Below are 56,842 nucleotides of genomic sequence, written 5' to 3'. Positions count from 1 at the left end.
CGGCGGCGTCATCGCGGTGGACGCCGGCCAGCGGGAGGCCGCCACCGCGCTCGGCATCCCGCGCTGGCGCCAGGGCTGGCGGATCGTGCTGCCGCAGGCGATGCGCGGCATCCTGCCGTCCGCCGCCAACGAGGTGATCTCGCTGCTCAAGGGCACCTCGGTGGTCTACGTGATGGCCATCGGCGAGCTCTTCTACCAGGCCCAGGTGGTGTACGGCCGGACCGGCCGGGTGGTGCCGCTGCTGATGGTCGCCACCGTCTGGTACGTGCTGCTGACCACGGTGCTGTCCATCGGCCAGTACTACGTCGAGCGCTACTTCGCCCGCGGCGCGCAGCGCACCCCGCCGCCCACCCCGCTCCAGCGCGTCCGGGCCTTCGTCCGGAGCCTGCCCGCCCGCACGCCGACCGCCCGCACGCCGGCCACCCGCGCCGCGACCGCGCACACCACCGGAGGACGTCGATGACCACGCTCACCAGGACCGAACCGGCCGCCGCGCCGATGGTGCAGGTCCGCGGCCTGCACAAGAGCTTCGGGCCACTGGAGGTGCTGCGCGGCGTCGACCTGGACGTCCCGGCCGGCTCGGTCACCGTGGTGCTCGGCCCGTCCGGCTCCGGCAAGTCCACGCTGCTGCGCGCGATCAACCACCTGGAGAAGCTCGACGGCGGCTACGTCGCCATCGACGGCGAGCTGATCGGCTACCGGCGCTCCGGCGACCGGCTGTACGAGCTCAAGGAGCGCGAGGTGCTGCGCCAGCGCACCCACATCGGCTTCGTGTTCCAGAACTTCAACCTGTTCCCGCACCTCACCGTGCTGGAGAACCTGGTCGAGGCGCCGATCGCCGCGCTGCGCCGCCCCCGGGCCGAGGCCAGGGCGACGGCGCTGGCGCTGCTGGAGCGGGTCGGGCTGGCCGACAAGGCCGCCGCGTACCCCCGGCAGCTCTCCGGCGGCCAGCAGCAGCGGGTGGCGATCGCCCGGGCGCTGGCCCTGGAGCCGAAGGTGCTGCTGTTCGACGAGCCCACCTCGGCGCTCGACCCGGAGCTGGTCGGCGAGGTGCTGGACGTCATCAAGGACCTCGCCCGGACCGGCACCACCATGATCGTGGTCACCCACGAGATCGGCTTCGCCCGCGAGGTCGCCGACACCGTCGTCTTCATGGACGGCGGTGTGGTGGTCGAGCAGGGCCCGCCGGCCGAGGTCCTGGACCGCCCCCGGCACGAACGCACCCGGGCCTTCCTCGCCAAGGTGCTCTGAGCCGGGCTGCCCCGAGCCGAGCTGCCCCAGCCCTTCCCGCCGCACCGAAACCCCCTTCACCGAGCAGGAGTTCCGCCATGCCCCTACCCCGTCGCGCCCTGGTGACCGCCGCCGGCGCCCTCGCCGCCGCCCTCGCCCTGACCGCCTGCGGCGGCGCGTCCTCGGGAGCCACGGCGGAACTCGCCCCGGCCAAGGGCAGCACCGCGCCGAACGGCGCCGTGGTGAACCTGACGGCCGACCAGAACCGGGTGACCACGGCCAAGGTCGACGCGATCGCGGCGCTCGTCCCGGAGGAGATCAGGAGGAGAGGGACACTGGCCGTCGTCGACTCCCTCGGCACCACCCCGCCGCTGGACTTCTACGCCAACGACGACAGGACCGTCATCGGCGTCGAGCCGGACATCGCCACCCTGGTCGGCAACGTGCTCGGCCTCAAGGTCGAGTTCAACCCGGTCTCCTGGGAGAACATCTTCGTCGGCCTGGACAGCGGCAAGTACGACGTCGGCCTCTCGAACATCACCGTCACCGAGGCGCGCAAGGAGAAGTACGACTTCGCCACCTACCGGCTGGACGTCCTCGGCTTCGAGGCCAGGAAGGGCAGCGGCCTCAAGGTGACCGGCGCCAAGGACCTGGCGGGCAGGACGGTCGGCGTCTCCTCCGGCACCAACCAGGAGAAGCTGCTGATCTCCTGGAGCGAGGAGAACACCAGGAACGGCCTCAAGCCGATCGACATCAAGTACTTCCAGGGCACCGAGTTCTACCTGGCGCTCTCCTCCGGCCGGATCGACGCCTACGTCGGCCCCAATCCCAGCCTGGCCTTCCACGTCGCGCAGACCGGCGAGACCGAGATCGTCGGCACCTACTCGGGCGGCGGCGCGGACGTCCTCGGCAAGATCGCCGCGACCACCCGCAAGGGCAACGGACTGGTCCAGGCGCTCAACGGGGCGCTGAACGAGGTGATCAGGAACGGCAGCTACGGCCAGGTGCTCAAGCGCTGGGGCCTGGACAACGAGGCGGTGCCGACCTCCGAGGTCAACCCGCCCGGGTTGCCCAAGCCGTAGGGCCCGTCCGTTCACCCGTTCGCCGCCCCCCGCCGCTATGGTGACCCCTCCGACGGCGAACACCGCCCGGACACGGCGGACTTGGGGGAGGACATGCAGCAGGGGGAGGTGCTCGACGGCCGGTACCGGCTGGACGAGTGGCTGGGCAGGGGCGGCTTCGGCGTGGTCTGGAAGGCGACCGACCAGCGGCTCGACCGCGAGGTCGCGGTCAAGCTGCTGCTGGCGGAGCACGCCGCCGACCGGGAGGCCGTCGGGCGGTTCGTCCGCGAGGCCCGCACGGCCGGCGGCCTCTCCAATCCGCACATCGTGACCGTGTACGACTACGGCCTGGTCACGACCGCCGCCGGGGGGACCCACTACCTGGTGCTGGAACTGGTTCGCGGCCGGGCCCTGTCCGACATCCTCAAGGACGGCGTCCCGGACCAGGAGGCCGCGCTGAGGTGGATGCGCCAGGTCTGCAAGGCCCTGGACGCCGCGCACCGCTCGGGCGTCGTCCACCGCGACATCAAGCCCGAGAACGTGATGGTCGACGCGGGCGGCAGGGCCAAGGTGCTGGACTTCGGCATCGCCCGGCTGCTCACCCAGTCCGCGGTGCTCACCTCCACCGGCAGCGTGGTCGGCACCGTCCCGTACCTGGCGCCCGAGTGCTGGTCCGGCGCCGCCGTGGACGGCCGGGCCGACCTCTACGCGCTCGGCGTCATGCTGTACGAACTCTGCACCGGGCGGCGCCCGTTCCGCGCCTCCTCGGCCGCCGAGTACATGTACAAGCACCTGGAGGAGACCCCGCCCCGGGTGCGCAGCACCGATCCGGCGCTGGCCGACCTGGTCGCCGGGCTGCTCGCCAAGCGGCCCGCGGACCGGCCGGCCACCGCCGTCGAGGTGCTGGAACGGCTGCGCCGGGTCCGGCCGGGGGTGCTCCGCCCGGACGACCCCAGCCCGGAGCAACTGCGCCGCCGGGCCGACCAGGCCTGGCGGCGCGGCGCGCAGGGCGCCCCCGGGGAGGCCGTCGAGATGCTCACCGGGCTCATCCCCGACCTTGCCCGGATCTGCGGCCCGGCCGACCCGCGCACCCTGCGCACCTGCCACGACCTGGCCCTGTGGCTGGCCCGGGACGGCAGCCCGGGCACCGCCGTCGCGCTGCTGCGCGAGCTGGCCGCGGAGCCGGCCGCCGAACCGGACGTCCGGGCCGACGTGCTGCGCGACCTGGACCGCTGGCACCGGGAGGCCGCCCGGAGCGGGCCGGGCCGGCCGCGGGCGCTGAGCCTGGCCGGCCTGCTCGGCGGCGACCCGCAGGGCGGCTGAGGGCCCGCGGCGGAGTGCGGGCGGGAGGCTGTCAACCGTGCGGGCCGCTGATTCGGCGTCTGTGGCGGCTGTGGGAATTGATAGGAATCCGCCCACCGGGACTGTCTGGTCCACCGACCGGTGGCGTTGATATACCTCGTTGCCGGAGTCGGGTGCGGTGTCTTCGGCCGCCCCGGCGAGCTGCGACGAAAAGGCTGGTGACGGATCGATGAAGCTCCTCCGCGTCGGACCCCCGGGCGCCGAGCGCCCGGTCGTGCTGGGCCAGGACGGCATCGGGTACGACCTCTCCGGGCGTGCCCGGGACATCGACGGGGCCTTCCTGGCCGGGCTGGACACCGCCGCCCTGGCGCGGGACGTGGCCGCCGGGGCGCTGCCCCGGGTGGACCTCGCCGGGCAGCGGGTGGGCGCGCCGGTCGCCCGCCCGGGCAAGGTGGTCGGCATCGGGCTCAACTACCGCGACCACGCCGCCGAGGCCGGGGTCGCGGCCCCGGACGAGCCGGTGATCTTCCTCAAGCCGAGCTGTACCGTGGTCGGCCCGTACGACGAGGTGCTGGTGCCGCGCGGCGGCGAGAAGACCGACTACGAGGCCGAGCTGGCCGTCGTGATCGGCCGCACCGCCCGCTACCTGGCCGGGCACGAGGAGGCCGCGGCGGTGATCGCCGGCTACACGATCGCCAACGACGTCACCGAACGGGCCTTCCAGTTCGAGCGCGGCGGCCAGTGGGACAAGGGCAAGTCGGCGGAGACCTTCACCCCGCTGGGGCCCTGGCTGGTCACCGCGGACGAGGTGGCCGACCCGCAGCAGCTGCCGCTGCGGCTGTGGGTCAACGGCGGGCTGCGGCAGGACGGCAACACCGGCAAGATGATCTTCCCGGTGCTCGAACTGGTCTGCTACGTCAGCCAGTTCATGGTCCTGGAGCCGGGCGACGTGATCGTCACCGGCACCCCGGCCGGCGTCACCCTGGGCCACCCCGGCACGCCGTTCCTGGCCCCGGGCGACATCGTCGAGATCGAGATCGAGGGCCTCGGCCGCCAGCGGCAGGTGCTCGGCAGGGCGTAACGCCCCGCCGGCGCGGCACCGGCCGCCCCGACCCCGGGCACGGGGGTCGGGTCACCGGGCCGCCAGCACCTCGCGCAGCCGCTCGGCCCGCGACGCCTGCGGCCCCTCCAGCGCGAGCAGCACGGCCAGCACCTGCGCGGTCTGCGGGTCGTGCAGCGCGGTCGCCGCCGCCATCGCCGTGAACTGGTCCACCAGCCAGTCGCGCAGCTCGCCCACCGGCAGCGTGCGCCCCTCGTCCAGCCAGGTCAGCGACGCGCCCTCGACCACCGCGATCCACGAGCGCACCAGCAGCGTCAGCCGGGGCCCGGCCTCCCGCACGCCGAGGTGCCGCAGGGTCCGCTTGAGCGCCGCCCGCCGGACGTCGTCGACGATCGCCGAGGTGCGGGCCGTCTCCACCACCGAACCGCCGCGCAGCAGCGCCGAGTAGCCGGCGTCGTGCTCGGCCACGAAGGCGAAGTAGCCGTCCAGGACGGCCGCCAGCTGCTCGGACGGGGTCCCGGCCAGCGGGACGGCGAAGCGGCTGGTCAGCTCGTCGGCGGCGCTGCGCAGCGCCGCCTCGTACAACTGCTGCTTGCCGCCCGCAAAGTAGCGGTAGACCAGCGGGCGGGAGGCGCCGGCGGCCTCGGCGACGTCGTCCAGGCCCACCTCCTCGGGCGGCCGGGCGGCGAACAGTTCCAGGGCGACCGCGATCAGCTGTTCGCGGCGCTGCTGCACCGGCAGCCGCCGGTAGCCGGTGCGGCGCGGGCGGGGGCCGGGTGCGGCCGGGGCGGGCACCTGGTCGGTTGCCGTGGTGGGGCGGGCTTCCATGGCGGTCAGCGTAATGGGCGTGGGCCCGATCGGATCCTGTTGCGCGCGGCGGTTTCCCGAACGTGTGTTTGTGCGGGCCCGCCCGATGGGTTCGGCCGGTGCATGTCACCGATCGCCCGGTAAAGGCTTGCATTCGGCCCTCGCCACGCCATGATGTCCGAATGGTTGAAGAACTGATCACCTCCGACGCCACCACCCCGCGCCGCGTCGCCGACGGTTACGTCCGGGCCCTGGCCGAACTCGACCCGCTGACCGCGGTCTACCTGGGGTTCAGCCCCGAGGACGACCGGCTGCCCGACCTCTCGCCGGCCGGTGCCGAGGCGATCGCCGACCTCGGCCGCCGCACCCTGGCGGCCCTCGCCGAGGCCGAACGCTCCGACGCCGCGCAGGACGAGGCGGAGCGCCGCTGCGCCCGGCTGCTGCGCGAGCGGCTGACCGCCTCCCTCGCCGTCCACGAGGCCGGGGAGAACTTCCGCGCGGTGCGCAACCTGGGCTCCCCGGTGCACGAAGTCCGGGACGTCTTCACCCTGATGGGGACGGACACCGAGGCCGAGTGGCAGGTGGTCGGCCGCCGGCTGGCCCGAGTCCCGCTCGCGCTGGCGCAGTACCGGGAGACGCTGGCCGCCGGCATCGAGCGCGGCCTGCTGTCCGGCCCGCGCCAGGTGGACACCGTGGTCGGGCAGCTCGGCGAGTGGCTGGAGGGGGACGTCCCCGGCGGCTGGTTCGGCGAGTTCGTCCAGGGCGCGCCGGAGGGCCTGCGCGCCGAGCTGTCCGGGCCCGCGCTGGCCGCCGGTGAGGCGCTGGCCGCCCTGCGCGACTGGCTGCGCGACGTCTACGGCCCGGCCGCCGCCGGCACCTCCGACACCACCGGCCGGGAGCGCTACCGCCGCTTCGTCCGCTTCTGGACCGGCTCCGACCTGGACCTGGACGAGGCCTACGGGTGGGCCTGGAGCGAGTTCCACGACCTGCTCGCGCAGATGGAGGCCGAGGCCGAGAAGGTCCGCCCGGGCGCCGGCCCGATGGCGGCGATGAAGTGGCTGGAGTCGGACGGCCCGGCCGTGCAGGGGGCCGAGGCCACCCGGGTGTACCTCCAGGAGCTGATGGACCGGGCGGTCCGGGACCTCCAGGGCACCCACTTCGACCTGGCCGAGCCGATCACCCGGGTCGAGTCGAGGATCGCCCCGGCCGGCAGTGCGGCCGCGCCGTACTACAGCGCGCCCTCGCTGGACTTCAGCCGCCCCGGGCGGACCTGGCTGCCGGCGCTCGGCCGGGAGCGCTTCCCGGTCTGGGACCTGGTCTCCACCTGGTACCACGAGGGCGTCCCGGGCCACCACCTGCAGCTCGCGCAGTGGAACTACGTCGCGGACCGGCTCTCCACCTACCAGGTCAGCCTGGGCGGGGTGAGCGCCAACCTGGAGGGCTGGGCGCTGTATGCCGAGCGCCTGATGGACGAGCTCGGCTACCTCACCGACCCGGGCCACCGCCTCGGCTACCTCAACGCGCAGATGATGCGCGCGCTGCGGGTGATCGTCGACATCGGCATGCACGCGGGCCTGGACTTCCCGGCCGACTCCCCGTACCTGCCGGGCGAGCCGGTCAGCCCGGAGGCGGCCCGGGAGTTCTTCGGCCGGTACTGCGGCCTGACCCCCGACTACCTGGACAGCGAACTGGTCCGCTACCTGGGCATGCCCGGCCAGGCCATCGGCTACAAGCTGGGCGAGCGCGCCTGGCTGCGCGGCCGGGCGGCGGCGCGGGCGGCGCACGAGGCGCGTGGCGAGGAGTTCGACCTCAAGGCCTGGCACATGGCGGCGCTCTCGCAGGGCTCGCTGGGGCTGGACGACCTGGTCGACGAGCTGTCCGCGCTGTAGGGCGGCAGCCGGCCCCGGGCCTCGTCCGCGAGTCCCGGGGCCGCTGGTCCTTTGGTCCGAAAAGGTCGATTTGGTGAGGTTTTTCCTTGCCATCCGACCGTGCGAGAGCTTCGCTTGAAGGCGACTGCGTGACATCCCCGACTGCGTGACCCCTCCGTACCCCTCCGGAAGGCTGACCAGTGTCTGCGCGAACCGCCACCGGTCATGAGAACGCGGACAGCCGCCGCTGGTGGGCGCTGGCGGTCATCGCCGTCGCCCAGCTCATGATCGTCCTCGACGTCACCATCGTGAACATCGCGCTGCCGTCGGCCCAGCGGGACCTGGGCATCTCCGACGCCGACCGGCAGTGGGTGATCACCGCCTACACGCTCGCCTTCGGCGGCCTGCTGCTGCTCGGCGGGCGGCTGGGCGACCTCTTCGGCCGCAAGCGCGTCTTCACCGTCGGCCTGCTGGGCTTCGCCGCCGCCTCCGCCCTCGGCGGCTCGGCGGACGGCTCGGCCATGCTCTTCGGCGCCCGCGCCCTCCAGGGCGGGTTCAGCGCCCTGCTCGCCCCCTCGGCCCTGGGACTGCTCTCCACCACCTTCACGGATCCCAGGGAGCGCAGTACGGCCTTCGGCGTCTTCGGCGCGATCGCCGCTGGCGGCTCCGCACTCGGCCTGATCCTGGGCGGGCTGCTGACCGAGTACCTGGACTGGCGCTGGTGCCTGTTCGTCAACGTCCCGATCGCCGCCGCCGCGGCCCTCGCGGCCACCGGCCTCCTGGAGCGCGACAGCGCCGCCGGGGGGCGCCGGGTCCGGCTCGACCTGCCCGGCGCGCTGCTCGGCTGCGGCGGCCTGCTGGCGATCGTCTTCGGCACCTCCGAGGCCGTCACCCGGACCTGGGGCGACGGGCTGGTGCTCGGTTCGCTGGCCGCCGGCCTGGCGCTGCTCGCGGTGTTCGTCCTGGTCGAGAGGCGCACCGCGCACCCGCTGCTGCCGCTGCACATCGTCGCCGACCGCAACCGCGGCGGCGCCGCCCTCTCGGTCGGCCTGGCCATGATCGGCATGTTCGGCCTGTTCCTCTTCCTCACCTACTACCTCCAGGTCATCAAGCACTTCTCGCCGGTGCTGTCGGGCGTCTCCTTCCTGCCCATGACGGCCGCCATCGTGCTCAGTTCGACCGGCTTCGCGGCCCGGCTGATGACCAGGGTGCCGACCCGGAACCTGGTCTGCCCCGGGCTGCTGCTCGCCGCGGCCGGCATGGCCTGGCTGACCCGGATGACGGTGGACGGCCCGTGGGCCGGCACGGTGCTGCCCGCCGAACTGCTGCTCGGCTCGGGCATGGGCCTGGTCTTCATGCCGTCGATGAACCTGGCCACCCTCGGGGTCTCCCCGCGCGAGGCGGGCGCGGCCTCGGCGACCATCAACTCGGCCCAGCAGGTGGGCGGTTCGTTCGGCACGGCGCTGCTGAACACGGTCGCGGCCAGTGCCACCGCGTCGTTCCTGGCCACCCGGATCGCCTCGTCGCCGGTGGTGCGGGCCCAGGCCACGGTGCACGGCTACGTGGTCGCGAACTGGGTGTCGACGGGCGTCCTGCTGCTGGCCGCGCTGATCGCCTTCCGGGTGATCGACCACCGGCCGGCGCGCGCTGTGGCGACCGTCGTCCCGGGCAAGGCGCAGGCGGGGGCCCACGCGGCCGTCCCGGCAGAGCCCCGACGAGAACCCTGAAATTTTCAGCAAGACCTTGCAGCCACCTCCGGCGCCTGCTTGACTCCTGGCCACCGTCCAGGGACCGAGGAGGTGCCGCCGTGCTGCCCGAGTTCGACCTGCTCGTCGTCGGCGGCTCCGGCGTCGACACCATCGTCCGGGTGGACCGGCTGGAGGTCCCGCCCGGCGACTCGCTGTTCGTCGGACCCGTCCGCGACTACGTCGGCCACACCGGCAACGGCGTCGCCCTCGGCGCCCACCGCCTCGGCCTGCGCACCGCCTTCCTCGACTTCCTCGGCGACGACCCGCAGGGCGCCCTGGTCCGCGCCTCCTACGAGCGCCACGGCCTGCACTTCGCGCACCTGGTGAGCCCGCACGGCACCCCGCGCGGGGTCAACCTGGTGGACGCCGCCGGCCGCCGGTTCTCCTTCTTCGACGGCCGCCACCCCGCCGACCTGCGGCTGCCGCCCGAGTTCTACCTGCCGTACGCGCGGCGCAGCCGGCACGTCCACCTCTCCATCACCGGCGTCAACCGGGACATGTACGCCGACCTCCACCGGCTCGGCCGCACCACCTCCACCGACCTGCACGACTGGGACGGCGGCAACCCGCACCACCGCGACTACGCGCTCGGCTCGGACCTGGTGTTCCTCTCGGTGGCCGGCTGCCGCGGGCGGCACGAGCAGGTGATGCGCGCGATCCTCGCCGAGGGCCGCGCCGGTGTCGTCACCGCCACCGCGGGCGCCGACGGCTGCTACCTGCTCACCCGGGACGACGACGAGGTACGCCACCTCCCGGCCGTCGACCCGGGCCGCCCGGTGGTGGACACCAACGGCGCCGGGGACGCCTTCGTCGCGGGCTTCCTCGCCGCCTGGTTCCGGGGCCGCCCGCCGCTGGAGTGCGCCCGGGCCGGCTCGGTCGCGGGTGCCTTCACCTGCACCGTCGCCGGGACGCACACCGCCTTCATCGGGGCCGAGGAGCTGGGGAGCGCGCTGGACCGCTCACGCGCCGACGGGTGAGCTTTTTCTCATGGATATCCCAGCCACCGGTAACGACCTTTCCAGGCTGAAACGGCATAGTCGTTGATCGCACGCAGCCCCCGGGAAACCGTCGATCACTGGCAGGAGAGACAGACATGGGTCAGCACCGCCGCCCGACGTCGCGCCGCCGCCGCAGCCTGCTGGGGCCGACCCTGTTCACCGCGCTCTCGGCGGTGGTGGTGGCCGCCGTGGTCACCGGCACGCACGGGCTGAGCCTGTCCGACGCGACGGCCGCCGGGAAGGCGGCCCGCAGCTCCCGGGCCGCCGTCGCGCCGGCCGCGACCGGGCCCGCGTCCGAGGCGCCCGCCGCACCCGCACCGGTCGACGCCGCCGCTCCGACCGACAGCCCCTCCGCCGCTCCGACCGACAGCCCGACCGGCGGCGCGACCGGCAGTGCGACCGACGGCGCGAGCGCCGACCCCGGCAGCGCCCCGGCGGCCGCCCCGACGCCCTCCGCGCCGGCCACCCCCGACACCCGCGGCGTCGTCCTCGGCACCACCACGACCGCCGCCGCCACCCCCGAAGCCGCCACCGTGGGCGCGCTGTTCAGCGGCAGCGTGGCGGCCGGCAACCACTTCTGCACCGCCAGCGTGCTGCACAGCCCCGGCGGCAACCTGCTGCTGACCGCCGCGCACTGCCTCAGCAGCGCCTCCGGCGTCACCTTCGTCCCCGGCTACCGCGACGGCTCCGCCCCGTACGGCAGCTGGCAGGTCACCGCGGTCCACACCACCACCGGCTGGTCCCAGAAGGGCGACCAGGACGAGGACTTCGCCATCCTGGAGACGGCCCCGAGCAACGGCCGGAAGGTCGAGGACGTGGTCGGCGGCAACCGGCTCGGCGCCGACGAGCCCTTCGGCGCCACCGTCCGCCTCTACGGCTACCCCGGCGACGCCGAGGAGCCCCTCCTGTGCACCAACACCACGGGCCGGCAGAGCACCTACCAACGCGTCATCGACTGCCCCGCCTACCCGTCCGGCACCAGCGGCGGCCCCTGGATCAACGTCGCCACCGGCGACGTGGTCGGCGCCATCGGTGGCTACCAGCAGGGCGGCGACACCGACGACGTGTCCTACAGCGCCTACTTCGACCACACCATCGCCGGGTTGGTCTCCCAGGTCGAGGGCACCTCGTCCTGAGCCCGGTCGGGCCCGCCCCGCGCGCCGCCAACCGGGCCCGGACATGACGAAGGCCCAGATCCGTGGATCAACTCCACTGATCTGGGCCTCAGTCGCACTCCTTGCGAAGTGCCCCCGGTAGGATTCGAACCTACGCACCCGCCTCCGGAGGGCGGTGCTCTATCCCCTGAGCTACGGGGGCCTGCTCTGTCGTCGGCGTTTCGGCCTCCGACGTGAAGAACACTACCAGGCTCGGGGCGCGGTCCGTGCACGGGTTTGCGGCGGGGGTGCCGGAGCGGGTGCGGGGTGCGCCGGAGGCCGGTGGCGAGGGGCGGCGGAAGTGCCCAAAGGCCGGACGGGGCGGCGGGGGCGCCGATACCCTCGGTGAGGTGTCGGGAGTGTCCGGGCGGGTCCTCGTGGTGGACGACAGCGAGGTGATCCGCCAGCTGATCAGGGTCAACCTGGAGCTTGAGGGCTTCGAGGTGGTGACCGCCGCCGACGGCGCCGAGTGCCTGGAGGTGGTCCGCCGGGTGAAGCCGGACGTGGTGACGCTGGACGTGATGATGCCGCGCCTGGACGGCCTGCGGACGGCGGCCCGGCTGCGCGCGAACCCGGGGACCAGCCGGCTGCCGATCGCGATCGTGAGCGCCTGCACCCCGGCCGATCTGGACCTGGGGGAGGCCGTCGGGGTGGACGGCTACCTCGGCAAGCCCTTCGACCCGGCCGATCTGGTGGCGCTGGTGCGGCGGCTGATGACCCTGGGAGGACAGCCGAGCGGGTTTCGCCCTGAGCGAACAGAGCGGACCGATCGAGGCTGACACCGCTGACGGGAGGGCTCGCGGGCGTCCCGACCGGCAAACCGGGTGGCGGGCGGGCACCCCGTCTCGCCTACGCTTGGCGTCGTGACACCCGCAGAGCTTTCCCAGGCAGTCCAGGCCGCAGTGAGCGCCGCCGTCGAGGCGGGCGAGCTGACCGTCGCCGTGCCCGAGCACGTGACGGTCGAGCGACCCAAGAACAGGGACCACGGCGACTACGCGATCAACGTGGCCCTCCAGCTCGCCAAGGCGGCCGGCCGCCCGCCGCGAGCCGTGGCGGAACTGCTGGCCGACCGCCTGCGAGGGATCACCGGCGTCGCCAAGGTCGACATCGCCGGGCCGGGCTTCCTGAACGTCACCATGGACGCCGCGACCCAGGGCGCGCTGGCGCGCACCATCGTCGAGACCGGCGAGGCCTACGGGCGCAACGAGGTGCTCAAGGGCCTGAAGATCAACCTGGAGTTCGTCTCCGCCAACCCGACCGGCCCGATCCACATCGGCGGCGTCCGCTGGGCCGCCGTCGGCGACTCGCTGGCGCGCGTGCTGCGGGCCAGCGGCGCCGACGTCACCACCGAGTACTACCTGAACGACGCCGGCGTGCAGATCTCCAAGTTCGCCGGCTCGCTGAAGGCCGCCGCGAACGGCCGGCCCGTTCCCGCCGACGGCTACGTGGGCGAGTACATCGGCGACATCGCCAAGGCGATCACCGACGGCGTCCCGGGCGTGCTCGACCTGCCCGACGCCGAGCAGCTGGAGGCCTTCCGCACCGAGGGCCTCAAGCTCATGGTGGCCGAGATCCAGCGCTCGATGCAGGAGTTCGGCACCCACTTCGACGTCTGGTTCTCCGAGAAGACGCTGCACGAGTCCGGCGCGGTCGAGAAGGCCATGGACCGGCTGCGCGAGCAGGGCCACGTCTTCGAGCAGGACGGCGCGGTCTTCCTGCGCACCACCGACTTCGGCGACGACAAGGACCGCGTCCTGGTCAAGGCCGACGGCGAGACCACCTACTTCGCCGCCGACGCCGCGTACTACCTGTCGAAGCGGGACCGCGGTGCCGAGGTCTCCGTCTACATGCTGGGCGCCGACCACCACGGCTACGTCAACCGGCTGAAGGCCATCGTGGCCTGCGCGGGCGACGACATGAACCGCAACATCGAGGTCAAGATCGGCCAGTTCGTGAAGATGCTTCGCGACGGCGAAGAGGTCCGCATGTCCAAGCGGGCCGGCAACATCATCACGATCGACGACGTGATCGAGTGGATCGGCGTGGACGCCGCCCGCTACACCCTGACGCGGTCCCCCACGGACTCCACCATCACGCTCGACATCAACGTGCTGACCAGCCAGTCCAATGAGAACCCGGTCTACTACGTCCAGTACGCGCACACCCGGATGTGCGGCGTGGCCCGCAAGGCCGCGCAGCTCGGCGTGGACAAGGGCGCGGCGGAGGACTTCAAGCCCGAGCTGCTCGCCACCGTGTGGGAGAACGACATCCTCGGTGCCCTCGGCGAGTTCCCGCGGATCCTGGCCACGGCCGGCGAGCTGCGCGAGCCGCACCGGGTCGCCCGCTACCTGGAGGACCTCGCGGGCAAGTACCACCGCCTGTACGAGAACTGCATGTTCCTGCCCAAGGGCGACGAGGAGCTCACGGACACGCACCGCGCCCGGCTCTGGCTGGTCGAGGCCACGCGAACGGTGATGGCCAACGGCCTGACGCTCCTGGGCGTCACGGCGCCCGAGCGGATGTAGGCACCACCCCCAAGTGCGCAGCGGGGGCGGCTGACGGTCAACGGAGACCGTCGCCGCCCCTCGCCATAGGTCAAGGAAGCAGAGGACATGTCTCGCTCCGCACACCCCGCAGGCCCCCGGCACGGTGACGTACTGCCCGAGGGCCACTACGCCGCCCCGCCGGCCGACCTGAACGCGCTCGACCCCAAGGTCTGGTCGCGCACCGTCGCCCGCGACGCCGAGGGCGTGGCCACCGTCGGCGGGATCGACGTCAAGTCCCTGGCGGCCGAGTTCGGCACGCCGGCCTACGTGCTCGACGAGGACGACTTCCGGGCCCGGGCGCGGGCCTGGCGCGACGCCTTCGGCACCGAGGCGGACGTCTTCTACGCCGGCAAGGCGTTCCTCTCCAAGGCGATCGTGCGCTGGCTGCACGAGGAGGGCCTGAACCTCGACGTGTGCAGCTCCGGCGAGCTGACGGTGGCGCTGGCCGCCGGGATGCCGCCGCAGCGGATCGCGCTGCACGGCAACAACAAGACGGCGGACGAGCTCGAACACGCGGTGAAGACCGGCGTCGGGCGCATCGTGGTCGACTCCTACGAGGAGATCGAGCGGCTGGCCGCCGTCACCGCGCGCCAGGGCGTCCGCCAGCAGGTGCTGATCCGGATCACCGTCGGCGTCGAGGCGCACACCCACGAGTTCATCGCCACGGCGCACGAGGACCAGAAGTTCGGGCTCTCCCTGGGCAACGGCTCGGCCGCCGAGGCGGTGCGCCGGGTGCTCGGGCACGAGGGCCTGGAACTGCGCGGCATCCACTCGCACATCGGCTCGCAGATCTTCGACACCGCCGGTTTCGAGGTGGCCGCCCGCCGGGTGGTCGGCCTGCTGGCCGAGATCCGCGACGAGCACGGCGTGGAGCTGCCCGAGATCGACCTGGGCGGCGGCCTGGGCATCGCGTACACCAGCGAGGACGACCCGCGCGAGCCGGCCGAGATCGCGGCCGCGCTGGCCGACATCGTGCGCCGCGAGTGCGCCGCCGCGAACCTGAACACCCCCCGGCTGAGCGTGGAGCCGGGCCGGGCGATCGTCGGCCCGACGGCGTTCACGCTGTACGAGGTCGGCACCGTCAAGCCGCTGGAGGGCCTGCGCACCTACGTCAGCGTGGACGGCGGGATGTCCGACAACATCCGGACCGCGCTGTACGACGCCGAGTACTCGGTGGCCCTGGTGTCGCGCCGCAGCGACGCCGAGCCGATGCTGGCGCGGGTGGTCGGCAAGCACTGCGAGTCCGGCGACATCGTGGTCCGGGACGCCTTCCTGCCGGCCGACCTGGCCCCGGGCGACCTGATCGCGGTGCCCGCCACCGGCGCGTACTGCCGCTCGATGGCGAGCAACTACAACCACGCCCTGAAGCCTCCCGTGCTGGCCGTCAAGGACGGCGCCGCGCGGGTGATCGTCCGGCGCGAGACGGAGGAGGATCTCCTGCGTCTCGATATCGGATGACGAAATCCTTGTCTCAGATCATGGAACGACCGTAGATCCGTGCGGGAAGTCCCCGAGACTGGTACGGACCGAAGTTCCCGGCGGCCCCCAGAATCCCGCCGGAATTACCGAAGCACGAAGAATGCAGAGCGGAGTCGGATGATGCGTACGCGCCCGCTGAAGGTGGCGTTGCTGGGTTGTGGTGTGGTGGGCTCCGAGGTGGCGCGCATCATGACGACGACGGCCGACGACCTCGCCGCGCGCATCGGTGCCCCGGTCGAGCTCGCGGGGATCGCGGTCCGCCGGGCCGGCCGGGTGCGCCCGGGCGTGCCCGAGCACCTGATCACCACCGACGCCGAGGCCCTGGTCAACCGGGGCGACATCGACGTGGTGGTCGAGGTCGTGGGCGGCATCGAGCCGTCCAAACACCTCATCCTGTCGGCGTTCCGGCGGGGCGCCTCGGTGGTCAGCGCCAACAAGGCGCTGCTCGCCAAGGACGGCACCGAGCTGCACGCCGCGGCCGCCGGGGCCGGGGTGGACCTGTACTACGAGGCCGCGGTGGCGGGAGCGATCCCGCTGCTGCGCCCGCTGCGCGAGTCCCTCGCGGGGGACAAGGTCAACCGGGTGCTGGGCATCGTCAACGGCACCACCAACTTCATCCTCGACAAGATGGACACCACCGGCGCCGGCTACTCGGAGGCGCTGGAGGAGGCCACCGCGCTGGGCTACGCCGAGGCCGACCCGACGGCCGACGTCGAGGGCTTCGACGCCGCCGCCAAGGCCGCGATCCTGGCCGGCATCGCGTTCCACACCAAGGTCACCGCGGCGGACGTCTACCGCGAGGGCATCACCGAGGTGACGGCCGCCGACATCGCCTCCGCCAAGGAGATGGGCTGCGTGGTCAAGCTGCTCGCGATCTGCGAGCGGGCGGCGGACGGCGAGTCCGTCACCGCGCGGGTCCACCCGGCGATGATCCCGCTGTCGCACCCGCTGGCCTCCGTCCGCGAGGCGTACAACGCGGTGTTCGTCGAGGCCGAGGCGGCCGGCCGGCTGATGTTCTACGGCCCGGGCGCGGGCGGCTCGCCGACCGCCTCCGCGGTGCTCGGCGACCTGGTCGCGGTCTGTCGCAACAAGCTGGCCGGTGCCACCGGTCCCGGTGACTCGGTGTACACGCAGCTGCCCGCCAAGCCGATGGACGAGGTGGTCACCCGCTACCACGTCAGCCTGGACGTGGACGACCGTGCGGGTGTCCTCGCGCAGGTCGCGTCCGTCTTCGCGGAGCACGGCGTCTCCATCGACACCGTGCGCCAGCAGGGCCGCGACGGCGACGCCTCGCTCGTCGTGGTCACTCACCGTGCCACCGACGCCGCGCTGTCGGCGACGGTCGACAAGCTCCGCGCGCTGGACAGCGTGCGGGACGTGGCCAGCATCATGCGGGTCGAAGGGGAGTAAGGAACAGCCATGAACGCCGTTGCCGAGAACGTCGTCCGAGGCGCGCACACCCACCAGTGGCGCGGCCTGATCGAGGAGTACCGGGACCGCCTGCCGGTCACCGCGGCCACCCCGGTGGTCACCCTGCTGGAGGGCGGCACGCCGCTGGTCCCCGCCCAGGTGCTGTCCGAGCGCACCGGCTGCGAGGTCTACCTCAAGGTCGAGGGCGCCAACCCGACCGGCTCCTTCAAGGACCGCGGGATGACGATGGCCATCTCCAAGGCCAAGGAGGAGGGGGCGCAGGCCGTCATCTGCGCCTCCACCGGCAACACCTCGGCCTCCGCCGCCGCGTACGCGGTGCGGGCCGGGATGGTCTGCGCGGTGCTCGTCCCGCAGGGCAAGATCGCCCTCGGCAAGATGGGCCAGGCGCTGGTGCACGGCGCCAAGATCCTCCAGGTGGACGGGAACTTCGACGACTGCCTCACCCTCGCGCGTGAACTGTCCGAGAAGTACCCGGTGGCGCTGGTCAACTCGGTGAACCCGGTGCGGATCGAGGGCCAGAAGACCGCGGCCTTCGAGATCGTCGACATGCTCGGCGACGCCCCGGACATCCACGTCCTGCCGGTCGGCAACGCGGGCAACATCACCGCGTACTGGAAGGGCTACCGCGAGTACTCCGCCGACGGCCTGGCCACGCGCACCCCGCGGATGTGGGGCTTCCAGGCCTCCGGCTCGGCCCCGATCGTGGACGGCGCGCCGGTGCTCAAGCCGCAGACCATCGCCACCGCGATCCGGATCGGCAACCCGGCCTCCTGGGACTTCGCGCTCGCCGCGCGGGACGAGTCGGGCGGCCTCATCGACAAGGTGACGGACCGTCAGATCCTGTCCGCCTACCGGCTGTTGGCCGCGCAGGAGGGCGTCTTCGTGGAGCCCGCCTCGGCGGCCTCGGTGGCCGGCCTGCTGGCCAAGGCGGAGGCCGGTCTGGTCGACCCGGGCCAGCGCATCGTCTGCACCGTGACCGGCAACGGCCTCAAGGACCCGGACTGGGCGGTGGCCGGCGCGCCGCAGCCGCAGATCGTCCCGATCGACCCGGAGGCGGCGGCGCAGCGCCTGGGCCTGCTGGACTGACCTGCCGTCGGGCCCCGCGGGCGCCCGACGCCTCGACGGGCCGACCCTTTCGGGGGTCGGCCCGTCGATGTTCTCCGGTGACACTTTTGTGTCAATTACGCCGCGCATTCCGATCGGACTCCGGTACGCATTCCGGCCAGAAGCGGCAACACACCAGATCGGAGGACCACGGGGTGTACCACTGGGGAACCTCTCTTCGATACTCTGGGTTCGGCCGTGTGGCACATGCCCCGGGTCCGGCCTTCTCAGGCCGCGCCAACGACCGTGACCGCCCGCCCCGCCGGGGCCTGTGGTCCATTCCCCGCCTTCGCACCGACGACGCGATCCGCGCCGCCCGATTTCCCCAGGAGAGTCCACCGCATGGCCGGTCCCGCGTTCCGTGCCGCCGCCGTCCGGGTCCGGGTTCCCGCGACCAGTGCCAACCTCGGCCCGGGCTTCGACGCCTTCGGCCTCGCGCTGGGCCTGTACGACGACGTGGTCGTCCGGGTCGCCGACTCCGGGCTCTCCATCGACATCGCCGGCGAGGGCGCCGACACGCTGCCCCGCGACGAGCGCCACCTGCTGGTCCGCTCGATGCGCGCCGCCTTCGACCGCCTCGGCGGCCAGCCGCGCGGCCTCGAAGTGGTCTGTGCCAACCGGATACCGCACGGCCGCGGCCTCGGCTCCTCCTCGGCCGCGATCTGCGCCGGTATCGTGGCCGCCCGCGCGGTCACCATCGGCGGCCCGTCCGCGCTGGACGACGACGCGCTGCTGGCCCTCGCCTCCGAGCTGGAGGGCCACCCCGACAACGTCGCGGCCTGCCTGCGCGGCAACTTCACCATCGCCTGGACGGACGAGGAGTCGGCCAAGGCGGTCAGCCTGGAGCCCTCCGACCAGGTCGTCCCGGTGGTGTTCGTCCCCGCTGACGAGGTGCTCACCGAGACCGCGCGCGGCCTGCTGCCCAAGACCGTCCCGCTGACCGACGCCGCCGTCAACGCCGGCCGCGCCGCGCTGCTGGTCGAGGCGCTGACCAGGCGGCCCGAGCTGCTGCTCGCCGCCACCGAGGACCGCCTGCACCAGGACTACCGCTCCTCCGCCATGCCCGACAGCGCCGCCCTGGTGGGCGCGCTGCGCGCGGAGGGCGTCCCCGCGGTGATCTCCGGGGCCGGTCCGACCGTCCTCGCGCTCACCGACGAGGCGGGCGCCGACAAGGTGCTCTCCTTCGCCGGGCACCACGGCCACGGCGGCGATCCGGCGTTCGCCGCGCACCGCCTGGAGCTCGACCGGATCGGGGCCACCGTGCTCCCGCTGGACGGCTGAACGGCCCGTCCGGGCCGCTCGTCCGGCCCGGCCCGGCCACCTGCCGAGCCGGGCCGTCCGGACACGATTGGCAAGCGCAAGGCTGGGGAATGTCTGAGGGGGTCGGTAGTGTTAACCTCATTGCTGCACCAGGTGCCCTCCGGGGCTCGGTGCGCCGCGTCCCGATCCCAGCACTCCACTGCCGTGGAGTCGCGGCGATGCACGGGGCGACGATTCTCCGGGAGCCCACCGCAGCGCGTACGCAGCCTGCCTGCGCGACACGCGGCCGCATCCCGAAGCCGTGACGGCACCTGACTCCCACCCGCGGCCTCCCACCTTGAGGCCAGGACGGGCGGAGCGCGGTCCACCGTCACGCGACGGGGGCCCGGGATTCGCAGGCAAGCGTGGGGGTACGCCCGGTCGGCACTCGACCGACCGGCCCGCCGCGCCACTCAGCACCACCGTGCTTCACGCACCGCACCTCGCAGCTCTCCCTCGACCGGCTTCCGCCTTTCGGGGGATCACCGCCTCGGACCGACGCAGTCGAGCGTTGGTCAGGACAGCACAACCGGTCGCCGAGCCAGACAGGCCGACGTCCGCTCCAGGGAAGGACCCTTAGTGAGCGACTCCACCGATCTGATGGGCGCGCGCCAGGACGCCGAGGCGTCGGACGCAGCCGCCGCCCCCGCGGCCCCGGCGCGGCGCCGCCGTACCGCCGCCGCCGGCCTGGACGGCATGGTCCTGGCCGAGCTGCAGAAGCTCGCCGGGGACCTGGGCATCACCGGTACCGGACGCATGCGCAAGAGCCAGCTGATCGAGACCATCAAGGAGAAGAGCGGCGGAGACCCGCTGCTCGCCGCCGGTGGTGCTCCGGCCGCCGCCAAGCGCACCGCCGCCAAGGCGGACGCCGCCGAGGCGCCGGCCGAGAAGCCGGCCCGCCGCACCAAGGCCGCCGCCGCGGCCGCCGCGGCCCCGGCCGCCGCCGCCGAGTCGCAGGCCCAGATCGAGATCCCGGTCCAGGCCGCCGCCGAGACCGCCGCGCCCGCTCGTGCCGAGCGCACCCGCCGCCGCGCCACCTCGGCCGCCGGTGCCCCGACCGCCGACGCCACGGCCGACGCCGCCGTCGCGGTGGCCGAGCCCAAGCAGGCCGAGACCCGCCAGGCCGAGACCCGCGCCTTCGAGGGCCGCGAGGAGGGCCGCACCGAGACCCGTCGCGACCGCCGGGACCGCCGGGACCGCGGCGACCGTCCGGAGCGCCCCGAGCGCGCCGAGCGTCAGGACGGCGGCGAGGCCCAGGACGGCGACTCCCGCGAGTCGCGCCGCGACCGCCGCAACCGCCGCGAGCGCACCGACCGCCAGCCCCAGCAGGGCGGCGGCCAGCAGCAGGCCGGTCAGGGCGACGGCCAGCAGGCCCGCCAGGGCGGCCAGCAGACCCAGCAGCCGCAGGTCCAGCAGGGCGGCTACGACGACGACGAGTTCGGCGACGGCCGCCGCGGCCGCCGTGGCCGCTACCGCGACCGCCGTGGCCGTGGCGCCCGCCGCGAGGGCTTCGAGGCCGGCCCCGCCGAGCCGCAGGTCGGCGAGGACGACGTCCTGATCCCGGTCGCGGGCATCCTCGACATCCTCGACAACTACGCGTTCGTGCGCACCTCCGGCTACCTGCCGGGCCAGAACGACGTCTACGTCTCGCTCGCCCAGGTCCGCAAGAACGGCCTGCGCAAGGGCGACGCCATCACCGGCGCGGTGCGCCAGCCCAAGGACGGCGAGCGCCGCGAGAAGTTCAACGCCATGGTGCGGCTGGACTCCGTCAACGGCATGGACCCGGAGAGCGGCCGCGGCCGCCCCGAGTTCAACAAGCTCACCCCGCTCTACCCGCAGGACCGGCTGCGTCTGGAGACCGAGGCGGGCATCCTGACCACCCGGATCATCGACCTGGTGTCGCCGATCGGCAAGGGCCAGCGCGGCCTGATCGTGGCGCCGCCGAAGACCGGCAAGACGATGGTGCTGCAGGCGGTCGCCAACGCGATCACCCACAACAACCCCGAGTGCCACCTGATGGTCGTCCTGGTCGACGAGCGTCCGGAAGAGGTCACCGACATGCAGCGGTCGGTGAAGGGCGAGGTCATCTCCTCGACCTTCGACCGCCCGGCCGAGGACCACACCACCGTCGCCGAGCTGGCCATCGAGCGCGCCAAGCGCCTGGTGGAGCTGGGCCACGACGTGGTCATCCTGCTGGACTCGATCACCCGCCTCGGCCGCGCCTACAACCTGGCGGCGCCGGCCTCCGGCCGCATCCTGTCCGGTGGTGTCGACTCGACCGCGCTGTACCCGCCGAAGAAGTTCTTCGGTGCCGCGCGCAACATCGAGAACGGCGGCTCGCTGACCATCCTGGCCACCGCGCTGGTCGAGACCGGCTCGCGCATGGACGAGGTGATCTTCGAGGAGTTCAAGGGCACCGGCAACATGGAGCTCAAGCTCGACCGGAAGCTCTCGGACAAGCGCATCTTCCCGGCCGTCGACGTGGACGCCTCCAGCACCCGCAAGGAGGAGATCCTGCTCGGCAGCGAGGAGTTGGCCATCGTCTGGAAGCTGCGCCGGGTGCTGCACGCGCTCGACTCGCAGCAGGCGATCGAGCTGCTCCTGGACAAGATGAAGCAGACCAAGAGCAACGCCGAGTTCCTGATGCAGATCGCCAAGACCACCCCCGGCTCCAACGACTGACCGTAGCCGGACGGTTGTCGCCCACCGAACCCCGGACCGCGCGAGCGGTCCGGGGTTCGGTGCGTCCACTCGGCTTTGTTCCAGAGTTGGGACATCATGAGGCTTTTTGATCATCTTGTCCGTTTTACTCTGGACCGTATGGCCGAGCACAAGAGGGTCCTGACCCGCCGCCGCAAGATCCTGCGGGCGGCCGCCTGCGCGTTCGCCGCGCTCGTCGTCCTCGGCGCCGGAGCGGCCGGGTACGCGTACGTCAAACTCAACGGCAACATCAAGAGCGTCGACATCAACGCCCGCCTCGGCGACGCCCGTCCGCCGGCCGCCACCGACGGCTCGTTCAACGTCCTGGTGCTGGGCTCCGACTCGCGCAGCGGCGAGAACGGCGACCTGGCCGGCGGCGACACCGGCGACACCGCCCGCTCGGACACCGCGATGGTGCTGCACGTCAACCAGGACCACTCGCACGCCGAGGTCGTCTCGATCCCGCGCGACACCCTGGTCACCCGGCCCGACTGCACCGACGCCACCGGCAAGGCGGTGGCCGGCGCCAAGCGCGCGATGTACAACAGCGCCTTCGAGGCCGGCGGCGCGGCCTGCGCGGTGAAGACCACCGAGCAGCTCACCGGGCTGCGGATGGACCACTACGTGCAGATCGACTTCGCCGGCTTCGCCCGCGTCGTGGACGCGATAGGCGGGGCCACCGTGAACACCACGGTGGCCATCCACGACAAGGACAGCGGGCTCGACCTGCCGCCGGGCGAGCACCACCTCGACGGGCAGCAGTCGCTGGCCTTCGTCCGCACCCGGCACGGCGTCGGCGACGGCAGCGACCTCGGCCGGATCGAACTCCAGAAGCAGATGGTGAAGTCGCTGCTCCAGCAGGCCGGCGGGATCGGGCTGTTCTCCAACCCGGTCAAGCTCTGGTCGATCGGCGACACCATGACCCGCAGCATCACCACCGACTCCGCGCTGGGCTCGGTGAACGCCCTGGTGGGGCTCGTCCAGGAGCTCAAGGGGATCGGGCCGGACCAGCTCGGCATGGTGACCCTGCCGGTGGTGACCGCCCCCAGCGACCCCAACCGGGTGGTCCAGCAGCAGCCGCAGGCGGACCAGCTCTGGGCGGCCCTCAAGGCCGACCAGCCGGTCCCGCAGGCGATCGTCTCGGCGCAGCCCGAGAACCCCGCCCAGGCCGCTCCCACGGCCGCTCCCACGGCCCCGGCGAAGGCTCCCGCCCGGCGCTGAGCCGCGCCCGGAATATCCCGGAACACGACCCGGTTTGGGAAGATGCGGCCGGTCCTGGCAGACTGGTCCGTCGGTCCCGGTTCACGTGCGGCGTTCCCGCCGCCGACCCGGTGCCCTCCCGAACCTAGGAGAACCCCTTGAAGCCCAACGTTCACCCCGAGTACGTGGTCACCCGTGTGACCTGCACCTGCGGCGCCGAGTTCACGACCCGCTCGACCGAGGCCAGTGGCGAGATCCGCGCCGAGGTCTGCTCGCAGTGCCACCCGTTCTACACCGGCAAGCAGAAGATCCTCGACACCGGTGGCCGCGTGGCCCGCTTCGAGGCCCGCTTCGGCAAGCAGCACAGCGCGAAGGCCTAGCGCTCCCACGGCGCCGGTTCCCGGCGCCCCCGTACTCGTTCCGGGGGCGCTGGGGGCCGGCGCCGTTCGCATCCCCCAGCACCCCCTCCAGCGGTTCGCACGACCGGCCGGTCCTCCCCGGCTTCCAACGGTTCTCACGGGAAGAAGGCCCACTCCATGTTCGAGGCAGTCGAAGAGCTCCTCGTCGAGCACGCCGACCTCGAGAAGAGGCTGGCCGACCCGTCCGTCCACGCCGACCAGGCCAACGCTCGCAAGCTGGCCAAGCGGTACGCCGAGCTGACCCCGATCACCCGGGTCTACCGGCAGTGGCGACAGGCCGGCGAGGACATCGAGGCCGCGCGCGAACTCGCCGCCGAGGAACCGGAGTTCCTCGCCGAGGTGAAGGACGGCGAGCAGCGCCGCGAGGGGCTGACCGAGGAGCTGCGGCTGCTGCTCGTGCCGCGCGACCCGAGCGACGACAAGGACGTCATCCTGGAGATCAAGGCGGGTGAGGGCGGCGAGGAGTCCGCGCTGTTCGCCGGCGACCTGCTCCGGATGTACCTGCGCTTCGCCGAGCGGATCGGCTGGAAGACCGAGATCATCGACGCCAACGAGTCCGACCTCGGCGGCTACAAGGACGTCTCGGTGGCCGTGAAGACCAAGGGCAACGCCGAGCCCGGGCAGGGCGTCTGGGCCCGGCTGAAGTACGAGGGCGGCGTGCACCGCGTGCAGCGCGTCCCCGCCACCGAGTCCCAGGGCCGCATCCACACCTCCGCGGCGGGCGTGCTGGTCACCCCCGAGGCGGAGGAGGTCGAGGTCGAGATCGTCGCCAACGACCTGCGGATCGACGTCTACCGCTCGTCCGGCCCCGGCGGCCAGTCGGTCAACACCACCGACTCCGCGGTCCGGATCACCCACCTGCCGACCGGTATCGTGGCGTCCTGCCAGAACGAGAAGAGCCAGCTGCAGAACAAGGAGCAGGCGATGCGCATCCTGCGGTCGCGCCTGTTGGCCGCCGCGCAGGAGGAGGCCGAGCGCGAGGCCTCGGACGCGCGTCGCAGCCAGGTCCGTACGGTGGACCGCTCCGAGCGGATCCGGACGTACAACTACCCGGAGAACCGCATCTCGGACCACCGCACGGGGTTCAAGTCGTACAACCTGGACCAGGTCCTGGACGGCGAACTGAACGCGGTGATCCAGTCCTGCGTCGACGCGGACGCGGCGGCCAAGCTCGCCTCGGCCCAACAGAACTGAGACCGGCGCGCCCCAGCCCGAGCGACGGCGCGAGCCGGAGCGCAGAAACAAGAGGTCGTACGGATGAACCTGCTGCTCGCCGAGGTGGCCCAGGCCACCCAGCGGTTGGCCGCGGCCGGCGTGCCGTCGCCGCGCTTCGACGCGGAGGAACTCGCCGCCTACGTCCACAACGTCAAGCGCAGCCAGCTGCACTCGGTGAAGGACGCCGACTTCGACGCCCGCTACTGGGAGGCCGTCTCCCGCCGCGAGGCGCGCGAACCGCTCCAGCACATCACCGGGCGGGCGTTCTTCCGCTACCTCGAACTGGAGGTCGGCCCCGGGGTGTTCGTGCCCCGGCCGGAGACCGAGACGGTCGTCGAGTGGGCCATAGACGCCGTCCGCGACATGGACGTGGCCGAGCCGCTGGTCGTCGACCTGTGCTCCGGCTCCGGCGCCATCGCGCTCGCCCTGGCCCAGGAGCTGCCGCGCTCGACCGTGCACGCCTTCGAACTCGACGAGGGCGCGCTGCAGTACACCCGGCGCAACATCGAGGCCAGCCCCGACCGCGCCCGGGTCACCCTGCACGCCGGTGACGCCACCCGGGCCTTCGCCGACGACCGCTCCTGGGACGGCCGCTTCGACCTGGTGATCTCCAACCCGCCGTACATCCCGCTCACCGAGTGGGAGTACGTCGCCCCGGAGGCCCGCGACCACGACCCGCAGATGTCGCTGTTCTCCGGCGAGGACGGCCTGGACACCATCCGCGGCATCGAGCGGGTGGCCGCCCGGCTGCTGCGCCCCGGCGGCGCGGTGGTGATCGAGCACGCCGACCAGCAGGGCGGGCAGGTCCCGTGGATCTTCAACGAGGAACGCGGCTGGACGGACACCGCCGACCACCGCGACCTGAACAACCGACCGCGCTTCACGACCGCCCGCAGGGCGTCGTTGTGAACGATCGAGCACAGCACGACCGCCCGCAGGGCGTCGTTGTGAGCGGTCGAGTGCCGTACGCCCACCCGAGGGGCGTCGTCGTGACCGGCCGGGCCGCGGCAGCGCCGCTCGCCCGGCCGCGCCGTGAAGACCGTGCTGTGAACGCTGTGATGAGCCATTTCGGAAGGGGACCGCACCGATGAGCCGCCGTTACGACTGTGCCGACGCCGGGGACCGCGCCACCGGCCTGCGCGAGGCCGCCTCGGCCATTCGCCGGGGCGAACTCGTCGTGCTGCCCACCGACACCCTGTACGGGGTCGGTGCGGACGCCTTCTCGCCGGAGGCCGTCGGCGACCTGCTGGCCGCCAAGGGCCGCGGCCGCAACATGCCCTCGCCCGTGCTGGTCGGCTCGCCGACCACCCTGCACGGCCTGGTCACCGACTTCTCCGAGCAGGCCTGGGAGCTGGTCGACGCGTTCTGGCCGGGCGGGCTCACCCTGGTCGCCAAGCACCAGCCCTCGCTGCGCTGGGACCTCGGCGAGACCCGCGGCACCGTCGCCGTCCGGATGCCGCTGCACCCGGTCGCCATCGAGCTGCTGAACGCCACCGGCCCGCTCGCCGTCTCCAGCGCCAACAAGACCGGCGGCCCGTCCCCGGCCACCTGCGACGCGGCGCAGGCGCAGCTCGGCGACGCCATCTCGGTCTACCTGGACGGCGGACAGGCGGACCACGCGACCGCCTCGTCCATCGTCGACGTCACGGGCAAGGTCCCGGTCCTGCTGCGGGCGGGCGCGATCAGCGTCGAGCAGCTGAGGGAGGTCGTCCCCGACCTGGAGGCCGGCAGTTGACGCCCATCGCCTCGCTCCATGCCGGGCCCGGCATAGCGCCGTACCTGAGCGTGGGCCCCAGGCCGCTGGACCACTTCCGGATCCTGTTCGTCTGCACCGGCAACATCTGCCGCTCGCCGATCGCCGAGCGGCTCACCCGGCGTGAGCTGGACACCCGGCTCAGCCCCCGGGTGGCCGGCCGGATCCTGGTGGAGAGCGCCGGCACCTGGGGCCACGTGGGCGCGCCGATGGAGGACCACGCCGTGACCGTCCTGGACGAGTACGGCGCCGACAGCGGCGGCTTCACCGGCCGCGAGCTGCTGGACGAGCACGTGGTCGAGGCCGACCTGGTGCTCACCGCGACCCTGGACCACCGCGCCCAGGTCATCTCGATGGGCCACGAGGCGGGGCTGCGCACCTTCACCCTGAAGGAGTTCACCCGCCTGGTGCGGACGATAGACCCGGGCACCCTGCCCGACCCGCGCCGCGGCGCCGACGTCACCGAGCGCGCCCGCGCCCTGGTCCGGGCGGCCGCCGCGCTGCGCGGCTGGCTGCTCGCCGCCACCCCGGAGTCCGACGAACTGGACGACCCGTACGGGGCCCCGATCGGCATGTTCCGCAACTGCGGCGAGGAGATATTCCACGCGGTCGACCCGGTGGTCACCGCGCTCACCGGCGTGCCCGCGCTGCGCTGACCGCCCGCGCCGCGAGCGGCCCGGAGGCCCCCGGCGGCCCGGGGACGGCCCGCGGCGGCCGAGCGCCGAATGGCCCCGCGCCGACGAGCCGCCCGGCCCGGCCGGTCCTACGCTGGAGGAACCCATCCTTCCCGGCCCCCACGCCGGGAGGCGCCCCCACGCCGCCCCGGAGCCCCGCCATGACCGTCACCGACGCCCCGACCGGCCCGACCGCGACCAGAGGGCGCCCGTGGGCCTCCGAGGCACTGCACCGGGCCGATCCGCAGGTGGCCGACCTGCTGGCGGCCGAGGCCGAGCGGCGGGCCGAGACGGTCCAGCTGCTGGCGGGGGAGAACCTGACCTCCCCGGCCGTCCTGGCGGCGCTGGCCGGGCCGCTGATCGACAAGTACGCCGAGGGCTACCCGGGCCGCCGGCACCACACCGGCTGCGCCCTCGCGGACGCCGCCGAGCTGCTGGCGATCGACCGGGCCCGTGGGCTGTTCGCCGCCCCGCACGCCAACGTCCAGCCCCGGTCGGCGACTTCGGCGATGCTGGCGGCGTACGCGGCGCTGCTGCGGCCCGGCGACGGGGTGCTGGCGATGTCGCTGGAGCACGGCGGCCACCTCAGCTGCGGGTCGCGGGCGAACTTCTCCGGCCGCTGGTTCGACTTCACCGGGTACGGGGTGCGCGAGGCCGACGGCCTGATCGACCTCGACCAGGTGCGCGACCTGGCCCGCGAGCACCGCCCGAAGGCGATCGTGGCGGGCTCGATCTCGCACCCCCGGCACCCGGACTGGGCCGCCTTCCGGGAGATCGCCGACGAGGTGGACGCCTACCTGATCGCCTCGGTCGCCCAGACCGCCGGCCTGGTCGCGGCCGGGGTGGCGCCCTCCCCGGTGCCGTACGCGGACGTCACCGTGGCGGCCACCCACAAGCTGCTGCGCGGCCCGCGCGGGGGCCTGCTGCTGTCCACCGCGGAGCTGGCCGAGCGGATCGACCGGGCGGTGTTCCCGTTCAGCCAGGGCGGGGCGGCGATGAACGAGGTGGCCGGCAAGGCGGTGGCGCTCGCCGAGGCGTCGACGCCCGGCTACCGGGCTTACGCGCAGCGGGCGGTGGACGGGGCGCGGGTGCTGGCGGCAGGGCTCGCGGCGGCCGGGATGCGCCCGCTGACCGGCGGCACCGACACCCACCTGGTGACGGCGGACGTGAGCCCGCTGGGCGTCACCGGCGCGGAGGCCGAGCGGCGCTGCGCCGCGGCCGGACTGCTGCTCGGCAAGTGCGCGCTGCCCTACGACCCGGCGCCGGCCGCCGAGGCCTCCGGGATCAGGCTGGGCACCGGCACGGTGACCAGCCAGGGGATGGGCGAGGCGGAGCTCGCCGAGCTCGCCGGGCTGATCGCTCAGGTGCTCGCCGGGGGCACGGGCGCGCGGGTGGCGAACCGGGTCCGGGAGCTGGCCCTGTCCTTCGCCGACCGGCGGTGACGAGAGCGTCGTCGACGGATATTCGGATCTCCTACCCGGGAGAGCGAACCGCGATGCACGCCTTGAGCGTCCGACTCAATAAGGTGTGGGGCGTGGCGACGCACCTCGAACCCCGGGAACGCAGGGGAGTACCTTCGGTACCTCCCCGTTGGACAGTGACGCAGGAGGCCGGTGGTGCGTGAGTATCTGCTGGTGCTGTTCTGCACCGCCGCCGTCACCTACCTGTTGACCGGCCCGGTCCGGAAGTTCGCCATCGCGGCGGGCGCCATGCCGCCGGTCCGCGCCCGGGACGTGCACCGCGAGCCGACGCCGCGGCTCGGCGGGATCGCGATGTTCGGCGGGCTGTGCGCGGGCATCCTGGTCGCCTCCCAGCTGGACAACCTGAGCAAGGTGTTCTCCCAGGGCACCGACATCCGCGCGCTGCTGTCCGGCGCCGGGATCATGTGGCTGCTCGGGGTGCTCGACGACAAGTGGGGCGTGGACGCGCTGGTGAAGCTCGGCGGCCAGATGATCGCCGCCGGTGTGATGGTCTGGCAGGGCGTCACGGTGATCACCCTCCCGGTGCCCGGTGTCGGCGCGGTCGCGGTGAGCCCCACCCAGGGCATGGTCATCTCGGTCACCCTGGTCGTCGTCATGGTCAACGCGGTGAACTTCATCGACGGCCTGGACGGCCTGGCGGGCGGCATGGTCTGCATCGCCGCGATGGCGTTCTTCCTGTACAGCTACCGGCTCTGGTACGGCTACACGATCACCGACGCGGCGCCCGCGGTGCTGTTCAGCGTGCTGCTGATCGGCATGTGCCTGGGCTTCCTGGCGCACAACATGCACCCCGCGCGGATCTTCATGGGCGACTCCGGCTCGATGATGCTGGGCCTGATGCTGGCCGTGGCCGCGATCTCCATCACCGGCCGCGTCGACCCGGACCTGATCAGCAGCGAGACCGGTTCGCAGACCGCGACCGTGCACGCCCTGGTGCCGATCTACATCCCGCTGCTGCTGCCGCTGACGGTCATCGCGCTGCCGCTGGCGGACCTGCTGCTCGCGGTGGTGCGCCGCACCTGGGCCGGCCAGTCGCCGTTCGCCGCGGACAAGCGCCACCTGCACCACCGGCTGCTCCAGGTCGGGCACTCGCACAGCCGTGCGGTGCTGATCATGTACTTCTGGGCCGCGCTGATCGCCTTCGGCACGGTGGCCTTCTCGGTCACCAACACCGGCCGCACGGTGGTGCTGACGCTCGCCGGGCTCTGCCTGGTCGGCCTGGTGGTGCTGCTGACGCCGCAGTTCCGGCCGCGCGCGCCGAGGGCGGTGCAGTCCTTCGTCCCGCCGCGCTACCGGCGCCGTCCGCCCGCCCCCATGGCTGAACTGTCGGCAAAGGACAAGCAACTTCTTGGTGAAGCCGACCGGGGCGCCTCCGCGCTCGACGACCACGGCCGGGCCACCGGCCGCCGCTAGCAAGGCAGTTGATGTTCCGTCAAATGGCCCCACCCGTTCGGCCGCATCGCTGCGCCGTCGGTGTGACAGGTGCCACACATTCATGGTAAAGCTCTCATCAAATAGTTTGTGATACCGTTCACGAGTACCGAGAACACGCCGAAAGACCTGACAGGTGGAGGACTTCCGTCCCTGGTCGGTCTCCCTCGACGGGCCCGCCGCTCCAGCGGGCGGCCCGGGCGGCGGCCTCTCGGTCCGGTGTCACCCACCACCTTCTGTGCCCCGTCCCCCGTCACATCGACATGCCGCCGGAGCTGCCGACATGCCGTCCACCGACGCCCGGATCCTCCGAGGCGCCGCGATTCCCACTGCGGCCGCCGGGATCATCGCCATGGCGATCTCGTTCGCCGTCGCCGGTGGGAAGGGGCTGCTCGGCGCCCTCTTCGGCGCACTCCTGGTGATGGCCTTCTTCAGCTTCGGCCAGGTCGCGCTCGACCGGCTGACCAGGTCGAACCCGCACATCATGATGGCCGCGGCGCTGCTCGTGTACACCACGCAGATCCTGCTGGTCGGCATCGTGCTGGCGGTCTTCAAGGACACCGAGCTGTTCAACCGGCAGACCTTCGCCTTCACCCTGCTCGGCTGCGCGCTGGTCTGGACGGGGTTCCAGGTGCGCGGTGCGCTGAAGGCCAAGACCTTCTACGTCGACCCCGACGCCTCCGAAAACAAGGGCGACAAGCCCTCCGACTCGGGGCGTCAACAGTGACGAGCCCTGGCTGTCCCCCCAACGAGGGGGGCGGTGTTTATGCCGCACTGACGGACTGCTATCGTCCGTCGCAACAACGGAGTACGGGAAGCGGCCAGGTCTGTCCGAACAGCGGACGGATCGCCCCCCGGATCCGCGCAGTCTTCGATGATCCCGCTGTGGTGCGGCGCACCGGCGCGCGGGATCCGCGAGAAACCCATCAAGTTCCAGTGCCGCTCCGTGGTCGCAGGCCACGCCGACACACCGAGGTTGCCGTAACCATGCGTCACGACGAAGGAGTCCGTGGTGAGTGCTGATCAGCTCACGTTCCTCGCCTCAGGCAGTTGCCACTTCGGGGACGCTGGCTGCGGCTTCCCGGCCCCGGGTCTGAACGAGTTCCAGTTCAAGCCGATCTTCTCGATCGGCAGCATCGAGTTCAACAAGCCGATGCTGCTGTCGGTCATCGTTGCGCTGCTGGTCGTCGTCTTCTTCTGGGCCGCCTTCGCCAAGCCGCGCCTGGTCCCCGGCAAGCTGCAGCTCGTCGGCGAGATCGGCTACGACTTCGTCAAGCGCTCCATCGTGCTGGAGACGATCGGCAAGAAGGGCGAGAAGTACGTCCCGATGCTCGTCTCGATGTTCTTCTTCATCTGGTTGATGAACATCATGTCGATCATCCCCTTCGCGCAGTTCCCCGTCTCGGCGGCGATCGCGTTCCCGGCCGGCCTCGCGGCGGTCGTGTGGATCACCTACATGACGCTGACCTTCAAGAAGCACGGCTTCGTCGGCGGTCTGAAGAACCTCTGCTGGCCCTCGGGCATCCCCGGCTGGGTCATGTTCATCCTGGTGCCGATCGAGTTCTTCTCGAACATCTTCGTGCGCCCCTTCACGCTCGCGGTCCGAGCCTTCGCGAACATGTTCGCCGGCCACCTGCTGATCGTGATGTTCTCCATCGCCTCCTGGTACCTGCTCAGCCCGACCCTGGGTGCGCTCTACGGCTCGGCCTCGTTCATCGTCGCCGTCGCGCTGACCGCCTTCGAGCTGCTGGTCCAGTTCCTGCAGGCCTACATCTTCGTGATGCTGGCCAGCAGCTACATCGCCGGTGCCCTCGAAGAGGCGCACTGAGCCAGGGGGCTTCGGCCCTCCCTGAACCAACCTCTCCGGATTGCCCGGTGGCCAATCACCACCGGTTCACCACCCCTGCAAAGGACAACGTCAATGAGCATCCTCGCTGAGGGCAACGTCTACGGTTCCGTCGCCTCCATCGGCTACGGCCTCGCCGCGATCGGCCCCGGCATCGGCGTCGGTCTGATCTTCGGCAACGGTGTCCAGGCCATGGCCCGTCAGCCCGAGGCTGCCGGCCTGATCCGCTCCAACATGTTCATCGGCTTCGCGCTGACCGAGGCGCTCGCCCTCATCGGCATCGTCATGCCGTTCGTCTTCGGCAACAAGTAATCCTGCCGCAGACCCATTCGAGGAAGGTCCAGATATGAGCATCGCGGTTACGCTCGCGGCCGAGGAGAAGATGAACCCTCTCCTCCCCGCGTGGCCCGAGATCATCATCGGCCTGCTCTGCTTCTTCATCGTCTTCGGTCTCCTCGGCAAGAAGCTCCTCCCCAGCATCGAGAAGGTGCTGTCGGAGCGTCGGGACGCCATCGAGGGCGGCATGGAGCGCGCCGAGGCCGCTCAGGCGGAGGCCCAGGCCCTGCTTGAGCAGTACCGCGCCGAGCTCGCCGAGGCGCGTCACGAGGCTGCCCGCATCGTCGAGCAGGCTCGCGAGCAGGGCGCTGCCCAGCTCACCGAGATGCGCGAGGAGGGCCAGCGTCAGCGCGAGGCCATCGTCGCCGCCGGTCACGCGCAGATCGAGGCCGACAAGAAGCAGGCGACTGCCGTCCTGCGCCAGGACGTGGGTTCGCTGGCCTCCCAGCTGGCTTCCCGCATCGTGGGCGAGTCCCTCGAGGACAGCGCTCGGCAGAGCGGCGTGATCGACCGCTTCCTGGACGAGCTGGAGGCCAAGGCCACCGTTGCTCAGGGTGCGGCCAAGTGATCGGCGCCAGCCGCGAGGCCCTCGCCGCCGGCCGGCAGAACCTGGAGAGCCTGACCGACTCCACCTCGGTGGACGCGGCCAAGCTCGCCGAGGAGCTCACCGCCGTCACGGCCGTGCTGGACCGTGAGGTGTCGCTGCGCCGTGTCCTGACCGACCCGTCCCGGTCCGGTCAGGACAAGGCCCAGCTGGTCTCCTCGCTGCTGACCGGTCAGGTCTCCGGCGAGACCGTCGACCTCGTCTCCGGCCTGGTCCGCTCCCGCTGGTCGGGCTCGCGCGACCTGGTGGACGGGACCGAGGAGCTGGCCGCGTACGCCGAGGTCATCGCGGCGGACAGGGCAGGCGCCCTGGACGACGTCGAGGACGAGCTGTTCCGGTTCAGCCGGGTGGTGGGCGGCTCGCACGAGCTGCGCGCCGCACTGACCGAGCCGAAGGCCGGCATCGCCGCGAAGGCCGCGCTGATCAAGAAGCTGCTCGGCGGCCGCGCCCACGCGGGCACCGTCCGGCTGGTCACGGCCATCGTCAACGCGCCGCGTGGCCGTAGCCTGGAGCAGGGCCTGGAGTCCTACTCGAAGCTCGCCGCCACGCGCCGCGACCGCGTGGTGGCCCTGGTCACCACCGCGGTGCCGCTGTCGGACACCCAGAAGGAGCGCCTGTCCGGTGCTCTGGGCCGGATGTACGGCCGCCAGGTCCACCTGAACATCGACGTCGACCCCGAGGTCGTCGGTGGTGTCCGGGTGCAGGTCGGCGACGAGATCATCGACGGCACCGTGTCGAGCCGCCTCGAAGGCGCTCGCCAGTCGCTCGAAGGCTGAGCACACCGAAGCAGCAGTACATCCGACCCTCGGTCGGGAAACCGGCTCCCCAAGGGGCCGGCACATCGGACGGCCGGTTCGGCAGACCCGGCCGAGAGTCGAATACTTGCGGCCCTCAATGGCGGGCCGAGGATCGCAAACTAGGAGAGCAGGGAAGCCTGATGGCGGAGCTTACGATCCGTCCGGAGGAGATCCGGGACGCGCTGGCCGACTTTGTCCAGTCGTACCAGCCGGACGCCGCTTCTGTGGAAGAGGTCGGCACGGTCACTGACGCGGCGGACGGCATCGCGCATGTCGAGGGCCTGCCCTCGGTCATGGCGAACGAGCTGCTGAGGTTCGAGGACGGCACGCTCGGCCTCGCGCTGAACCTCGACACCCGCGAGATCGGTGTCGTCATCCTCGGCGAGTTCGGTGGCATCGAAGAGGGCCAGACCGTGCGCCGCACCGGCGAGGTCCTCTCGGTTCCGGTCGGCGACGGCTACCTCGGCCGCGTCGTGGACCCGCTGGGCAACCCGATCGACGGTCTGGGCGACATCGCCTCCAGCGGCCGCCGCGCCCTGGAGCTGCAGGCCCCCGGCGTCATGGCCCGCAAGTCGGTCAAGCAGCCGCTGCAGACCGGCATCAAGGCCATCGACTCGATGACCCCGATCGGCCGTGGCCAGCGTCAGCTGATCATCGGTGACCGCCAGACCGGCAAGACCGCGGTGGCCGTCGACACGATCATCAACCAGCGCGACAACTGGCGCTCGGGCGACCCGGAGAAGCAGGTCCGCTGCATCTACGTCGCCGTGGGCCAGAAGGGCTCCACCATCGCGTCCGTCCGCGGCGCCCTGGAGGAGGCCGGCGCGCTGGAGTACACCACCATCGTGGCTGCTCCCGCCTCCGACCCGGCCGGCTTCAAGTACCTCGCCCCGTACACCGGTTCGGCCATCGGCCAGGAGTGGATGTACGACGGCAAGCACGTCCTGATCATCTTCGACGACCTGTCGAAGCAGGCCGAGGCCTACCGCTCCGTGTCGCTGCTGCTGCGCCGTCCGCCGGGCCGCGAGGCCTACCCGGGCGACGTCTTCTACCTGCACTCCCGCCTGCTGGAGCGTTGCGCCAAGCTGAACGACGCCCTGGGCGGCGGCTCGATGACCGGTCTGCCGATCATCGAGACCAAGGCCAACGACGTCTCGGCGTACATCCCGACCAACGTCATCTCCATCACCGACGGCCAGTGCTTCCTGGAGTCCGACCTGTTCAACGCCGGCATCCGCCCGGCCGTGAACGTCGGTATCTCGGTCTCCCGCGTCGGTGGCTCCGCCCAGATCAAGGCCATGCGCTCGGTCGCCGGCCGTCTGCGTCTGGACCTCGCCCAGTACCGCGAGCTGGAGGCCTTCGCCGGCTTCGGTTCCGACCTGGACGCGGCCTCCAAGGCCCAGCTGGCGCGTGGTGCGCGCATGGTCGAGCTGCTGAAGCAGGGCCAGTACCAGCCGTTCCCGGTCGAGGAGCAGGTCGTCTCCATCTGGGCCGGCACCAACGGCAAGCTGGACGACGTCCCGGTCGCCGAGATCCGCCGCTTCGAGCGCGAGTTCCTGGACCACGTGCGCCTCCAGCACAAGGACCTGCTCGCGGGCATCGTCGAGACCGGTCTGCTCGCCGAGGGCACCGTCGACGCGCTGACCACGGCCATCGACGCCTTCAAGCAGGGGTACCAGACCGCCGACGGCAAGCTGCTCTCCGAGCAGGCCTGAGTCCGGTAGCGAGGGAAAGGACGTAACGACCCATGGGAGCACAGCTTCGGGTCTACAAGCGCCGGATCCGCTCTGTCACCGCGACGAAGAAGATCACCAAGGCGATGGAGATGATCTCCGCGGCGCGCATCGGCAAGGCGCAGCGCGCGGTGGCCGCCTCCGCTCCGTACGCCGATGAGCTCACCCGGGCGGTGACGGCGGTGGCCACCCGGTCCAACGCCAAGCACCCGCTCACCACCGAGAACCCGAACGCCACGCGTGCCGCCGTCCTGCTGATCACGGCGGACCGCGGCCTGGCGGGCGGTTACTCGTCCAACGCCATCAAGGCGGCGCTGGCGCTCACCGAGCGCCTGCGCGGCGAGGGCAAGGACGTGGTGACCTACATCGTCGGTCGGAAGGGTCTGTCGTACTACACCTTCCGTGACCTGGCGGTCGGGAACTCGTGGACGGGCTTCTCGGACAAGCCGACCTACGGTGACGCGAAGTCGGTCGCGGGCGAGCTGATCGAGGCCTTCACGGCCGAGACGGGCGGCGTGGACGAACTCCACGTGGTCTCGACCGAGTTCGTGTCCATGCTGACGCAGGACGCGGTGGACGCCCGACTGCTGCCGCTGAAGCTGGACGAGGTCCAGCTCAGCGACCAGACGTCGGCCAAGGCCGAGATCTTCCCGCTGTACGACTTCGAGCCGTCGGCGGAGGGCGTCCTCGACGCGCTGCTGCCGCGGTACGTCGAGAGCCGGATCTACAACGCGCTGCTGCAGTCGGCCGCCTCCGAGCACGCCGCCCGCCGCCGCGCGATGAAGAGCGCGACGGACAACGCCGGCGAGCTCATCAAGTCGCTCACGCGGCTTGCCAACTCGGCCCGTCAGGCCGAGATCACCCAGGAAATCAGCGAGATCGTCGGCGGTGCCAACGCCCTCGCCGACGCTAGCCGCGGGAGCGAATGAGAATGACCACCACTGTTGAGCCGACCACGGCGACGGGCCGCGTCGCGCGGGTCATCGGCCCGGTCGTCGACGTGGAGTTCCCCGTCGACGCCATTCCGAACATGTTCAACGCCCTGCACGTCGAGGTGGACAACCCCGACGGCTCGGGCAAGAAGACCCTGACCCTCGAGGTCGCCCAGCACCTGGGCGACGGCATGGTCCGCGGCATCTCGATGCAGCCGACCGACGGTCTGGTCCGTGGCACCCAGGTCACCGACACCGGTGCCGCCATCTCGGTGCCCGTCGGCCAGATCACCAAGGGCAAGGTCTTCAACGCCCTCGGTGACGTGCTGAACGTGGACCAGAAGGAGTTCGACCAGCAGGTCGAGGTCCGCTGGCCGATCCACCGCAAGGCGCCGGAGTTCAAGGACCTCGAGTCCAAGACCGAGATGTTCGAGACCGGCATCAAGGTCATCGACCTCCTCACCCCGTACGTCCAGGGTGGCAAGATCGGTCTGTTCGGTGGTGCCGGTGTCGGCAAGACCGTTCTGATCCAGGAGATGATCTACCGCGTCGCCGAGAACTTCGGTGGTGTGTCGGTGTTCGCCGGTGTCGGCGAGCGCACCCGTGAGGGCAACGACCTCATCGACGAGATGGTCGACTCGGGCGTTCTGGACAAGACCGCGCTGGTCTTCGGCCAGATGGACGAGCCGCCGGGCACCCGTCTGCGCGTCGCGCTCTCCGCGCTGACCATGGCGGAGTACTTCCGTGACGTCGAGAAGCAGGACGTGCTCCTCTTCATCGACAACATCTTCCGGTTCACCCAGGCCGGTTCCGAGGTGTCGACCCTGCTCGGCCGCATGCCCTCCGCGGTGGGCTACCAGCCGAACCTGGCCGACGAGATGGGCCTCCTCCAGGAGCGCATCACCTCGACCCGCGGTCACTCGATCACCTCGATGCAGGCGATCTACGTCCCCGCGGACGACCTGACCGACCCGGCCCCGGCCACCACCTTCGCCCACCTGGACGCGACGACCGTTCTGTCGCGCCCGATCTCGGAGAAGGGCATCTACCCGGCCGTCGACCCGCTGGACTCCACGTCCCGCATCCTCGACCCGCGGTACATCGCGCAGACCCACTACGACACGGCCCTCCGTATCAAGGGGATCCTGCAGAAGTACAAGGACCTCCAGGACATCATCGCCATCCTCGGCATGGACGAGCTGTCGGAGGAGGACAAGATCACGGTCCACCGGGCCCGTCGCATCGAGCGCTTCCTCTCGCAGAACACCTACGTGGCGAAGCAGTTCACCGGTGTCGAGGGTTCGACCGTGCCGCTGTCGGAGACCATCGAGGCCTTCAACTCGATCGCCGACGGCAAGTACGACTCCGTCCCGGAGCAGGCCTTCTTCATGTGCGGTGGCATCGAGGACCTCGAGAAGAACGCCGCCGAGCTGGCGAAGAAGTAATCGCGGCCGGTAGCAGCTGAGTGACCGTGAGGGGTGGCCCCGAGCCCGGGACCACCCCTCGCGTCGCATCGGCTGTGATTCCGGTCAAATCCGTGCCGCCGGTTTCATGCCGGAGGCGCGCGGCCGTTATTCTTACCGAAACTCCCGAGTAATCGGGGGTTGCATGAGCCTAGGAGCCCACGTTGGCTGAGCTGCACGTCGAGCTGGTCGCAGCCGACCGCAAGGTGTGGTCCGGTGCGGCCACCATCGTCGTCGCCCGTACGGCCTCCGGCGACACCGGCATCATGCCGGGTCACACCCCGGTGCTGAGTGTGCTGGAGACCGGTCCGGTCACCATTCGCACGACGGACGGCGGCACCGTGATCGCCGCGGTGCACGGCGGCTTCATCTCCTTCGCCGACAACAAGCTGTCTCTGCTCGCGGAGATCGCCGAGCTGGCGGACGAGATCGACGTCGCCCGCGCCGAGCGCGCGCTGGAGCAGGCCAAGTCGGGCCTGGACGAGCACGCCGAGCGGCGCGCCGAGGTCCGCCTGTTCGCGGCGCGCGGCCTCAAGGCCCACGCCTGAGTGCGCCGAGACCCTGGTTCAGCGGGGTCGACCGACGGTCCCGGGGACGCGTGAGCGTGACCCCGGGACTGTCGTCGTAGTTGGTAGGTCAACGCGGTCGCTTGATACGACCGATACGGGGAACGCGGGTAGCGAGGAGGTAGGTGAGCATGGTCCTCGCGCTTGTGGTGTGTGCGGCGGTCGTGGCGCTGGGTGTGATCGGCCTGGTGGCGTTCGCGGTACGACGCCGCCTGATCCAGCGGGTCGGCGGCACGTTCGACTGCAGCTACCGACTCAAAATGCCCGCCGACGCCTCGACGCAGCCCGACCTCGACGAGAACGGCAAACCCACCTCGGCCCCGGTCCCCCAGACCGACGGCAAGGGGTGGGTTTTTGGTATCGGCCGCTACAGCGGTGACTCGATCGAGTGGTTCCGGGTCTTCTCGTACGCCCCGCGCCCGCGCAGGGTGCTGCCGCGCCGGGAGATCGAGGTGCTCGGCCGGCGCTACCCGGAGGGCCAGGAGGAGCTCGCCCTGCTCTCCGGCTCGGTGGTGCTGCGCTGCCTGCACAACGGGGAGCCGCTGGAGCTGGCGATGAGCGAGGACGCGCTCACCGGCTTCCTCGCCTGGCTGGAGGCCGCCCCGCCCGGGCAGAGGGTGAACGTCGCGTAGCGGCGATCGTCGAGGGGGGTCCCGCTAGGGGTCAACGCCGCCCAACCCGTCCGGCTACGCTGGCCGCATGGTCAATCTGACGCGCATCTACACCCGTACCGGCGACGACGGCACCACCGCGCTCGGCGACATGAGCCGGACCACCAAGACCGATCCCCGCCTGGTGGCGTACGCCGACACCAACGAGGCGAACGCGGCGATCGGCGTGGCCGTCGCCGCCGGATCGCTGCCCGAGGACGTCGTCACGGTGCTCGTCCGGATCCAGAACGACCTGTTCGACGTCGGCGCGGACCTGTCCACGCCGGTGGTCGAGGACCCGAAGTACCCGCCGCTGCGGGTGCTGCCGTCGTACGTCGACCGGCTGGAGGGGGACTGCGACCACTACCTGGAGCAGTTGGAGAAGCTGCGCAGCTTCATCCTTCCCGGCGGTACGCCCGGCGCGGCCTACCTGCACCTGGCCTGCACGGTGGTGCGGCGGGCCGAGCGGGCCACCTGGGCGGCGATCGCGGAGTACGGGGACAGCGTCAACCCGCTGACCGCGAAGTACCTCAACCGGCTCTCCGACCTGCTGTTCATCCTGGCCCGGGCGGCCAACAAGGAGCGCGGCGACGTGCTCTGGGTGCCGGGCGAGAACCGCTAGCGGTCCCTCAGAGCCGCTTCTGCGGGACGCCGGCGACGGGCTGCTCGGCGATCGGGTCGTCCGCGTCCTGCTCGCCGGCCGGCGGCTGCTTCGGCCAGAGCGTGTAGCTGACGGCGATGACCACGTTGACCACGGCGGCGATGCCCAGCTTGAGGTACCACTGGAGGAAGGTGTCGAAGTGCGCGGAGCCTCCCGACAGCGGCACCAGCAGGGTGATCAGGCTCAGCGTGATCACGGCCGAGACCACCGTGCGGCGGCAGATCTGCCACTCGTACCGGGACCGCGCCAGGCCGTACTTGGGTGAGCGCGGCGGCTTGGGGCCGCCGGCGAAGCGGTGCATGAAGTGCCGGTCGGCCCAGCGGACCAGCGAGGGCCCGTACCCGATCGAGAAGCCCGCGTAGCTCGCCGCGAGTGCGTGCGTCCAGCTCGCGGCGGCGCCGCCGCGCAGGTCGAGCACGGTGAGTACGTACAGGGTGAGGTCCACCACCGGCAGGCCGACCAGCAGGGCGGTGCTGGTGCGGCGCCACCGCAGCAGGTAGCGGGCGGTGAGACCGAGGCCGAGCAGGATCCAGAAGGAGATCTCGGCCGCGACGATGAGGGTGACGATCACGCTGTGCTCCCGGGCGGTCGGCGGTTGCCTCCAGCCTGGCGCGCGGGCGTGGCCGCGTCGTCGTCGCCGGGTGCCGTCCCGGCCTGCACCTTTCGATGTACGGCGGCTCCTCCGGCGACCGGAGTCGGCCGGCGCCCGGGGATGGTGAGATGGAGGTGTGCTGAGACCGACCCTCACCCCGCGCCAGGAGGACCGGGGGATCGCCCTGCTCGGTCTGCTCGGCGGGGCGCTGCTGATCGCGCTCCAGGTCTACGACAACTCCGCGCGGATCTCGCGCTGGGCCGTGCTGCCGGCGCTGCTGGTGCTGGCGGTGCTGGAGCTGTTCCGCCGGACCAGGCCGGTGCTCACCACGACGCTGGGCGGGCTCGCCTTCGGGTACGGCATCTTCACCGGCGCCCTGCTGGCGACCAGCCTGATGTACACCGACCTGCTCTACGCGGCGGTGCTCTACGGCACCCCGAGGATGTCCCGGATCCTGCACCTGACCGGCACGGGCTCGGTGCTGGTGCTGTCCACCCTGGTGCTGATCTACAGCGACGCCTCGAACGCGGTGGCGGTGGTGGTGCTCACCGTGCTGATCTACCTGGCGCCGGTCTGGACCGGGGACGTGGTCCGCAAGCACCGCGACCGGGCGGTGAGCGAGCGGCTGCGGGCCGAACAGACCGCGCTGCTCTCGGAGATGGACCGGCGTGAGGCCGTCGTCGCCGAACGCGCGAGGATGGCAAGGGAGTTGCACGACGTGGTGGCCAACCACCTGTCGGCGATCGCGATCCACGCGACCGGCGCGCAGTCCGTCGCCCGGCGTCGTCGGCTGGCCGGGGACGACCCGCTGGTGGAGGTGCTGGCGGTGATCCGGGAGAGCAGCGTCCAGGGTTTGGCCGAAATGCGTCGCATGATCGGACTGTTGCGCGACAGCGGCGGGGGAGAGGCGGACGAGTCGTACGCGGCGCCCGACCTGGCCGCCGTGGACGCCCTGCTGGCCAAGGCCCGGGCGGCCGGCCAGGACGTCGGGCTGGACTTCGAACTCGCCGAGCGGGGCGAGCGCGGGGAGGTCCCGGTGCCGGTCCGGCTGGCCGCGTACCGGATCGTCCAGGAGTCGCTGACCAACGCGCTCAAGCACGCCGGGCCCGGACTGGTCAGCGTGCGGCTGGAGTTCGGCCCCGAGGAACTGCGGATCGCCGTCGACAGCCCGTACCGGCACGGACCGGGCCGCGAACTGCCCGGCGCCCGGGCCGGGCTGGTCGGCATGGCGGAGCGGGCCGGGCTGCTCGGCGGCAGCTTCGAGGCGGGGCCGCGGAACGACTACTGGAGCGTGCGCGCGGTACTGCCGCGCGGGCGGGAGAGCGGGGCAGGGGCATGACGATCCGGGTGCTGGTGGCCGAGGACCAGGCGGCGGTACGGGCGGCGCTGGTGATGATCCTGCGGGCCGAGCCGGACATCGAGGTGGTCGGGCAGGCCGCCGACGGCGAGGAGGCCGTCCGGCTGGCGCTGGAGCTACGGCCCGACGTGGTGCTGATGGACGTGCAGATGCCCCGGCTGGACGGCGTCTCGGCGACCAGGCAGGTGGTCGCCGCCGGCGCCGGCCAGGTGCTCGTGCTGACCACCTTCGACCTGGACGAGTACGTCTACGGCGCGCTGCGGGCCGGCGCGGCCGGGTTCCTGCTCAAGGACCTGGAGGCGGACACCCTGGTCGAGGGCGTCCGGACGGTGGCGCGCGGGGACGGCATGCTGGCGCCCTCGGTGACCAGGCGGCTGATCGGCGCCTTCGCCCGGCCGGACCGGGCGGTCGGGCCGGAAGCCAGGGAGGCGGTGGCCGGACTGACCCCGCGTGAGCGGGAGGTGCTGGCCTGCATCGGGGCCGGGCTGTCCAACGGGGAGATCGCGGCCCGGCTGGAGATGGCGGAGGCGACCACCAAGACGCACGTCAGCCGGATCCTGGCGAAGCTGCGGCTGCGCAACCGGGTGCAGGCGGCGATCCTGGCGCAGGACCTCGGGCTGACCGTCTGACGGTCCGGTCGGACGGGCCGATCGGCCGGTCTGATCGGCTGGTCACGGCAGGTCTGGGTCGCCCGACCAGGTCGGGCGCAGATCACACTCCCGATTGACACCACGGGGCCGGATTGGGCATTAGAGTCCCGGCAACGAGCGACGCGGCTCTCCGGCGGTGACCCCTGCCCTGAGCCGCCTTCAGGGCCCGCCCCAGGGCGGCGACGGCATCGGGAGACCCAGCCATGAGCAATGCGTCCAGCAAGCAGATCGCCGTGATCGGTGCCGGCCTGATGGGCGCCGGCATCGCCCAGGTGTCCGCGCAGGCCGGCCACCCGGTGGTGCTGCGGGACGTCACCGAGGAGGCCCTGCAGCGCGGTCTCGCGGGCATCCGCGCCTCCTACGCGAAGTTCGTCGCCAAGGGCCGGCTGAGCGCCGAGGACGCCGAGGCCGCGCTGGGCCGGATCACCACCACCACCGACCTGGGCGCCGTCGCCGAGGCCGACATCGTGGTCGAGGCCGTGTTCGAGCAGTTCGAGGTCAAGGAGGGCGTCTTCCGGGAGCTCGACAAGCTCGCCAAGGACGGCGCGGTACTGGCCTCCAACACCTCCGCCATCCCGATCACCCGGATCGCCGCCGCCACCCGCCGCCCCGAGTCGGTCGTCGGCGTGCACTTCTTCTCGCCGGTGCCGCTGATGAAGCTGGTCGAGCTGGTCCGCGGCTACAAGACCAGCGACGAGACCCTGGCCGCCGCCCGCGCCTTCGCCGAGGGCGTCGGCAAGGACGTCGTGGTGGTCAACCGGGACGTGGCCGGCTTCGTCACCACCCGCCTGATCACCGCGCTGGTCGTCGAGGCCGCCAAGCTGTACGAGTCGGGCGTCGCCACCGCCGAGGACATCGACACCGCCTGCCGCCTCGGCTTCGGCCACCCGATGGGCCCGCTGGAGACCGCCGACCTGACCGGCGTGGACATCCTGCTGCACGCCGCCCGCAACATCTACGACGAGACCCAGGACGAGAAGTTCGCCGCCCCGGAGATCATGGCGCGCATGGTCACCGCCGGCGATCTCGGCCGCAAGAGCGGCCGCGGCTTCTACCCGTACGAGGGCAAGTGAGCCCCCGCCGGAACGGGTGAACGACGACGCTCGGCGACCGGGCGGGCCGTACGGCCGAACACCGTACGGCCCGCCCGGCCGGGGGCGGGTGAGTTTCCTCACGCCAGGTGCCGCAGACGGGTGATTTGGGCGGTAATCGAGCGTAGGTGTGGAGACTGACTGCGTATATTCCCTCGGACGAGTGAAGTTGCTTCAGATCTGGCCGGAACCAGCAACCTGCGCTGCTGGTTCGCCGTCAGAAGAGGGAGACCCGGCCCAGCACGACGAGGCTGCGACCGGACCCGGGTGAGGGGCCACGGCCCGCCCGGATGGACACCCCCACCCCCCGGACCCGGCACGGCCGGGTCGGACCACCCCCGTACCGGACCGGTCAGGCGAAGGAGGAGAGCATGCGCATCACCGGCGACCACAGGGCGCTGGCCATCGAAGGCCGCCTCGACGTGCGCACCGCCGCCGATGCGCGCGCCCAGCTGCACCAGGCCGTGGACGGCGGCCTCGGCGACCTCGTGCTCGACCTCGCCCGGCTGGAGTTCTGGGACGCCACCGGCCTCGGCGTGATCATGGGCACCCACCGCCGGGCCGGCCGGATCGGCCGCCGGCTGGTGCTGCGCTCCGTCCCGGCCCAGCTCCAGCGGCTGCTGGTGGCCACCAAGCTGCACCGCATCCTGGCCGTGGACGGCGTCACCGAGGCCCAGGGGATCGCCCTCTAGGGCCTGTCCGGTCCTGCCTTCGTTCGTCCGCTGCCTTCGTTCGTTCCCCGCCCGCTCCCCGCCCGCTCCCCGCCCGCTCCCCGCCCCCTCCCCGACCGGTCCTCGTCCGGCTCCGACCGGGCTCCGAGCTGGCTCTGATCGGCCGTCGTCCGGCCCCCGACCGGGCCGCCCCTGCGCGGGCGGGCCCGGATGTGCAAGAGTCTGCCCGTCAGATGACGGCCGCCTCAGCCAGCTGCCCCCAGCCCGCGCGCGGCCGCGACCGAGACGTCAGCCGGCCGGCGCGGGACGCCGGCGGCCGAGCAGGATGCGGAGCAGAACGTGGCACAGCCAACCGGGGAGTTCCGGCAGGAGGCCGCCCGCACCCGAGGCGGCGAACTCGTCTCCGGCGCCCTGCTGGTCGGCGTCGGCGCCCCGGACGGCTCCGAGGTCAGGCCCTGCCCCGAGGAGTGGCGGCCCCGCCCGCGCCGGATCGAGCGCAGCGAGCCCGCCCGGGGCCCGGTCGGCGGCGTCGGCCGCGCGGTCGGCCCGCTCGCCCTCGGCGCCGGGCCCGCCGACCTGCCGCTGCTCGACCGCGAGGCCGACGTCGCCGAACTCCTCGGCCTGCTCGCCGAGGGCCGCTCGATACGCCTGGTCGGCCAGGCCGGCTCGGGCCGCAGCGCGCTGCTGTCGGCCGTCGCCGAGGCCGCCGCCGACCTCGCCCCCGGCGGCGTCGTCCAGCTCTGCGGGCACCGCCGCACCGCCGCCGACCTGCTCCAGGACCTCTTCGCGGCCACTCACCACGCCCCCGGCTACCGGCCCGACCCGGGCCAGCTGGCCGTGCACCTCGCCGAGGTCGGCGCGATCGTGGTCGTCGACGGCGCGGAGCAGTCCGGCGCCGAACTGGAGGACCTGCTCGCCCTCGCCCCCGGCTGCGCCTTCCTGATCTCCGCCGCCCCCGGGAGCCCGGCGCCGTCGCCCGGCTCCCGCTTGCAGGACCACCTGGTCGCCGGGCTCTCCCGCTCCGCCTGCCTCGCCCTCGCCGCCCGCCAGGCCGGGCGGCCGCTGGACGTCGAGGAGAAGGCCTGGGCGGTCGACCTCTGGTTCGAGTCCGAGGGACTGCCGCTGCGCTTCGTCCAGGCCGCCGCGCTGCTGCGCCAGCGGGACGTCGCGGTGGACGCGCTGGTCGCCGCCGAGGAGGACCGGATGGGGGTCTTCGGCGCGGTCGAGGAGCCCGTCCACGACCCCGACCCGGCCGTCCGCGAGAACGCGCTGCGCCGCACCGTCCCGCTGCCGTCCGTCGCCGAGACCGCCTCACCCGCCGTCCGGCTCGCGGAGGGGCTGAGCGAGCCCGCCCAGGCCGTCCTGAGGCTCGCCGTCGCGCTCGGCGGCGAGTGCCCCACCGCGCCGCACCTGCCCGCGCTGATCGACGTCGGCCAGGGCGAGAGCGCCCTCGCCGAACTCGCCGACGCCGGGCTGGCGGTGTCCATCGGCGGGCACCACCGGCTGACCGCCGGGGTGCTGGACCTGCTCGCCCCGCACTGGCCGGCCCGCGGCTGCCTGGACGGCGCCGCCCAGCACTTCGCCTGGTGGGTCGGGCACAGCTCGGTGTCGCTGGAACAGGTCGCGGCCGAGGCGGAGGTGGTGGTCGGCGTGCTGGTCGCGGACCGGGCGGCCGGCCGGCACGACGCCGTCGTGCGCCTGGCCAGGGCCGCCGCGCCCGCGCTGGCACTGGCGCTGCGCTGGGGCGCCTGGGAGCGGGTCCTGCAGCTGGGGCTGGAGGCGGCCCGCCGGACGGGCTCCGGCACCGACCAGGCCTGGTTCCACCACGAGGCGGGCGTGCACGCGTTCTGCGTCCGGGAGCCGTCCCGGGCGATGGCCGAGCTGGAGACGGCGCTCACCCTGCGGTCCGCCGCCGGCGAGCAGCGCGGCGTCGCGGCGGCCGGCCGGATGCTGGACCTGCTGCGCGCCGACGGGCGGCAGCTGCCGCCCGCGGCGTCCCCCGGGCCGGCGCCGGTGCGGCGGCCCGTCATCCGCGCGATAGCCAAGGTGCCGGCCCGCCTGCGCTCCGGGACGAGGCGCCGGGTGATCGCCGCGTCGGCGGCCGTCCTCGCGCTCGGGGCGCTCGGGACGGCGGTGGCGATGAGCGCCACCGGTCCGGAGCAGCACCCGGGCAACGACCCGCACACCCGGCTCGACGACCCCGACGGCGGGCAGGGCGGTCCGCTCCCGTCGCCGCACGTCGGTGTCCCGACCGCCGGCACCGGTGCCACCGGTACGGGGGCGCCAGGGGCGGGGGCGCCGGGGACGGACGCGGGGGGCGGTCCGGCGGCGGGCGGGACCAGCCCGGAGCCGCCGGCGAGCGGCGGCGCGTCGCACTCGCCGAGCGCGTCGAAGAAGCCGAGCCGCGGGGCGAGCGAGAGCGCGGGGACCACCGAGCAGTCGCAGCAGCCGCAGCCGCCCGCACCGGGACAGTCGCAGCCGCCGGCCCAGCAGTCCGGCCCGCCGCCGGGTGGCACCGGCGGCGGCAGTGGTGGTGGCACCGGCGGCAGCGGTGGCGGCGGCAACTCCGGGGGCACTCAGCCCGGCGGAGGCACCAGCACGCCGCCCCCGTCGAAGCCGTCGACCACGCCGCCCTCGGCGACCGCGACCACACCGCCGCCCGCCACGACGGGCCCCACGAGCGGGACGTCCAGCCCCCCGCCGACGACGCCCTCGCCGTCCGCGAGCTGACCGGTCAGAACAGCTTGAGCTTGTCGTCGTCGATGCCGCGCAGCTCGTCGTAGTCCAGCACCACGCAGCCGATGCCCCGGTCGGTGGCCAGCACGCGGGCCTGGGGCTTGATCTCCTGGGCGGCGAAGATGCCCTTGACCGGGGCCAACAGCGGGTCCCGGTTGAGGAGTTCGAGGTAGCGGGTGAGCTGCTCGACGCCGTCGATCTCACCGCGGCGCTTGATCTCGACGGCCACCGTGGCACCGTCCGAGTCGCGGCAGAGGATGTCGACCGGGCCGATCGCGGTGGGGTACTCGCGGCGGATCAGGGACCAGCCGGCGCCGAGCACCTCCATCCGGTCCGCGAGCAGCTCCTGGAGGTGCGCCTCGACGCCGTCCTTGATCAGGCCCGGGTCCACCCCGAGTTCGTGGGAGGAGTCGTGCAGCACCTCCTCCAGCGTGATGATGAGCTTCTCGCCGGCCTTGTTCTCCACCGTCCAGACCCCGTCCGCCTCCTTGAGCGCGCACGGCGGGGACATCCAGTTGAGCGGCTTGTAGGCGCGGTCGTCGGCGTGGATGCTGACGCTGCCGTCGGCCTTGACCAGGATGAGCCTGGTGGCGGAGGGCAGATGGGCGGAGAGCCGACCGGCATAGTCGACTGAGCAGCGGGCAATTACGAGACGCACGGTCGACCACGCTAGCCCACCGGGGCCAGTTGATGCGATTCCACGACGACCGGGTGAAGAAACCGGGAACCCCGCGAACATGGAGGTTCGGCAATTCCGCTCACCGCCCGTCGCGGTCTGGCGCCCATCCCCTGGGGTCGCTACCGTACGTGACGGCACGCGTGCGGGATCGCTGTCAACGGGGACGGAGACTTCAGATGAACGATCCGACGGGATCCGGCCAATGTGGTGCACCGCCGCGTATTTCCGAAGCAATCCACAGGAATGACCGGCCCGTCCCGCCGTTGACTGCCACGCTGTTCCGAGCGCGGTCGGTGTCCGGGACGTCACGTCCCGTGGTGCCGCCGCCTTCGCAGGGTGTCAAAAACGCCCGTTCCACGGCGTTCCGGACACCCCGCGCGATCCGCCCACCCTCACTGTGAGCTTGGACTACGCACGACCACCCGGGCGCCGCGCGGGTGGACCGCGAGAGGAGAATCCATGTCGCTCGACGTCTCACCGGCCCTGCTGGAAAAGGCCGAGCGGGGCGAGGTCGACGAGCGGGAATTCGTCGACTGCGTCCGCGTCTCGCTGCCGTACGCCTGGGACCTGATCAGCTCGCTGGTCGCCCAGGCGAAGGTCGACGGTACCGACTTCGCCGACAACCAGGTACCGCCGCCCAGCGAGCAGGCCCGCGGCCAGCTCCTGCGGGCCCTTGCCAGCGACGCCATCCGGGGGGCCCTGCAGCGGCACTTCGGGGTGCGGCTGGCCTTCCAGAACTGTCACCGGGTGGCGGTCTTCCTGCCGTCGGACGCCAACGAGGCACGGCACGCACGCTTCACCTCGGTCCGGGAGCAGTTGCTCAACCAGTCCGAGGAACTGCGGGACTGCTGACCCGGCAGCACCGCCGATGCCGGGTCGCAGTGGCCCGGAAGGTCGTCGGGCCGCCCCCGTCCCCCGGTGCGAGGGGAGGGGCGGCGGCCCGGACCGGGCCCGGCCGCTCCGCTCCCGGGCTCACCCCAGCTGCGGCAGCACCTCGGAGCCGAGCCGGGCGATGTTGTGCAGGGTCGCCTCGTGGTCGCCGCTGCCCTCCGCGAGCAGCGCGAAGCGGCGGATTCCGGTCCGCTCGGCGGTGGCCAGCAGCCGGTCGGCGCACTGCCGCGGCGTGCCCACCGCGTGCAGGTCGCAGAGGAGTTCGGTGTACTCGCGCGGGTCGCGCATCGTGCGCTCCCGGCCGTCCACGGTGCGGTGGGCGCCGAGCCCGTACTCGAACCAGCCCGGCATGGCGTTCAGCAGGGTGGCGCGGGCCGCCGAGGTGCGGTCGTCGACCTGGGCCACCCCGGCCGCGACGTGCTGGCGGTTCACCCGGCGCAGCTGCTCCTCGCCGCGCCCGGCGGCCAGCCAGGCGCTGCGGTACAGCGCCAGCATGCGCAGCTTGTCGTCGTCGCCGGAGTGCATGCCGAGCAGCATCGGCAGGCCGCGTTCGGCGGCCAGTCGCACCCCGTTCGGCGAGGTGCACGCGACCACCATCGGCGGGCCGGCCACCGGCCGCCCGGCCGGGTCGAGTTCCTCACCGACGCCCCCACCGACGCCCTCGACGTCCTGGCGCTGACGCGGGAAGCGCACCGGGCCGGACGGCTCGCCGAGACCGAGCCAGCTGCCCAGTCCGGACCGGCGCACCGGTTCGGTGGCGCGCGGCACCACCGCCACCTCGGGGAAGGTGAACTGCGGGCCGTCCGCGCCGACCCGGGAGCCGCGCAGCCAGCGCAGCAGCAGGTCCAGCCGCTCCGGGAAGCCGTTCTCGAAGGCGTCCACGCCGCCGCCGAACACGTCCAGGTCGATCCAGGGACCGCCGCGGCCCACCCCGAGCGTGAAGCGCCCGTCCGAGGTGAGGTGCAGCAGCGCGGCCTGCTCGCCGAGCGCCACCGGGTGGGCGGTGGAGAGCACGCTGACCGCCGTGCCGACGCCGATCCGGCGGGTACGGCCGAGCAGCAGCGCGGCCAGCGTGGCGGCGTTGGGGCAGACCCCGTACGGGACGAAGTGGTGCTCGGCCAGCCAGACGCTGTCCAGGCCCGCGCGTTCGGCCTCGACGGCGGCCCGGACGGTGCGGTCCAGCGCCTCGCGGTGGCTCTGCCCGGGGAACTGCGCGGACAGCAGGAACGCGCCGACCCGCACCGGTGCGGTGTCCGGCGGGAGCGCGCCCGCCCGCTGCGGCACGGGCAGCGGCTCGCCCGCCGCGGCCGTGACCGGGGCGGGCGAGGTCAGCACCGGCCCGGTGGTGGGCGGCCGGACTCCGACGGGTCGACGGGTCTCGGCGCGGGCGCTGGTCTTGGTCATGGTGGGGCCTCCTCGGGTGCGCGCAGGGTCTGCGGGCCCCGCCTGTTCCCCTTGTGGGTATCCGATGTCATGTGCCAATGGCACGCGGAAGCCCGGATTTCGTCGAAGATCGGGTGGATCTCGGCAAAAACGCGGGAGCGTCGGACGATGCCGTGATAGTGGCCTGTCGGAGGGGCGGCCGGCCGTAGGCTGGAACGGACCCGAAACCCCGGAAGAGAGGTAGTCCGACGTGTCGCCGCGCCGCAACCGGATCAAGAGCGCCGAGCCGGGCGGGAGCGCCGAGCAGGCCTCCCCGCTCGGCGGATCGCTGCGCCGCACCGAGAGCCACCAGGGCGACGACTGGGTGGTCCAGACGGTCGCCGGGACGGCCGGGCGGCACTACCGGTGCCCGGGCTGCGACCAGGAGATCCCGCCCGGGATGGGTCACGTGGTGGCCTGGCCGATGCACGGCGCGGGCGTGGACGACCGGCGGCACTGGCACCGCGCCTGCTGGGGCGCGCGGGAGCGCCGGGCCTCCAACGTCCTGCGGGGCCGCGGCGCTCCGCGGTACTGAGCACTCCCCAGGCGTCCCTAGGCGTCCCGGTTCTTGAGCACCAGCGCGCCGCCGAGCAGGGCGGCGAACGTCCAGGCCAGGCAGATCACGAAGCCCTCCCACGGCCCGTACGGTTGACCGTGCTGCTCGTACACCAGCAGCATCCGCGAGCCCGCGTAGTCCGGGAAGTAGTGGGCCAGGGTCCTGACCTTCGGCACCGCCGAGAGGATCGGCGAGAGCAGGAAGAAGAACGGGACCAGTACGCCCAGCGCCAGCGTCTGGCTGTGCAGCATCGTGGTGACGCCGGCCGAGAACAGGCAGAGCATCGTCAGGTACAGCGCGGCGCCGAACACCGCGCGCAGCACGTGCGGTTGGTCGAGGCTGGTGGAGTGCGAGCCGAGCAGCGCCTGGCCGGTGAAGAAGGTGACGAAGGCCGTCACCACCGAGACCGCCAGGGCCATCGCGCCGAGCACCACCGCCTTGCCGGTGAGCAGGGTGCCGCGCTGCGGGACGGCGGCCAGGGTGACCCGGATCATGCCGGTGCTGTACTCGTTGCCGATGGCCAGCACGCCGAACACGATGATGGCGAGCTCGCCGAGCATGATGCCGGAGAAGGCCGTGCCGGTGGCGTCGAAGACGACCTGGTCGCCCCGCCGGAACTCGCCGAAGTTGTTGTTGGTGAGCAGGGACAGCAGCGCGCCGATGCCGACGGTGACGACGAAGGTCAGCGCGAGCGTCCAGATCGTCGAGCGGACGCTGCGGATCTTCGTCCACTCGGAGCGCAGGATCGCCGGGAAGGACGTCATCTCAGTTCTCCTCCTGCCGGGCCGCCGCGGTCCGCGGGGCGCCGTCCGCCTTCCATTCGGCGCCCCAGACGCCGGGTGCGCCGGCCGCGTCCCGGCCCGGGCCGTCGCCCGCGTGGTACTCCACCGAGTCGGCCGTCATCTGCATGAACGCCTCCTCCAACGAGGCCTGCTGCGGGCTGAGTTCGTGCAGGACGACGTCGTGGGCCGCGGCCAGGTCGCCGAGCCGGGCGAGATCGCCGTCGACCACCTCGTAGGAGCCGCCGGGCCCGGGTTCGGGCCGGAGCCCGGCCCCGGACAGGGCGTCGAGCAGGCGCTCGGGGTGCGGGGTGCGCAGCCGGACGGCGGAGCGGGAGTTGCGCCGGATGAACTCCGGCATCGGCAGGTCGGCGAGCAGCCGGCCCTTGCCGATGACCACCAGGTGGTCGGCGGTGACGGCCATCTCGCTCATCAGGTGGGAGGAGACGAAGACGGTCCGGCCCTCGGTGGCGAGCCGCTTCATCAGGTTGCGGATCCAGAGGATGCCCTCCGGGTCCAGTCCGTTGACCGGCTCGTCGAACATGACGATCTCCGGGTCGCCGAGCAGGGCGGAGGCGATGCCCAGGCGCTGGCCCATGCCGAGCGAGAAGCCACGGGCCCGCTTGCGGGCGACCGGGGTGAGGCCCACCAGGCTGAGCACCTCGTCCACCCGGCGGGTCGGGATGCGGTTGCTCTGGGCGAGCCAGAGCAGGTGGTCGCGGGCGGTGCGGCCGGGGTGGACGGCCTTGGCCTCCAGCAGCGCGCCGATGTACTTGAGCGGTTCGCTGAGCTGCCCGTAGCGCTTGCCGTCGATGGTGACCCGGCCGCTGGTGGGGCGGTCGAGGTCGAGGATCATGCGCATGGTGGTGGACTTGCCCGCGCCGTTGGGGCCGAGGAATCCGGTCACCACGCCCTGGGGGACCTGGAAGCTGAGCCGGTCCACCGCGAGGGTCCCGCCGTAACGTTTCGTCAGGTCGTGCAACTCGATCATTCGCGCTCCCTTACTTTTGGTCAGGTTAGGGCCTGTCTCGTGGTTTGCGCCGGATCGGACTGCGGCGTCCGGGTGCGTGCATCGCAAGGCGGAGGAGGGAGCTACTGCGGAGCATTGGCGACTGACGACAACGCGGCGAGGTGCGTGCCAGGGCGCCGTGGGCCCGGCGGAAACCACGAGACAGGCCCCGGGACAAAGCGGATATCGCGGCCCGCTGAGTGGGCCCGCCGGGCGTGCCGGAATACGGTGGGCCCATGACCCAGCCCCCCTCCGCAGTGTCCGTCCGCGAGAGCGGCACCGGAACACCCCTCGTGCTGTTGCACGCCTTTCCGTTGAACGCCTCGATGTGGTCCGCCCAACTGGACGCGCTGCCCGGCCTGACCGGCGACGAGGCCCGGGTGCTCGCCCCGGACCAGCGCGGCTTCGGCGGCACCGAGCTGGGGGCCGACGAACCCTCGCTGGACCTGGTCGCCGACGACCTCGCCCTGCTGCTGGACGCGGCCGGGATCGAGCGCGCGGTGGTCGGCGGGCTCTCCATGGGCGGCTACGTGGCGCTGGCCTTCGCCCGCCGCCACCCGGACCGGCTGGCCGGACTGCTGCTGGCCGGCACCCGCGCCACCGCCGACACCGACGCCGTCCGGGCCAACCGGGAGCGGATCGCGGCCGCCGTCACCGCCCGGGGCAGCGTCCAACTACTGCTCGACGAGGAGGTCGCCGCCGGGCAGCTGGGGCCGGACTCGCCGCACCTGGTGGAGCGGGTGCGGTCGCTGGTCGCCGCCGCGTCGCCGGCCGCCGTCGCCTGGGCCCAGCGGGCCATGGCGGCCCGGCCGGACGCGCTGGACGTGCTGGCCGGGCTGCGGGTGCCCACCGCCGTCGTCGTGGGCGCACAGGACGGCCTGGTGGCACCGGAGGAGGCCGAACAGATGCTCCGGGCCCGTCCGGACGCCGAACTGACCGTCATCCCCGGGGCGGGCCATCTGAGCGCCCTGGAGGCACCGGAGGCGTTCAACGCCGCCGTCCGCGACCTGCTGGCCCGGGTGGCGGCCGGATGAGGGAGGAATCGACCGGCTGGGACTTCTCGGCGTTGGAGGTGACCGGCCGGATGCCCGTGACCAACCGCGGCGAGGGTCTGGTCGAACTGACCCTGGAACCGCTCGGCGAGGACTACTGGCTGCGCCCCGGCGAGACCTTCATCGTCACCTCGTACGGGGACCACGGCTCCGGCCACCCGTTCGAGGTCCAGTACTGGCCGGACTCGGTGTCGGTCTGGTGCACCTCGTGGTTCGGCACCGTCTCCGACGACGAGGGCAACCAGCTCAGCAGCGGGCACCAGCGGCCCGACGGGGCCTACCCCAGGTGACGCCCGCTCACCCAGGTCACCCGAGATGATGACGGTGGAAAGAAGGCAGGCCCTCACCCGGGTGGGTGAGGGCCTGTCCGCTGTTCCGGACGTGCCGTCCGTTCCGCACGTACCGCCGGGCACCGGCGCCCGGCGGCGGCGTCAGCGCGACTGCTGGGCGGGCACGCCCATGGTGTCGTCGCCCGGCAGCGAGGCGGCGGCCACGGCCGCGCCGGTCAGCGTCGCCAGCATCTCGCGGACGTTGGTCAGCTGGGCGTTGATGCTGTCGCGGCGGTTGGTGAGCGCCGCCAGCTCGCGCTCGGACTCGCTGCGGATCCGGTCGGCCTTGGCGTTGGCGTCCGCCACGATGTCCTCGGACTGGCGCTGCGCCGTCTCGACGGTCTGGCGGGCGCGGCGCTCGGCGTCGGTGCGCAGCTTCTCGGCCTCCAGGCGCAGCTGCTCGGCCCGGTGCTCGATCTCGGCCAGGCGCTTCTCGGCCTTGGCCTGACGGGCGGCCAGGTCGCGCTCGGACTGCTCGCGGCGCTTGGCCAGGTTGGTCTCGAACTCCAGCGCGGCCTGGGCGGCCTTGGTGCGGGTCTCCTCGAAGAGGGCGTCCGCCTCCTCGCGCTTGTTCTGGGCGTCCTTGTTGGCCTCGGCGCGCAGCTGGGCGCTGTCGCTCTTGGCCTTGTCGACGATCCGCAGACCCTCGTCCTCCGCCTTGGCCTTGCGGTCCTTGGCGTAGTTCTCGGCCTCGGTGCGGACCTGCTGGGCAGCGGCCTCGGCGAGCTCGCGGTGCTGCTCGGAGGCGCGGTGCGCCTCGTCGCGCAGGTCCTTGGCCTCCTCCTCGGCCAGTCGCAGGATCTTCTCGACCCGGGCGCCGAGACCGGCGTACGAGGGCTCGGTCTCGGTGACCGCCGCCTGCGCGGTCTGGGTCTCCAGGTGGAGTTCCTCGATGCGCTTCTCGAGCGCGCTGATCCGGGTCAGGGCACTGTCACGGTCGGCCACCAGCTTGGTGATCCGCTCGTCGACCTGGGCGCGCTCGTACCCACGGCGCACCAGGTCGAAGCCGTGAGGGGAGTGACTGTCGCTCATGGGGTTCTGGGCTTCCTGTCGTCAAACCGTTGAGGTGGTTGAGGGAATCCTGACACGGTACCGGAGTGTCGACGGCGAGATGCCGTCGTCCCGCGGACAATGTCCGCTCAATCGGGTGGTGCGTTCTTGGAACGATTGCCGCCCGACCGGGGGGAACCAATTCCGGCACCCGCCTTGGCACCCCCGTCCTTCTTGGTGCTGCTTCCCCCGTTGGTCTGGGCGACCGGTGCCGGTGCCTCGAACGCCTCCAGCGCGGACAGCACGTCCTGCACCCTGGAGATCTCGGTGTTGATGTCCTTGCGCCGCCGCACCAGCTCGTCCAGCTCGCGCCGGCCCTCGTCGGTGACCCGCTTCGCCTCGGCCTGTGCCTCGGCGAGCAGCCGTTCGGCCTCCGCCTTGGCCAGTTCGACCTGCTCGTCCGCGCCGCGGTCGGCGTCCCGCAGCCGCTTCTCGGCCTCGGTGGCGGCGTTCTCCAGCCGCTCCTCGGACTCGGCCTCGGCCGACTGGAGCTTGGCCTCGGCCTTGATGATCAGCGCCTCGGCGCGGCTGGTGGAGTCGGCGAGCTTGGTCTCCGCCTCCTTCAGCAGCCCCTCGGCCTTGCGGACGGCCGAGATCCGGACCTTGCTGGCCTCCGCGGACGCCTCCGAGGTGAGCTCGCCCGCGCGGTCCTCGGCGGCCGCGACCAGCGCCGCCGCCCGGTCCTCGGCCTCGGCGACGGTGGCCACCGCCTGCTCCTCGGCCTCGGTCAGCTGCTCCTGAGCGGCCGTCACCAGGGCGTCGACCCGCTCGCCGGCCGACTTCATGGCCGCCGCGTTCTCCTTGCGGGCGCGCTCGTGCAGCGCCTCCACCTCGGCGTCGGTGCGCTCGCGCAACTCCTCGGCGCGCTCGCGGATCGCGGTGGAGTCCCGGCGGGCCTCGGCGAGCAGCGTGTCGGCGTCGGACCGGCCCTTTTCCACCTCGGCCTGACCGGCCGCCTCGCCGGCGGCGACCAGCCGGTCGGCCTCCTTGCGGGCGGCGGCGACCATCGCGTCCGCCTGCTCCTCGGCGGCGGCGGTGGTGGCCAGTGCGGTGGTCTGGGCGTCCTCGCCGAGCGACTCGGCGTCCGCGAAGGCCTTCTCCAGGACGGAGTTGGCCTGCTCGCGGGTGGCCTTGTCGAACTGCTCGGCGGCCTCCCGGGTCTCCGCGTCGTACGCGTCGGCGCGGCTGTGGGCGGCGGCGTCGTACTCGTCGGCGAGGGTGCGGGTGGCGAGCGCGTACTCCTCGGCCTCGGCGCGCAGGGCGGCGGCCAGCTCCTCGGCGTCGGCGACCAGGCCGGCCGAGCGCTCGTCGGCGGCGGCCATCGTCCGGACGGCCTGGGCCTCGGCGTCCGCGCGCAGCTGCCCGGCGCTCTCCCGGGCCGCGTGCAGAACGGCGTCGGCCTCCGCCCGCAGGTGCTCGTCGTAGGCCTGGGCCTCGGCGCGCTGACGGCCCAACTCGGCCTCGTGGGCCTCGCGTTCGGCGGCCAGCTCGCGGTCGGTCAGCTCGCGCAGGGCGGTGGTCTCGGCGTCGGTGCGGGCGCGCAGTTCGGCGGTCTCGTGGTCGGCGAGGGCCCGCTGCTCGGCGGTCTCGCGCTCGGCCAGCTCGCGCAGTTCGGCGGCGGCCTGCTCGGCCCGGTCGCGGACCTCGGCGGCCTTCCGCTCGGCGGCGGCCTTCCGCTCGGCGATCTGCTCGGCGGCGGCCTCGTGCATGCCGGCCACCGACTGGCGGACCTCGGCGGCCTCCTCCTCGGCGGCCTCGACCAGGGCGGCGCCCTCGACGCCGGCGGCGGCGACCAGTTCCTCGCCGTCGACCCGGGCCTGCTCCAGGACGGCGGTGGCCTCGGCCCGGATGCCGTCGGCGGTGGCGCGGGCCTCGGACAGCTCGCGGCCGGCCTCGGCGCGGACCGTCTCGGCCTGCTCGGCGGCGAACGCCAGCTCGGCGGCGGCCTTCTCCCGGACGGCCTTGGCGTCCCGGGCGGCCTCGGCCTGGCGCTGCTCGGCGGCGCTCCGGGCGCCCTCCACCAGTTCCTCGGCCTCGGCACGCTGGGCCGCGACGTGCTGTTCGGTCGCCTCGCGCAGTTCGGCGGTCTCCCGCTCGGCCAGCTCGCGCTGTTCGGCGGTCTCGCGTTCGGCGAGGGCGCGCAGCTCGGTGACGTGCTGTTCGGTCGCCTCGCGCTGTTCGGTGGTCTCGGCGGTGGTGCGTTCGGTGAGTTCGGTGGCGGCCTGTTCGGCCTTGGCCCGGACGTCGGCGGCGTACGCCTCGGCGGCGGTGCGCTGTTCGGTGGTCTCGCGGTCGGCGAGCTCGCGCAGTTCGGTGCTCTCCCGCTCGGCGAGGGCGCGCTGTTCGGCGGTCTCGCGTTCGGCGAGGGCGCGCAGCTCGGTGACGTGCTGTTCGGTCGCCTCGCGCTGTTCGGTGGTCTCGGCGGTGGTG

At 72.6% G+C, this 56,842-nt stretch carries 51 protein-coding genes, 1 tRNA gene and 1 pseudogene (1 of these 53 cut by a window edge); 44 read left to right on the top strand and 9 right to left on the bottom strand.

The annotated features are described in order from the left end of the window. The 5 genes from ACIQVZ_RS16950 to ACIQVZ_RS16930 all read left to right on the top strand — a co-directional run. A protein-coding gene (locus tag ACIQVZ_RS16950) for an amino acid ABC transporter permease (protein WP_402450664.1) crosses the window boundary here: on the top strand, positions 1-463 show its final stretch. 617 nt of this gene lie to the left of the window's left edge; 463 of the gene's 1,080 nt are visible here — the last part of the coding sequence; its start codon lies off the left edge, out of view; it ends in the stop codon at positions 461-463. Continuing rightward, entirely contained in the window at positions 460-1,251 is a 792-nt protein-coding gene (locus ACIQVZ_RS16945; RefSeq protein WP_350879624.1) for an amino acid ABC transporter ATP-binding protein, read from the top strand. The genes ACIQVZ_RS16950 and ACIQVZ_RS16945 overlap by 4 nt, the downstream gene beginning before the upstream one ends. Before the next feature lie 77 nt (positions 1,252-1,328). After that, positions 1,329-2,312 carry an ABC transporter substrate-binding protein gene (locus ACIQVZ_RS16940; RefSeq protein WP_402450661.1) on the top strand — a complete coding sequence of 328 codons (984 nt, stop codon included), beginning with the start codon at positions 1,329-1,331 and terminating at the stop codon, positions 2,310-2,312. 93 nt (positions 2,313-2,405) lie between these two features. Continuing rightward, a complete protein-coding gene (locus ACIQVZ_RS16935) occupies positions 2,406-3,614 on the top strand; it encodes a serine/threonine-protein kinase (RefSeq protein WP_402450658.1) in 1,209 nt (402 codons plus the stop codon). 208 nt (positions 3,615-3,822) lie between these two features. Continuing rightward, on the top strand, positions 3,823-4,674 hold the full coding sequence (locus tag ACIQVZ_RS16930; protein WP_402450655.1) for a fumarylacetoacetate hydrolase family protein: 852 nt from the start codon (positions 3,823-3,825) through the stop codon (positions 4,672-4,674). Between the two features lie 51 nt (positions 4,675-4,725). On the opposite strand, the gene ACIQVZ_RS16925 is transcribed toward ACIQVZ_RS16930, so the two are convergent. Beyond that, a complete protein-coding gene (locus ACIQVZ_RS16925) occupies positions 4,726-5,481 on the bottom strand; it encodes a TetR/AcrR family transcriptional regulator (protein ID WP_402450653.1) in 756 nt (251 codons plus the stop codon). A gap of 161 nt (positions 5,482-5,642) precedes the next feature. Between ACIQVZ_RS16925 and ACIQVZ_RS16920 the strand changes: the two genes are divergently transcribed. The 4 genes from ACIQVZ_RS16920 (at position 5,643) to ACIQVZ_RS16905 (ending at position 11,210) form a co-directional block, all read left to right on the top strand. Beyond that, complete coding sequence (locus tag ACIQVZ_RS16920) at positions 5,643-7,349, top strand: DUF885 domain-containing protein (protein ID WP_402450650.1); 1,707 nt, start codon at positions 5,643-5,645, stop codon at positions 7,347-7,349. A gap of 179 nt (positions 7,350-7,528) precedes the next feature. Continuing rightward, positions 7,529-9,055 (top strand): MFS transporter, encoded by a 1,527-nt coding sequence (locus tag ACIQVZ_RS16915; protein WP_402450647.1) that lies wholly within the window; start codon positions 7,529-7,531, stop codon positions 9,053-9,055. 80 nt (positions 9,056-9,135) lie between these two features. Beyond that, positions 9,136-10,053, top strand: a complete 918-nt coding sequence (locus tag ACIQVZ_RS16910; RefSeq protein ID WP_402450644.1) for a carbohydrate kinase family protein — start codon at positions 9,136-9,138, stop codon at positions 10,051-10,053. A gap of 116 nt (positions 10,054-10,169) precedes the next feature. After that, the gene (locus ACIQVZ_RS16905) at positions 10,170-11,210 is read left to right on the top strand and encodes a trypsin-like serine peptidase (RefSeq protein ID WP_402450642.1); all 1,041 of its coding nucleotides are present in this window, start codon (positions 10,170-10,172) and stop codon (positions 11,208-11,210) included. A gap of 109 nt (positions 11,211-11,319) precedes the next feature. Here ACIQVZ_RS16905 and ACIQVZ_RS16900 read toward each other — a convergent pair. Next, positions 11,320-11,391: transfer RNA gene (locus ACIQVZ_RS16900), tRNA-Arg, on the bottom strand. 196 nt (positions 11,392-11,587) lie between these two features. Between ACIQVZ_RS16900 and ACIQVZ_RS16895 the strand changes: the two genes are divergently transcribed. The 26 genes from ACIQVZ_RS16895 to ACIQVZ_RS16770 all read left to right on the top strand — a co-directional run bounded on the left by ACIQVZ_RS16895 (position 11,588) and on the right by ACIQVZ_RS16770 (position 39,509). Next, positions 11,588-12,007 carry a response regulator gene (locus ACIQVZ_RS16895; protein ID WP_350879712.1) on the top strand — a complete coding sequence of 140 codons (420 nt, stop codon included), beginning with the start codon at positions 11,588-11,590 and terminating at the stop codon, positions 12,005-12,007. A gap of 84 nt (positions 12,008-12,091) precedes the next feature. Further along, positions 12,092-13,753 carry an arginine--tRNA ligase gene (gene argS, locus ACIQVZ_RS16890; protein ID WP_402450639.1) on the top strand — a complete coding sequence of 554 codons (1,662 nt, stop codon included), beginning with the start codon at positions 12,092-12,094 and terminating at the stop codon, positions 13,751-13,753. Positions 13,754-13,840: 87 nt separating this feature from the next. Continuing rightward, positions 13,841-15,232 carry a diaminopimelate decarboxylase gene (lysA, locus tag ACIQVZ_RS16885; protein WP_350879615.1) on the top strand — a complete coding sequence of 464 codons (1,392 nt, stop codon included), beginning with the start codon at positions 13,841-13,843 and terminating at the stop codon, positions 15,230-15,232. Positions 15,233-15,370: 138 nt separating this feature from the next. Then, positions 15,371-16,663, top strand: a complete 1,293-nt coding sequence (locus ACIQVZ_RS16880) for a homoserine dehydrogenase (protein ID WP_350879614.1) — start codon at positions 15,371-15,373, stop codon at positions 16,661-16,663. Positions 16,664-16,672: 9 nt separating this feature from the next. Continuing rightward, entirely contained in the window at positions 16,673-17,770 is a 1,098-nt protein-coding gene (thrC, locus tag ACIQVZ_RS16875; RefSeq protein WP_063347816.1) for a threonine synthase, read from the top strand. 360 nt (positions 17,771-18,130) lie between these two features. Continuing rightward, positions 18,131-19,069 (top strand): homoserine kinase, encoded by a 939-nt coding sequence (gene thrB / locus ACIQVZ_RS16870; RefSeq protein WP_350879612.1) that lies wholly within the window; start codon positions 18,131-18,133, stop codon positions 19,067-19,069. A gap of 597 nt (positions 19,070-19,666) precedes the next feature. Then, positions 19,667-21,769 carry a transcription termination factor Rho gene (gene rho, locus ACIQVZ_RS16865; RefSeq protein WP_402450635.1) on the top strand — a complete coding sequence of 701 codons (2,103 nt, stop codon included), beginning with the start codon at positions 19,667-19,669 and terminating at the stop codon, positions 21,767-21,769. 138 nt (positions 21,770-21,907) lie between these two features. Further along, positions 21,908-23,008, top strand: a complete 1,101-nt coding sequence (locus tag ACIQVZ_RS16860; protein ID WP_350879610.1) for an LCP family protein — start codon at positions 21,908-21,910, stop codon at positions 23,006-23,008. Positions 23,009-23,145: 137 nt separating this feature from the next. Next, positions 23,146-23,367 (top strand): 50S ribosomal protein L31, encoded by a 222-nt coding sequence (gene rpmE / locus ACIQVZ_RS16855; protein WP_350879609.1) that lies wholly within the window; start codon positions 23,146-23,148, stop codon positions 23,365-23,367. A gap of 156 nt (positions 23,368-23,523) precedes the next feature. Continuing rightward, a complete protein-coding gene (gene prfA, locus ACIQVZ_RS16850; RefSeq protein WP_350879608.1) occupies positions 23,524-24,600 on the top strand; it encodes a peptide chain release factor 1 in 1,077 nt (358 codons plus the stop codon). Positions 24,601-24,663: 63 nt separating this feature from the next. Then, on the top strand, positions 24,664-25,530 hold the full coding sequence (prmC, locus tag ACIQVZ_RS16845) for a peptide chain release factor N(5)-glutamine methyltransferase (RefSeq protein ID WP_063347810.1): 867 nt from the start codon (positions 24,664-24,666) through the stop codon (positions 25,528-25,530). Between the two features lie 178 nt (positions 25,531-25,708). Then, on the top strand, positions 25,709-26,356 hold the full coding sequence (locus tag ACIQVZ_RS16840; protein WP_350879607.1) for an L-threonylcarbamoyladenylate synthase: 648 nt from the start codon (positions 25,709-25,711) through the stop codon (positions 26,354-26,356). Between the two features lie 32 nt (positions 26,357-26,388). Further along, positions 26,389-27,030, top strand: coding sequence for a protein-tyrosine-phosphatase (locus tag ACIQVZ_RS16835; RefSeq protein ID WP_063351136.1), 642 nt, complete (start codon positions 26,389-26,391; stop codon positions 27,028-27,030). A gap of 179 nt (positions 27,031-27,209) precedes the next feature. Then, a complete protein-coding gene (gene glyA / locus ACIQVZ_RS16830) occupies positions 27,210-28,490 on the top strand; it encodes a serine hydroxymethyltransferase (RefSeq protein ID WP_350879606.1) in 1,281 nt (426 codons plus the stop codon). 174 nt (positions 28,491-28,664) lie between these two features. Beyond that, on the top strand, positions 28,665-29,942 hold the full coding sequence (locus tag ACIQVZ_RS16825; protein ID WP_350879605.1) for an MraY family glycosyltransferase: 1,278 nt from the start codon (positions 28,665-28,667) through the stop codon (positions 29,940-29,942). Positions 29,943-30,243: 301 nt separating this feature from the next. Next, a complete protein-coding gene (locus tag ACIQVZ_RS16820) occupies positions 30,244-30,687 on the top strand; it encodes a hypothetical protein (protein ID WP_350879604.1) in 444 nt (147 codons plus the stop codon). Positions 30,688-30,972: 285 nt separating this feature from the next. Next, a complete protein-coding gene (gene atpB, locus ACIQVZ_RS16815; RefSeq protein WP_350879603.1) occupies positions 30,973-31,788 on the top strand; it encodes a F0F1 ATP synthase subunit A in 816 nt (271 codons plus the stop codon). A 93-nt stretch (positions 31,789-31,881) separates the two neighbouring features. Continuing rightward, positions 31,882-32,118 carry an ATP synthase F0 subunit C gene (gene atpE / locus ACIQVZ_RS16810; RefSeq protein ID WP_350879602.1) on the top strand — a complete coding sequence of 79 codons (237 nt, stop codon included), beginning with the start codon at positions 31,882-31,884 and terminating at the stop codon, positions 32,116-32,118. 34 nt (positions 32,119-32,152) lie between these two features. Continuing rightward, positions 32,153-32,710, top strand: coding sequence for a F0F1 ATP synthase subunit B (locus tag ACIQVZ_RS16805; RefSeq protein WP_350879601.1), 558 nt, complete (start codon positions 32,153-32,155; stop codon positions 32,708-32,710). Then, positions 32,707-33,522, top strand: coding sequence for a F0F1 ATP synthase subunit delta (locus ACIQVZ_RS16800; protein WP_350879600.1), 816 nt, complete (start codon positions 32,707-32,709; stop codon positions 33,520-33,522). Before ACIQVZ_RS16805 ends, ACIQVZ_RS16800 begins: the two co-directional genes overlap by 4 nt. A gap of 161 nt (positions 33,523-33,683) precedes the next feature. After that, positions 33,684-35,258, top strand: a complete 1,575-nt coding sequence (gene atpA / locus ACIQVZ_RS16795; RefSeq protein ID WP_350879599.1) for a F0F1 ATP synthase subunit alpha — start codon at positions 33,684-33,686, stop codon at positions 35,256-35,258. A 32-nt stretch (positions 35,259-35,290) separates the two neighbouring features. Further along, on the top strand, positions 35,291-36,205 hold the full coding sequence (locus ACIQVZ_RS16790; RefSeq protein WP_350879598.1) for a F0F1 ATP synthase subunit gamma: 915 nt from the start codon (positions 35,291-35,293) through the stop codon (positions 36,203-36,205). A 2-nt stretch (positions 36,206-36,207) separates the two neighbouring features. Continuing rightward, complete coding sequence (atpD, locus tag ACIQVZ_RS16785) at positions 36,208-37,653, top strand: F0F1 ATP synthase subunit beta (protein ID WP_350879597.1); 1,446 nt, start codon at positions 36,208-36,210, stop codon at positions 37,651-37,653. A 182-nt stretch (positions 37,654-37,835) separates the two neighbouring features. Beyond that, a complete protein-coding gene (locus tag ACIQVZ_RS16780) occupies positions 37,836-38,219 on the top strand; it encodes a F0F1 ATP synthase subunit epsilon (protein ID WP_350879596.1) in 384 nt (127 codons plus the stop codon). Positions 38,220-38,368: 149 nt separating this feature from the next. Then, positions 38,369-38,869 carry a DUF2550 domain-containing protein gene (locus ACIQVZ_RS16775; RefSeq protein WP_063347798.1) on the top strand — a complete coding sequence of 167 codons (501 nt, stop codon included), beginning with the start codon at positions 38,369-38,371 and terminating at the stop codon, positions 38,867-38,869. Between the two features lie 67 nt (positions 38,870-38,936). Further along, the gene (locus ACIQVZ_RS16770; protein WP_350879595.1) at positions 38,937-39,509 is read left to right on the top strand and encodes a cob(I)yrinic acid a,c-diamide adenosyltransferase; all 573 of its coding nucleotides are present in this window, start codon (positions 38,937-38,939) and stop codon (positions 39,507-39,509) included. A 7-nt stretch (positions 39,510-39,516) separates the two neighbouring features. Here the strand turns inward: ACIQVZ_RS16770 and ACIQVZ_RS16765 are convergent, their stop codons facing one another. Further along, positions 39,517-40,119: a hypothetical protein gene (locus tag ACIQVZ_RS16765; protein ID WP_402450622.1), complete on the bottom strand. Its 603-nt coding sequence runs from the start codon at positions 40,117-40,119 to the stop codon at positions 39,517-39,519. Positions 40,120-40,276: 157 nt separating this feature from the next. Between ACIQVZ_RS16765 and ACIQVZ_RS16760 the strand changes: the two genes are divergently transcribed. From ACIQVZ_RS16760 to ACIQVZ_RS16740, 5 genes are all read left to right on the top strand, one after another. After that, on the top strand, positions 40,277-41,479 hold the full coding sequence (locus ACIQVZ_RS16760) for a sensor histidine kinase (protein ID WP_402450620.1): 1,203 nt from the start codon (positions 40,277-40,279) through the stop codon (positions 41,477-41,479). Beyond that, the gene (locus tag ACIQVZ_RS16755; RefSeq protein ID WP_350879592.1) at positions 41,476-42,126 is read left to right on the top strand and encodes a response regulator transcription factor; all 651 of its coding nucleotides are present in this window, start codon (positions 41,476-41,478) and stop codon (positions 42,124-42,126) included. Before ACIQVZ_RS16760 ends, ACIQVZ_RS16755 begins: the two co-directional genes overlap by 4 nt. 224 nt (positions 42,127-42,350) lie before the next feature. Beyond that, positions 42,351-43,220 carry a 3-hydroxyacyl-CoA dehydrogenase family protein gene (locus tag ACIQVZ_RS16750; protein WP_350879591.1) on the top strand — a complete coding sequence of 290 codons (870 nt, stop codon included), beginning with the start codon at positions 42,351-42,353 and terminating at the stop codon, positions 43,218-43,220. A gap of 389 nt (positions 43,221-43,609) precedes the next feature. Beyond that, positions 43,610-43,930 carry an STAS domain-containing protein gene (locus ACIQVZ_RS16745; RefSeq protein ID WP_350879590.1) on the top strand — a complete coding sequence of 107 codons (321 nt, stop codon included), beginning with the start codon at positions 43,610-43,612 and terminating at the stop codon, positions 43,928-43,930. Positions 43,931-44,248: 318 nt separating this feature from the next. Continuing rightward, a complete protein-coding gene (locus ACIQVZ_RS16740; RefSeq protein WP_402450616.1) occupies positions 44,249-46,639 on the top strand; it encodes an ATP-binding protein in 2,391 nt (796 codons plus the stop codon). Between the two features lie 4 nt (positions 46,640-46,643). On the opposite strand, the gene nucS is transcribed toward ACIQVZ_RS16740, so the two are convergent. Then, positions 46,644-47,303 carry an endonuclease NucS gene (gene nucS / locus ACIQVZ_RS16735; protein ID WP_280676005.1) on the bottom strand — a complete coding sequence of 220 codons (660 nt, stop codon included), beginning with the start codon at positions 47,301-47,303 and terminating at the stop codon, positions 46,644-46,646. A gap of 480 nt (positions 47,304-47,783) precedes the next feature. Here nucS and ACIQVZ_RS16730 point away from each other — a divergent pair, with 480 nt between their 5' ends. Beyond that, positions 47,784-48,176 (top strand): SCO5389 family protein, encoded by a 393-nt coding sequence (locus ACIQVZ_RS16730; RefSeq protein ID WP_063347790.1) that lies wholly within the window; start codon positions 47,784-47,786, stop codon positions 48,174-48,176. A 120-nt stretch (positions 48,177-48,296) separates the two neighbouring features. On the opposite strand, the gene ACIQVZ_RS16725 is transcribed toward ACIQVZ_RS16730, so the two are convergent. Beyond that, complete coding sequence (locus ACIQVZ_RS16725; RefSeq protein ID WP_402450733.1) at positions 48,297-49,457, bottom strand: LLM class flavin-dependent oxidoreductase; 1,161 nt, start codon at positions 49,455-49,457, stop codon at positions 48,297-48,299. Between the two features lie 391 nt (positions 49,458-49,848). On the opposite strand from ACIQVZ_RS16725, the gene ACIQVZ_RS16720 reads away from it, so the two are divergent. Next, on the top strand, positions 49,849-50,172 hold the full coding sequence (locus ACIQVZ_RS16720) for an ATP/GTP-binding protein (protein WP_350879588.1): 324 nt from the start codon (positions 49,849-49,851) through the stop codon (positions 50,170-50,172). A gap of 17 nt (positions 50,173-50,189) precedes the next feature. Here the strand turns inward: ACIQVZ_RS16720 and ACIQVZ_RS16715 are convergent, their stop codons facing one another. Together ACIQVZ_RS16715 and ACIQVZ_RS16710 are read right to left on the bottom strand one after the other, a co-directional pair. After that, a complete protein-coding gene (locus tag ACIQVZ_RS16715; protein ID WP_402450612.1) occupies positions 50,190-50,957 on the bottom strand; it encodes an ABC transporter permease subunit in 768 nt (255 codons plus the stop codon). A 1-nt stretch (position 50,958) separates the two neighbouring features. Then, the gene (locus ACIQVZ_RS16710) at positions 50,959-51,963 is read right to left on the bottom strand and encodes an ABC transporter ATP-binding protein (RefSeq protein ID WP_350879586.1); all 1,005 of its coding nucleotides are present in this window, start codon (positions 51,961-51,963) and stop codon (positions 50,959-50,961) included. 254 nt (positions 51,964-52,217) lie between these two features. On the opposite strand from ACIQVZ_RS16710, the gene ACIQVZ_RS16705 reads away from it, so the two are divergent. Continuing rightward, positions 52,218-53,015 carry an alpha/beta hydrolase gene (locus ACIQVZ_RS16705; protein WP_350879585.1) on the top strand — a complete coding sequence of 266 codons (798 nt, stop codon included), beginning with the start codon at positions 52,218-52,220 and terminating at the stop codon, positions 53,013-53,015. Next, positions 53,012-53,323, top strand: coding sequence for a hypothetical protein (locus tag ACIQVZ_RS16700; RefSeq protein ID WP_350879584.1), 312 nt, complete (start codon positions 53,012-53,014; stop codon positions 53,321-53,323). The genes ACIQVZ_RS16705 and ACIQVZ_RS16700 overlap by 4 nt, the downstream gene beginning before the upstream one ends. Before the next feature lie 141 nt (positions 53,324-53,464). Here the strand turns inward: ACIQVZ_RS16700 and ACIQVZ_RS16695 are convergent, their stop codons facing one another. Then, positions 53,465-54,394 (bottom strand): cellulose-binding protein, encoded by a 930-nt coding sequence (locus tag ACIQVZ_RS16695; RefSeq protein WP_350879583.1) that lies wholly within the window; start codon positions 54,392-54,394, stop codon positions 53,465-53,467. A 107-nt stretch (positions 54,395-54,501) separates the two neighbouring features. Further along, positions 54,502-56,842, bottom strand: a pseudogene (locus tag ACIQVZ_RS16690) (hypothetical protein); the annotation flags it as partial.

The organism is Kitasatospora sp. NPDC098663 (assembly GCF_044760075.1).
Classification (GTDB): domain Bacteria; phylum Actinomycetota; class Actinomycetes; order Streptomycetales; family Streptomycetaceae; genus Kitasatospora.
This window is presented reverse-complemented; position numbering and strand designations above follow the sequence as displayed.

Bases quoted from the DNA above. Each gene is read 5' to 3' on its own strand.
- ACIQVZ_RS16790 (WP_350879598.1), top strand. From the start codon at position 35,291: ATGGGAGCACAGCTTCGGGTCTACAAGCGCCGGATCCGCTCTGTCACC.
- ACIQVZ_RS16700 (WP_350879584.1), top strand. From the start codon at position 53,012: ATGAGGGAGGAATCGACCGGCTGGGACTTCTCGGCGTTGGAGGTGACC.
- ACIQVZ_RS16715 (WP_402450612.1), bottom strand. From the start codon at position 50,957: ATGACGTCCTTCCCGGCGATCCTGCGCTCCGAGTGGACGAAGATCCGC.
- prfA (WP_350879608.1), top strand. From the start codon at position 23,524: ATGTTCGAGGCAGTCGAAGAGCTCCTCGTCGAGCACGCCGACCTCGAG.
- lysA (WP_350879615.1), top strand. From the start codon at position 13,841: ATGTCTCGCTCCGCACACCCCGCAGGCCCCCGGCACGGTGACGTACTG.
- ACIQVZ_RS16820 (WP_350879604.1), top strand. From the start codon at position 30,244: ATGCCGTCCACCGACGCCCGGATCCTCCGAGGCGCCGCGATTCCCACT.
- atpA (WP_350879599.1), top strand. From the start codon at position 33,684: ATGGCGGAGCTTACGATCCGTCCGGAGGAGATCCGGGACGCGCTGGCC.
- ACIQVZ_RS16930 (WP_402450655.1), top strand. From the start codon at position 3,823: ATGAAGCTCCTCCGCGTCGGACCCCCGGGCGCCGAGCGCCCGGTCGTG.
- ACIQVZ_RS16880 (WP_350879614.1), top strand. From the start codon at position 15,371: ATGATGCGTACGCGCCCGCTGAAGGTGGCGTTGCTGGGTTGTGGTGTG.
- atpD (WP_350879597.1), top strand. From the start codon at position 36,208: ATGACCACCACTGTTGAGCCGACCACGGCGACGGGCCGCGTCGCGCGG.
- ACIQVZ_RS16935 (WP_402450658.1), top strand. From the start codon at position 2,406: ATGCAGCAGGGGGAGGTGCTCGACGGCCGGTACCGGCTGGACGAGTGG.
- thrB (WP_350879612.1), top strand. From the start codon at position 18,131: ATGGCCGGTCCCGCGTTCCGTGCCGCCGCCGTCCGGGTCCGGGTTCCC.
- ACIQVZ_RS16745 (WP_350879590.1), top strand. From the start codon at position 43,610: ATGCGCATCACCGGCGACCACAGGGCGCTGGCCATCGAAGGCCGCCTC.
- ACIQVZ_RS16750 (WP_350879591.1), top strand. From the start codon at position 42,351: ATGAGCAATGCGTCCAGCAAGCAGATCGCCGTGATCGGTGCCGGCCTG.
- thrC (WP_063347816.1), top strand. From the start codon at position 16,673: ATGAACGCCGTTGCCGAGAACGTCGTCCGAGGCGCGCACACCCACCAG.
- ACIQVZ_RS16940 (WP_402450661.1), top strand. From the start codon at position 1,329: ATGCCCCTACCCCGTCGCGCCCTGGTGACCGCCGCCGGCGCCCTCGCC.
- ACIQVZ_RS16920 (WP_402450650.1), top strand. From the start codon at position 5,643: ATGGTTGAAGAACTGATCACCTCCGACGCCACCACCCCGCGCCGCGTC.
- ACIQVZ_RS16755 (WP_350879592.1), top strand. From the start codon at position 41,476: ATGACGATCCGGGTGCTGGTGGCCGAGGACCAGGCGGCGGTACGGGCG.
- glyA (WP_350879606.1), top strand. From the start codon at position 27,210: ATGACCGTCACCGACGCCCCGACCGGCCCGACCGCGACCAGAGGGCGC.
- ACIQVZ_RS16925 (WP_402450653.1), bottom strand. From the start codon at position 5,481: ATGGAAGCCCGCCCCACCACGGCAACCGACCAGGTGCCCGCCCCGGCC.
- ACIQVZ_RS16730 (WP_063347790.1), top strand. From the start codon at position 47,784: ATGTCGCTCGACGTCTCACCGGCCCTGCTGGAAAAGGCCGAGCGGGGC.
- ACIQVZ_RS16710 (WP_350879586.1), bottom strand. From the start codon at position 51,963: ATGATCGAGTTGCACGACCTGACGAAACGTTACGGCGGGACCCTCGCG.
- ACIQVZ_RS16705 (WP_350879585.1), top strand. From the start codon at position 52,218: ATGACCCAGCCCCCCTCCGCAGTGTCCGTCCGCGAGAGCGGCACCGGA.
- ACIQVZ_RS16775 (WP_063347798.1), top strand. From the start codon at position 38,369: ATGGTCCTCGCGCTTGTGGTGTGTGCGGCGGTCGTGGCGCTGGGTGTG.
- ACIQVZ_RS16945 (WP_350879624.1), top strand. From the start codon at position 460: ATGACCACGCTCACCAGGACCGAACCGGCCGCCGCGCCGATGGTGCAG.
- atpE (WP_350879602.1), top strand. From the start codon at position 31,882: ATGAGCATCCTCGCTGAGGGCAACGTCTACGGTTCCGTCGCCTCCATC.
- ACIQVZ_RS16695 (WP_350879583.1), bottom strand. From the start codon at position 54,394: ATGAGCGACAGTCACTCCCCTCACGGCTTCGACCTGGTGCGCCGTGGG.
- prmC (WP_063347810.1), top strand. From the start codon at position 24,664: ATGAACCTGCTGCTCGCCGAGGTGGCCCAGGCCACCCAGCGGTTGGCC.
- ACIQVZ_RS16770 (WP_350879595.1), top strand. From the start codon at position 38,937: ATGGTCAATCTGACGCGCATCTACACCCGTACCGGCGACGACGGCACC.
- ACIQVZ_RS16860 (WP_350879610.1), top strand. From the start codon at position 21,908: ATGGCCGAGCACAAGAGGGTCCTGACCCGCCGCCGCAAGATCCTGCGG.
- ACIQVZ_RS16840 (WP_350879607.1), top strand. From the start codon at position 25,709: ATGAGCCGCCGTTACGACTGTGCCGACGCCGGGGACCGCGCCACCGGC.
- ACIQVZ_RS16905 (WP_402450642.1), top strand. From the start codon at position 10,170: ATGGGTCAGCACCGCCGCCCGACGTCGCGCCGCCGCCGCAGCCTGCTG.
- ACIQVZ_RS16805 (WP_350879601.1), top strand. From the start codon at position 32,153: ATGAGCATCGCGGTTACGCTCGCGGCCGAGGAGAAGATGAACCCTCTC.